General features: G+C 70.9%; 45 protein-coding genes and 6 pseudogenes. 26 read left to right on the top strand and 25 right to left on the bottom strand.

The genetic code is table 11. The features are described 5' to 3' along the window. The 3 genes from RBJ77_RS29510 to RBJ77_RS29500 all read left to right on the top strand — a co-directional run. The coding region (locus RBJ77_RS29510) for a serine protease (protein WP_372347786.1) at positions 1–2,587 on the top strand (2,587 nt) is incomplete at its 5' end. Positions 2,588–2,710: 123 nt separating this feature from the next. Further along, the gene (locus tag RBJ77_RS29505; protein ID WP_372347785.1) at positions 2,711–3,661 is read left to right on the top strand and encodes a bifunctional riboflavin kinase/FAD synthetase; all 951 of its coding nucleotides are present in this window, start codon (positions 2,711–2,713) and stop codon (positions 3,659–3,661) included. 102 nt (positions 3,662–3,763) lie between these two features. Further along, positions 3,764–4,252, top strand: coding sequence for a carboxymuconolactone decarboxylase family protein (locus RBJ77_RS29500; protein WP_372347784.1), 489 nt, complete (start codon positions 3,764–3,766; stop codon positions 4,250–4,252). A gap of 283 nt (positions 4,253–4,535) precedes the next feature. On the opposite strand, the gene RBJ77_RS29495 is transcribed toward RBJ77_RS29500, so the two are convergent. The 10 genes and pseudogenes from RBJ77_RS29495 to RBJ77_RS29450 all read right to left on the bottom strand — a co-directional run. Further along, positions 4,536–5,531 (bottom strand): oligopeptide/dipeptide ABC transporter ATP-binding protein, encoded by a 996-nt coding sequence (locus tag RBJ77_RS29495; protein ID WP_372347783.1) that lies wholly within the window; start codon positions 5,529–5,531, stop codon positions 4,536–4,538. Continuing rightward, positions 5,528–6,523, bottom strand: a complete 996-nt coding sequence (locus RBJ77_RS29490; protein ID WP_372347782.1) for an ABC transporter ATP-binding protein — start codon at positions 6,521–6,523, stop codon at positions 5,528–5,530. Before RBJ77_RS29490 ends, RBJ77_RS29495 begins: the two co-directional genes overlap by 4 nt. Next, complete coding sequence (locus RBJ77_RS29485) at positions 6,520–7,434, bottom strand: ABC transporter permease (RefSeq protein WP_372347781.1); 915 nt, start codon at positions 7,432–7,434, stop codon at positions 6,520–6,522. Before RBJ77_RS29485 ends, RBJ77_RS29490 begins: the two co-directional genes overlap by 4 nt. Beyond that, entirely contained in the window at positions 7,431–8,516 is a 1,086-nt protein-coding gene (locus tag RBJ77_RS29480; protein ID WP_255982831.1) for an ABC transporter permease, read from the bottom strand. The genes RBJ77_RS29485 and RBJ77_RS29480 overlap by 4 nt, the downstream gene beginning before the upstream one ends. 59 nt (positions 8,517–8,575) lie before the next feature. Then, positions 8,576–10,459, bottom strand: a complete 1,884-nt coding sequence (locus RBJ77_RS29475; RefSeq protein ID WP_372347780.1) for an ABC transporter substrate-binding protein — start codon at positions 10,457–10,459, stop codon at positions 8,576–8,578. Positions 10,460–10,739: 280 nt separating this feature from the next. After that, positions 10,740–12,176, bottom strand: a complete 1,437-nt coding sequence (locus RBJ77_RS29470; RefSeq protein ID WP_372347779.1) for a MinD/ParA family protein — start codon at positions 12,174–12,176, stop codon at positions 10,740–10,742. A 1,093-nt stretch (positions 12,177–13,269) separates the two neighbouring features. Then, positions 13,270–13,701, bottom strand: a complete 432-nt coding sequence (locus RBJ77_RS29465) for a hypothetical protein (RefSeq protein WP_372347778.1) — start codon at positions 13,699–13,701, stop codon at positions 13,270–13,272. A 455-nt stretch (positions 13,702–14,156) separates the two neighbouring features. Next, positions 14,157–14,905: pseudogene (locus RBJ77_RS29460) on the bottom strand (hypothetical protein). Then, positions 14,905–15,162 carry a hypothetical protein gene (locus RBJ77_RS29455; RefSeq protein WP_372347790.1) on the bottom strand — a complete coding sequence of 86 codons (258 nt, stop codon included), beginning with the start codon at positions 15,160–15,162 and terminating at the stop codon, positions 14,905–14,907. Before RBJ77_RS29455 ends, RBJ77_RS29460 begins: the two are co-directional and overlap by 1 nt. A gap of 97 nt (positions 15,163–15,259) precedes the next feature. Next, a pseudogene (locus RBJ77_RS29450) lies at positions 15,260–15,612 on the bottom strand (type VII secretion protein EccE); the annotation flags it as partial. Positions 15,613–16,642: 1,030 nt separating this feature from the next. Between RBJ77_RS29450 and RBJ77_RS29445 the strand changes: the two are divergent. The 5 genes and pseudogenes from RBJ77_RS29445 to RBJ77_RS29425 all read left to right on the top strand — a co-directional run bounded on the left by RBJ77_RS29445 (position 16,643) and on the right by RBJ77_RS29425 (position 21,648). Continuing rightward, positions 16,643–18,214 (top strand): type VII secretion protein EccB, encoded by a 1,572-nt coding sequence (locus tag RBJ77_RS29445; protein ID WP_372347777.1) that lies wholly within the window; start codon positions 16,643–16,645, stop codon positions 18,212–18,214. Positions 18,215–18,238: 24 nt separating this feature from the next. Continuing rightward, positions 18,239–19,398: pseudogene (gene mycP / locus RBJ77_RS29440) on the top strand (type VII secretion-associated serine protease mycosin); the annotation flags it as partial. A gap of 594 nt (positions 19,399–19,992) precedes the next feature. Beyond that, complete coding sequence (locus tag RBJ77_RS29435; RefSeq protein WP_372347776.1) at positions 19,993–20,298, top strand: hypothetical protein; 306 nt, start codon at positions 19,993–19,995, stop codon at positions 20,296–20,298. 50 nt (positions 20,299–20,348) lie between these two features. Beyond that, the gene (locus RBJ77_RS29430; RefSeq protein ID WP_372347775.1) at positions 20,349–21,308 is read left to right on the top strand and encodes a putative T7SS-secreted protein; all 960 of its coding nucleotides are present in this window, start codon (positions 20,349–20,351) and stop codon (positions 21,306–21,308) included. A 7-nt stretch (positions 21,309–21,315) separates the two neighbouring features. Further along, the gene (locus tag RBJ77_RS29425) at positions 21,316–21,648 is read left to right on the top strand and encodes a hypothetical protein (RefSeq protein WP_372347774.1); all 333 of its coding nucleotides are present in this window, start codon (positions 21,316–21,318) and stop codon (positions 21,646–21,648) included. Here the strand turns inward: RBJ77_RS29425 and RBJ77_RS29420 are convergent. From RBJ77_RS29420 to RBJ77_RS29410, 3 genes are all read right to left on the bottom strand, one after another. After that, a complete protein-coding gene (locus tag RBJ77_RS29420) occupies positions 21,645–21,956 on the bottom strand; it encodes a hypothetical protein (RefSeq protein ID WP_372347773.1) in 312 nt (103 codons plus the stop codon). The genes RBJ77_RS29425 and RBJ77_RS29420 overlap by 4 nt on opposite strands. A 16-nt stretch (positions 21,957–21,972) precedes the next feature. Beyond that, positions 21,973–22,956 carry a hypothetical protein gene (locus RBJ77_RS29415; RefSeq protein WP_372347772.1) on the bottom strand — a complete coding sequence of 328 codons (984 nt, stop codon included), beginning with the start codon at positions 22,954–22,956 and terminating at the stop codon, positions 21,973–21,975. A 111-nt stretch (positions 22,957–23,067) separates the two neighbouring features. After that, positions 23,068–23,631: a hypothetical protein gene (locus RBJ77_RS29410; RefSeq protein WP_372347771.1), complete on the bottom strand. Its 564-nt coding sequence runs from the start codon at positions 23,629–23,631 to the stop codon at positions 23,068–23,070. Between the two features lie 503 nt (positions 23,632–24,134). On the opposite strand from RBJ77_RS29410, the gene RBJ77_RS29405 reads away from it, so the two are divergent. From RBJ77_RS29405 to RBJ77_RS29370, 8 genes and pseudogenes are all read left to right on the top strand, one after another. Further along, complete coding sequence (locus RBJ77_RS29405; RefSeq protein WP_372347787.1) at positions 24,135–24,362, top strand: DUF4333 domain-containing protein; 228 nt, start codon at positions 24,135–24,137, stop codon at positions 24,360–24,362. Between the two features lie 195 nt (positions 24,363–24,557). Next, entirely contained in the window at positions 24,558–24,944 is a 387-nt protein-coding gene (locus RBJ77_RS29400) for a hypothetical protein (protein ID WP_372347770.1), read from the top strand. Positions 24,945–25,790: 846 nt separating this feature from the next. Then, positions 25,791–25,964: a hypothetical protein gene (locus tag RBJ77_RS29395; RefSeq protein WP_372347769.1), complete on the top strand. Its 174-nt coding sequence runs from the start codon at positions 25,791–25,793 to the stop codon at positions 25,962–25,964. A 141-nt stretch (positions 25,965–26,105) separates the two neighbouring features. Continuing rightward, positions 26,106–26,324, top strand: coding sequence for a hypothetical protein (locus tag RBJ77_RS29390; RefSeq protein ID WP_372347768.1), 219 nt, complete (start codon positions 26,106–26,108; stop codon positions 26,322–26,324). 55 nt (positions 26,325–26,379) lie between these two features. Further along, positions 26,380–26,598 carry a hypothetical protein gene (locus RBJ77_RS29385; protein ID WP_372347767.1) on the top strand — a complete coding sequence of 73 codons (219 nt, stop codon included), beginning with the start codon at positions 26,380–26,382 and terminating at the stop codon, positions 26,596–26,598. A gap of 1,155 nt (positions 26,599–27,753) precedes the next feature. Further along, positions 27,754–29,020, top strand: a pseudogene (locus RBJ77_RS29380) (S8 family serine peptidase); the annotation flags it as partial. A gap of 134 nt (positions 29,021–29,154) precedes the next feature. Next, the gene (locus RBJ77_RS29375) at positions 29,155–29,583 is read left to right on the top strand and encodes a WXG100 family type VII secretion target (RefSeq protein WP_372347766.1); all 429 of its coding nucleotides are present in this window, start codon (positions 29,155–29,157) and stop codon (positions 29,581–29,583) included. Next, on the top strand, positions 29,553–29,849 hold the full coding sequence (locus tag RBJ77_RS29370) for a WXG100 family type VII secretion target (protein ID WP_372347765.1): 297 nt from the start codon (positions 29,553–29,555) through the stop codon (positions 29,847–29,849). Before RBJ77_RS29375 ends, RBJ77_RS29370 begins: the two co-directional genes overlap by 31 nt. Before the next feature lie 164 nt (positions 29,850–30,013). Here RBJ77_RS29370 and RBJ77_RS29365 read toward each other — a convergent pair whose 3' ends face one another. Further along, on the bottom strand, positions 30,014–30,271 hold the full coding sequence (locus tag RBJ77_RS29365; protein WP_372347764.1) for a hypothetical protein: 258 nt from the start codon (positions 30,269–30,271) through the stop codon (positions 30,014–30,016). 821 nt (positions 30,272–31,092) lie between these two features. Here RBJ77_RS29365 and RBJ77_RS29360 point away from each other — a divergent pair. Both RBJ77_RS29360 and RBJ77_RS29355 read left to right on the top strand, forming a co-directional pair. Further along, positions 31,093–31,470: a hypothetical protein gene (locus tag RBJ77_RS29360; protein WP_372347763.1), complete on the top strand. Its 378-nt coding sequence runs from the start codon at positions 31,093–31,095 to the stop codon at positions 31,468–31,470. Positions 31,471–31,872: 402 nt separating this feature from the next. Continuing rightward, positions 31,873–32,085 (top strand): hypothetical protein, encoded by a 213-nt coding sequence (locus RBJ77_RS29355; protein ID WP_372347762.1) that lies wholly within the window; start codon positions 31,873–31,875, stop codon positions 32,083–32,085. Positions 32,086–32,379: 294 nt separating this feature from the next. Here the strand turns inward: RBJ77_RS29355 and RBJ77_RS29350 are convergent, their stop codons facing one another. The 9 genes and pseudogenes from RBJ77_RS29350 to RBJ77_RS29310 all read right to left on the bottom strand — a co-directional run. Beyond that, positions 32,380–32,568, bottom strand: coding sequence for a hypothetical protein (locus RBJ77_RS29350; protein WP_372347761.1), 189 nt, complete (start codon positions 32,566–32,568; stop codon positions 32,380–32,382). 214 nt (positions 32,569–32,782) lie between these two features. Next, positions 32,783–33,520, bottom strand: coding sequence for a hypothetical protein (locus RBJ77_RS29345; RefSeq protein WP_372347760.1), 738 nt, complete (start codon positions 33,518–33,520; stop codon positions 32,783–32,785). A gap of 724 nt (positions 33,521–34,244) precedes the next feature. Next, positions 34,245–34,388: a DUF397 domain-containing protein gene (locus RBJ77_RS29340; RefSeq protein ID WP_372347759.1), complete on the bottom strand. Its 144-nt coding sequence runs from the start codon at positions 34,386–34,388 to the stop codon at positions 34,245–34,247. A 384-nt stretch (positions 34,389–34,772) separates the two neighbouring features. Beyond that, positions 34,773–35,198, bottom strand: a complete 426-nt coding sequence (locus RBJ77_RS29335) for a hypothetical protein (protein WP_372347758.1) — start codon at positions 35,196–35,198, stop codon at positions 34,773–34,775. A gap of 720 nt (positions 35,199–35,918) precedes the next feature. Further along, positions 35,919–36,593 carry a hypothetical protein gene (locus tag RBJ77_RS29330; RefSeq protein WP_372347757.1) on the bottom strand — a complete coding sequence of 225 codons (675 nt, stop codon included), beginning with the start codon at positions 36,591–36,593 and terminating at the stop codon, positions 35,919–35,921. Beyond that, positions 36,479–37,226 (bottom strand): annotated as a pseudogene (locus tag RBJ77_RS29325) (FtsK/SpoIIIE domain-containing protein). Before RBJ77_RS29325 ends, RBJ77_RS29330 begins: the two are co-directional and overlap by 115 nt. Positions 37,227–37,244: 18 nt before the next feature. Next, a complete protein-coding gene (locus RBJ77_RS29320) occupies positions 37,245–37,613 on the bottom strand; it encodes a hypothetical protein (RefSeq protein WP_372347789.1) in 369 nt (122 codons plus the stop codon). A 34-nt stretch (positions 37,614–37,647) separates the two neighbouring features. Then, positions 37,648–38,067 carry a hypothetical protein gene (locus RBJ77_RS29315; protein WP_372347788.1) on the bottom strand — a complete coding sequence of 140 codons (420 nt, stop codon included), beginning with the start codon at positions 38,065–38,067 and terminating at the stop codon, positions 37,648–37,650. Positions 38,068–38,236: 169 nt separating this feature from the next. Continuing rightward, positions 38,237–38,751: pseudogene (locus RBJ77_RS29310) on the bottom strand (type VII secretion protein EccC); the annotation flags it as partial. A 393-nt stretch (positions 38,752–39,144) separates the two neighbouring features. Here RBJ77_RS29310 and eccD point away from each other — a divergent pair. From eccD to RBJ77_RS29280, 6 genes are all read left to right on the top strand, one after another. After that, positions 39,145–40,674 carry a type VII secretion integral membrane protein EccD gene (gene eccD / locus RBJ77_RS29305; protein WP_372347756.1) on the top strand — a complete coding sequence of 510 codons (1,530 nt, stop codon included), beginning with the start codon at positions 39,145–39,147 and terminating at the stop codon, positions 40,672–40,674. A 181-nt stretch (positions 40,675–40,855) separates the two neighbouring features. Beyond that, entirely contained in the window at positions 40,856–41,143 is a 288-nt protein-coding gene (gene rpsO / locus RBJ77_RS29300) for a 30S ribosomal protein S15 (RefSeq protein WP_255979997.1), read from the top strand. A 290-nt stretch (positions 41,144–41,433) separates the two neighbouring features. Next, positions 41,434–43,650, top strand: coding sequence for a polyribonucleotide nucleotidyltransferase (locus RBJ77_RS29295; protein ID WP_255979995.1), 2,217 nt, complete (start codon positions 41,434–41,436; stop codon positions 43,648–43,650). After that, entirely contained in the window at positions 43,647–45,026 is a 1,380-nt protein-coding gene (locus RBJ77_RS29290; RefSeq protein WP_372347755.1) for a M16 family metallopeptidase, read from the top strand. The genes RBJ77_RS29295 and RBJ77_RS29290 overlap by 4 nt, the downstream gene beginning before the upstream one ends. A 35-nt stretch (positions 45,027–45,061) precedes the next feature. Beyond that, on the top strand, positions 45,062–45,817 hold the full coding sequence (gene dapB / locus RBJ77_RS29285; RefSeq protein ID WP_372347754.1) for a 4-hydroxy-tetrahydrodipicolinate reductase: 756 nt from the start codon (positions 45,062–45,064) through the stop codon (positions 45,815–45,817). Positions 45,818–45,825: 8 nt separating this feature from the next. After that, positions 45,826–46,278, top strand: coding sequence for a hypothetical protein (locus RBJ77_RS29280; protein WP_372347753.1), 453 nt, complete (start codon positions 45,826–45,828; stop codon positions 46,276–46,278). A gap of 88 nt (positions 46,279–46,366) precedes the next feature. Here the strand turns inward: RBJ77_RS29280 and RBJ77_RS29275 are convergent, their stop codons facing one another. Both RBJ77_RS29275 and RBJ77_RS29270 read right to left on the bottom strand, forming a co-directional pair. Next, positions 46,367–46,921 carry a hypothetical protein gene (locus RBJ77_RS29275; RefSeq protein ID WP_372347752.1) on the bottom strand — a complete coding sequence of 185 codons (555 nt, stop codon included), beginning with the start codon at positions 46,919–46,921 and terminating at the stop codon, positions 46,367–46,369. Between the two features lie 105 nt (positions 46,922–47,026). Continuing rightward, positions 47,027–47,266 (bottom strand): hypothetical protein, encoded by a 240-nt coding sequence (locus tag RBJ77_RS29270; RefSeq protein ID WP_255979985.1) that lies wholly within the window; start codon positions 47,264–47,266, stop codon positions 47,027–47,029. 383 nt (positions 47,267–47,649) lie between these two features. On the opposite strand from RBJ77_RS29270, the gene dapA reads away from it, so the two are divergent. Both dapA and RBJ77_RS29260 read left to right on the top strand, forming a co-directional pair. Then, the gene (dapA, locus tag RBJ77_RS29265) at positions 47,650–48,549 is read left to right on the top strand and encodes a 4-hydroxy-tetrahydrodipicolinate synthase (RefSeq protein ID WP_372347751.1); all 900 of its coding nucleotides are present in this window, start codon (positions 47,650–47,652) and stop codon (positions 48,547–48,549) included. A 139-nt stretch (positions 48,550–48,688) separates the two neighbouring features. Then, positions 48,689–50,374 carry a ribonuclease J gene (locus tag RBJ77_RS29260; protein ID WP_255979981.1) on the top strand — a complete coding sequence of 562 codons (1,686 nt, stop codon included), beginning with the start codon at positions 48,689–48,691 and terminating at the stop codon, positions 50,372–50,374. Positions 50,375–50,593 lie beyond the last annotated feature (219 nt).

The following is a 50,593-nucleotide window of genomic DNA, read 5'->3' as shown; positions in this document are numbered from 1 at the left end:
CGACGCGTCGGTCGCGGACGCGGTGGGGCGCGCCCTGGAGCGGGCCGGCCGGATCGTCGCGGCGTCCCGGGAGAGCGGGCTCGGCGACCTCGGGGACATCGCGCCGGAGCGGATCGCCGAGGTCGCCCGCGACGCCGGGCGGCCGCTCGTGCTGCTGCTCGACGGGCCGGAGGAGATGCCGCCCGTGCTCGCGCACCGGCTCGGCGCGTGGTCGCGGCGCACCGAGAGCTGGCTGACCTCGGCGGGCGTGCGGCTCGTCGTGGCGTGCCGCGGCGAGTACTGGGAGCAGGCCGGGGCACTGTTCGGCGGCGACGTGCTGCACGGGCGGGCCGGGCGGCTGCCCGCCTGCGTACGGATCGGGGACCTGGCCGGGGAGCAGGCGCGGCGGGCGCGGGAGCGGTGCGGGGTTCCGGACGGGGCGCTGGGCGCGCGGGACGCCGCGCATCCGCTCGCGGTGCGGCTGCTGGGGGAGGTGCGGGCGGCGCTGCCCGGGGGCGGGGCCGGGTGTCCCGACCGGGACGAGGTGTTCGGGGCGTACCTGGACCTGATGTGCCTACGGGTGGCGGTGCGGCTCGCCGCTCCCGCCGGGGTACGGGGGAGTGGGGTGCGGCGGCTCGCCGCGCGGGTGTCGGGGCAGGTGCACGAGGCGGCGCGGCGGTGTCTGGGGCCCGGGCAGGGGGAGCTGGACCGGGAGGCGTTCGAGGAGCTGTTTCCGTGGGGGGCGCGGGACGGGGTGTCGGGGTGGGCGTCGGCCGTGCTGACGGAGGGGGTGCTGGTGCCCGCGGGGGGTGGGTACCGGTTCGGGCACGAGGAGGTGGCGGACTGGATCCAGGGGATGCACCTGGATCTGGACGCGGCGTTGGACGCGCTGGTGTTCCGGCGGCGGGGCGGGGGGTTGTCCGTGCCGGTGCCGCGGCACCGGGCCGGGCCCGTGGTGCGGGCCATGCTGTTGCTCGCGCGGCAGCGGGGGGTGGGTGAACTCACCGTTCGGTTGCGGGAGTTGGCAGCGTTGATCGGGGCGGTGGGCGCCACCGGGGGCGGGGTCGCCGGGCCGGGGCCCGGGCCCGACGCGTCGTTGCGCGGCACCGGGGGCCGCCCTGCCCACCCTGCCGCCCCGGGCGGCAGATTGCCCAAGGCGAGGGCGGGGCGGGGACCGGACACGGGGGACGAGGGCGGGTGGTGGGCTTCTCATCTGGTCAGTTCCGTGTTGCTGCGGGTGCCGGACGCCCGGGAGTACCTGGGGGTGCTGGAGGAGCTGGCCGACGCCGGGGCCTTCGGGCCGTGGTTCTGGACGGCCGTCGGCGTCGACGACGACACCCGGTTCGCGCTGCTGCGGCGACTCGTCGTCCGGGACCCGGAGCCCGGACACGGGGACCGGTACCTGGACGCCGTCGCCGAGCTGCTCGCCACCGACCCGGGGCGGGTGCAGCGACGGCTGACCCGGTGGTTCGACGACGAGCGGGCGCTGCCCGCGCTGCCGCACGCCACCGTCGCCACCGCCGCGCAGGCCCTGCTGCACACCCACCGGCACCGCGCCGTCGACGACCTCACCGAGGCCCTCGTCGACTGCGCCCACCCGCGCGCCGACGAACTGCTCGCCGCACTCGCCGACGAGGAGCCGTCCGCCCTCTGCCGGGCCGTCGACCGCTGGGCGCACGACGAGCGGCCCGCCCGGCACGTGGCCGCGGTCGCCTACGGGCTGCGGGCCGCGCCCCGCGTGACCACCGACGCCGACCGCGGACTGCTGCGCTACGCGGCGCTGGCCCTCCTCGCCCGCCCCTCCGACTGCACGCTGCACGGCGCCGCGCTCGCCCTCCTCGTACGGGACCCGCAGTCGCGGTCCGCCTATCTGGCGCAGGCCTGCAAGCGGTTCGCCGCCGGGGACGCGCAGCTGCCCGCGGACGCGCTCGCGACGGCCCTCGCCACCCACCCGGAGCCCGTGCTCGCCGCCTTCCAGGCACGGCTCAGGGACCCGGGCCCCGGCACCGGCGACGTGCTGCGGACCCTCGCCGACGTGACGGCACCCGCGCTCGCGCGCCGCGCCGCCGGACTCGTACAGGACTGGGCGCAGACCCTGCCGGACGCGGCGGCCGGGCACCTGGCGGTGTTCGTCGACCGGCGCCTGGAGCACGGGCCCGCCGCACGGGCCGTGCTGTTCCCGCTCGCCGTGGGGCTGCTGCGCACCCGGCCGGTGCCCGTGCGGGTCGCCGTCGTGCCCGTGCTCGTCGCGCCCGGCACCGCCGCCTCGCGCGCGCTGCGGGCCGAACTGCTCGACGTCCTGCTCGGGCAGGAGCGGGACCCGGTCGTCCTGGACGCCGTGCTCGACGCGGCCGCCCGGGGCGCCGCCGCCCGCGGGCAGGCGCGGACCAGGGAGCTGGTGCACCGCACGGGCGTCCTCCTGGTGCGGACCCCGGAGGGCGCCGCGTGTTTCGACCGCCGGCTCGTGGAGCTCGCGCGCGGCGTTCCCGGGTTCGCCGGGCTGGTGGCACGCTGGCTGGGCGCGGCACCGCAGGAGTGGGCGGCCCTGGTCGGACCGAGCGCCCGGCGCATGATCGAGAACCTCGCCGGGGTACGGGTCCCCGCCTGACCTCCCGATGCGAGACGCGAGCGGTCGGCATGGCACTCTTAGACCTGCGTGTTCGGGTAGGCGGAAGACGCACAGACTTAAGAGACGGAACCGTCGTACACAGGTTTGCGAGGAGCAATCACCGTGCAGCGCTGGCGTGGCTTGGAGGACATCCCCCAGGACTGGGGGCGCAGCGTCGTCACCATCGGCTCGTACGACGGAGTGCACCGCGGTCACCAGCTGATCATCGGCCGGGCCGTGGAGCGCGCGCGTGAGCTGGGCATCCCGGCGGTCGTCGTCACCTTCGACCCGCACCCGAGCGAGGTCGTCCGGCCGGGCTCGCACCCGCCGCTGCTCGCCCCGCACCACCGTCGCGCCGAGCTGATGGCCGAGCTGGGTGTCGACGCGGTGCTGATCCTCCCCTTCACCACCGAGTTCTCGAAGCTGTCGCCCGCCGACTTCGTGGCGAAGGTCCTCGTCGACAAGCTGCACGCGCGCGTGGTCGTCGAAGGCCCCAACTTCCGCTTCGGACACAAGGCCGCGGGCAACGTCGGCTTCCTCGCCGAGCAGGGCGAGACGTACGACTTCGAGGTCGAGGTCATCGACCTCAAGGTGTCCGGGACCGCCGGCGGCGGCGCGCCCTTCTCCTCCACGCTCACCCGGCGCCTCGTCGCCGAGGGCGACGTGGCGGGCGCCCGGGAGATCCTCGGCCGGCCGCACCGGGTCGAGGGCGTCGTGGTGCGCGGCGCGCAGCGCGGCCGTGAGCTCGGCTTCCCGACGGCCAACGTCGAGACCCTGCCGCACACCGCGATCCCGGCGGACGGCGTCTACGCGGGCTGGCTGCACGTCAACGGCGAGGCGATGCCCGCGGCGATCTCCGTGGGCACGAACCCGCAGTTCGACGGGACCGAGCGGACCGTCGAGGCGTACGCCATCGACCGCGTCGGACTCGACCTGTACGGGCTGCACGTGGCCGTGGACTTCCTGGCGTACGTGCGCGGCATGTCGAAGTTCGACTCGCTCGACGAGCTCGTCGACGCGATCGCCGACGACGTGAAGCGGTCCCGGGAGCTCGTCGAGGCGTACCAGGGCTGATCCGTCCGGACGTGACCCAGGTCACGTCCGGCCATGTCACAGCCGGCCGGGCTGTTCCGTCCCATGGGTGAAGGCCCAAGGACAACGGAACAGGAGCTCGTCATGGAAGCCCGTCTGAACATGTTCGGCAGCAAGGTCGCCCTCGGCTTCGTGAAGCACCTCGTCGCCGCGAACAAGCCGGTCGTGGGGTCGGAGCTGCCGGCGGCGACGCAGGAACTGGTGAAGATCCGGGCCAGCCAGATCAACGGCTGCTCGGGCTGCCTCGACATGCACACCAAGGAGGCCGCGGCGGCGGGGGAGACCTCGACGCGGCTCCACCTCGTCGCCGCCTGGCGCGAGGCGAAGGTGTTCACCGAGGCGGAGCGGGCCGCCCTCGAACTGACCGAGCAGGGTACGCGTCTCGCGGATGCGGCCGGTGGGGTCAGTGACGCGGCGTGGGCGGATGCCGCGAAGCACTACGACGAGGAGCAGCTGGCCGCGCTGGTCTGCCTCATCGCGGCCATCAACGCCTTCAACCGGTTGAACGTGATCACGCAGCAGCCTGCGGGGGACTACGAGGCGGGCATGGCCGCGCGGATGATCCAGCACTAGGCGTGTGCCGGGTGGGGGTTCGTGGGCGGGTGCGGGCCCGGTGGGGCTTCTCGCGCAGTTCCCCGCGCCCCTGAGATGCGCACCTGCGGTGCGGCATCTCCCCGCCGGGGGAAGGCTGCGCGCAGCGCATGCCTTCAGGGGCGCGGGGAACTGCGCGAGCAACCCTCCACAGCCTGCAACCCGCGGCGAATGATCAGCCCGGCAGACGCAGTCGGCTTTGAGGGGCGCGGGGAACTGCGCGAGAAGCCCCACCGGGCCCGCACTCGCCCACGAACCGGCGACGCTACGGCGCGTCCTCCGTCACCCGGGCGTGGGCCCAGTGACACGCCACCTGTGCCTCACGCCCACCCGTCAGGACCGGCAGGTCCACCGTGCGGCACGCGTCGGCGACGCCCGCCGCCTCCGCCTCCCCGCCCGCGAGGACCTGACAGCGGGCGTGGAAGCGGCAGCCGCCGGGGATGCGGGACGGGTCCGGCGGCTCGCCGGTGAGCACCACCGGCTCGCCGGGAGCCTCCGGCAGCACCGACAACAGGGCCTGCGTGTACGGGTGCTGAGGCGCCGTCAGGACGTCCTCGACCTTGCCCGTCTCCACGATCCGGCCCAGATACATCACGGCCACCCGGTCCGCGATGTTCCACGCGAGCCCCAGGTCGTGCGTGACGACCAGCGCCGACAGACCCAGCTCGTCCCGCAGCTTCAGGATCAGGGCGAGGATCTCCCCGCGCACCGACGCGTCCAGCGACGCCACCGGCTCGTCCGCGACGATCAGCTCCGGGTCCAGGACCAGCGCGCCCGCGATGACGACGCGCTGGCGCTGGCCGCCGGACAGCTCGTGCGGATAGCGCAGGAAGAACCGCTCCGGCGGCCGCAGCCCCGCCCGCGACAAAGCGTTCGAGACGGCCTCGCGCTCGTCGCCCGGGTAGCCGTGGATGCGCAGCCCCTCGGCCACCGCGTCGTACACGGTGTGCCGCGGGTTGAGCGAGCCGCTCGGGTCCTGGAGGACCAGCTGGACCCGCTTGCGGTACGCCTTGAGCGCCCGCGACGCGTAGTCGAGGGGCTTCCCGCCGAACGTGACCCGCCCGGACGTCGGCCGCTCCAGGCCGAGCAGGGTGCGCGCCAGGCTCGTCTTGCCGCAGCCCGACTCGCCGACCAGGGCCACGATCTCGCCCGGCGCGATGTCCAGGTCGACGCCGTCCACGGCCCGGGCCTCGGGGGCGCCGCGCCGGCCGGGGAACGTCACCTTCAGCTGGTCGGCGCTCAGCAGCGTCTGTGTGGTCATGCCGTCGTGCTCCTTGCGTCGACTGCCGAGGGGGAGGCGTCGGCCGGGTCCACGTGGACGCACGCCGCCCGCCGCCCGGGCCCCGCCTCCCGCAGCGCCTGGTCCTCGGTGGCGCACACGTCGAGCGCCACCGGGCAGCGCGGATGGAAGGTGCAGCCCGGGGGCAGCGCCGCCGGGTCCGGCGGGTCGCCGGGCAGTCCGCGCGGCGCGAACCGGGACGCCGGGTCACCGATCGTCGGGAACGCCGCCGAGAGCGCCTTGCCGTACGGGTGCACCGCGTTCTCGTACACCTCCAGGGCGGGGCCCTCCTCGACCACCCGGCCCGCGTACATCACCGCGAGCCGGTCGCAGGTGTCCGAGAGGACCGCCAGGTCGTGGCTGATCATGATCAGGCCGAGGTCCTGCTCCGCCACCAACTGCTCGATCAGGCGCAGGATCTGGGCCTGGATCATCACGTCGAGCGCGGTGGTCGGCTCGTCCGCGATGATCAGTTCCGGGTCGCAGGCGAGCGCCATCGCGATCATCACGCGCTGGCGCTGGCCGCCGGAGAGCTCGTGCGGGTAGGCCTCCGCGCGCGCGGCCGGCAGGCCGACGTGCTCCAGGAGCTCGGCCACCTTCTTCTTCGCGCCCGCCTGCGTCGCCTTCTTGTGCAGCAGGATCGGCTCGGCGATCTGGTCGCCGACCCGGTGCACCGCGTTCAGCGAGTGCATCGCGCCCTGGAAGACGATCGAGGCCCCCGCCCAGCGGACCGCGCGGACCCGTCCCCACTTCATGGCGAGGACGTCCTCGCCGTTCAGCAGGATCTCGCCGGACACCTTCGTGCCGGCCGGCAGGAGACGGAGCAGGGCGAGCGCCAGGGTCGACTTGCCGCAGCCCGACTCGCCCGCGATGCCGAGCTTCTGGCCCGCCGCGACGGACAGGTTCACACCGCGGACGGCCTGCGCCCCGCCGGCGTACGTCACTTCGAGGTCCTTCACCTCTAGCAGCGTCATGACCGCACCCCCAGCTTCGGGTTGAGGACGGACTCGACCGCGCGTCCGCAGAGCGTGAAGGACAGCGCGACGACGGCGATGGCGATGCCGGGCGGTGCCAGGTACCACCAGTCGCCCGCGCTGACCGCGCCCGCCTCGCGCGCGTCCTGGAGCATGCCGCCCCAGGAGGTGATCGTCGGGTCGGACAGGCCGAGGAAGGCCAGCGTCGCCTCCGTGAGGATCGCCGACGAGATGATCATCGTGGTCTGGGCGAGGACCAGGGGCATCACGTTCGGCAGCACGTGCCGCGTCATGACGTGGCCGTGGCCGCCGCCGAGGGCGCGGGCCCGCTCGATGTACGGGCGCGACTCCACCGCGAGGGTCTGGGCGCGCACGAGCCGGGCCGTGGTCGGCCAGGTCGTCACGCCGATCGCGATGATCACGGTCCACATCGAGCGGTCCATCACCGTCGCGAGCGCGATGGCGAGGACCAGGGTCGGCATCACCAGGAACCAGTCGGTGATCCGCATCAGGACCGTCGAGTACCAGCCGCGGAAGTGCCCGGCGACGATGCCGATGACCGTGCCGATCGCCACGCACAGGAACGCGGCCAGCAGGCCCACGGTGAGCGAGACCCGGGCCCCGTAGACCACGAGCGCGAGCACGCTGCGGCCGAACTGGTCGGTGCCCAGCGGGAATTCGCCGCTCGGGCCCTCCAGCGGGCCGCCCGGCGCGTCCGTCACGGACTGGGAGTCCTCGCCCACCAGGACGGGGGCGAGGATCGCGACGAGCGCGATCAGGATCAGCAGGCCGAGGCCCCACAGGCCGCCCTTGTGCGAGCGGTAGGACTTCCAGAAGCGGGCCGCCGACCGGCGCTTGCGGGCCCGGGCCAGCGCCCGTGGGCTGGTCACCTTCAAGGACTGCGTCGTCATCGGCCCACCCTCGGGTCGAGCAGCGGATACAGGATGTCGGCGAGGGTGTTCGCCAGGATCACCGCGGTGGCGAAGACGAAGAACAGGCCCTGGACCAGGGGGAGGTCGGGCACGGACAGGGCGGAGTAGAAGAGCCCGCCGAGACCCGGCCAGGAGAACACCGTCTCGACGAGGATCTGCCCGGCCACCACGTGCCCGAGGTTCACGAACATCAGCGTGAACGTGGGCAGCATCGCGTTCGGCACCGCGTGCTTGCGGCGCACCACGTCGTCGCGCAGGCCCTTGGCCCGCGCGGTCGTCAGATAGTCGCTGCCCATCTCGTCGAGCAGCGAGGAGCGCATGACGAGCAGCGTCTGCGCGTAGCCGACCGCGACGAGCGTGATGACGGGCAGCACCAGGTGGTGCGCGACGTCGATGACGTACGCGAACCCGGTCTCGCCGCCCGATTCGAGGCCGCCCGTCGGGAACATGCCGGGGATCGGGCCGATGCCGACGGAGAAGACGATGATGAGGAGCAGGCCCAGCCAGAACGACGGGACCGAGTAGAGGGTCAGCGCGAACGCCGTGTTGAAACGGTCGCTCCGCGACCCGTTGCGCCACGCCGTGCGGGTGCCCAGCCAGATGCCGAGCGCCGAGTACAGGACGTACGCCGTGCCGGTCAGCAGCAGCGTCGCGGGCAGCGCGTCGGCGATCTTGTCGATCACCGGGGTGTGGAACTGGTACGAGGTGCCGAAGTCGCCGGTGAGGGCGTCGCCGATGTACGACGTGAACTGCTTCCACATCGGCTGGTCGAGGCCGAACTGGTGGCGCAGGTTCTCCAGTTGCTCGGCGGAGACCCGCTTGCCGCCGGTCATCTGCTTGACCGGGTCGCTCGGGATGAGCCGGAAGAGGAAGAAGCTGGTGACGAGGACGGCGAAGAGCGAGACCACCGCGCCCGCGATCTTCGCCGCCGCGTACTGCACGTACGCCTTGGTGTTACGGGCCCGCGGGCCGCGGGCGGCCGACGACGGCCCGGCCGAAGCCGGGTCGCCGTCGGGACCGTCCGCGGGCTGCACGAGCGCCGGAGTGCTGTCAGCTGTCATGGTTCATGCGAACTCTCGTTACTCGTGCGGGTGTTGACCGCTCGGACGTGCTGCCGGTGCTACTCGCGGTCGTCCGCCGTCGTCCGGCGGCGCCTCATCACGAAGACGCCTCCGCCGATGACCACGAGCGCGGCGATCACGATCCCGATCACGACCCCGGTGGAGCTGGACGAGCCCGAGTCACTGCTGTCGGACGCCGTGGCCGGCTCCGCCGACCACCAGCTCCAGTACCCGTCCTGGCCGTAGATGTTGCCGGCCGCGGTGGGCATCGTCTGGATGGACTTGATCTGGTCCGTGCGGTAGGCCTCCACCGCGTTCGGGTAGGCCATGACATTCATGTACCCGGAGTCGTACAGCCACGACTCCATCTGCTTGACGTAATCGGCCCGCTTGGCCGGGTCGTACTCGGCGAGCTGCTTGTTGTAGAGGTCGTCGTACGTCTTGTCGCAGATGCCGTTGTCCGTGGCCGCGGTCTCCCGGGCCTTGGTGGGCAGGGCGGCGCAGGTGTGGATGCCGAGCACGAAGTCCGGGTCCGGGTTGACCGACCAGCCGTCGAAGGCGAGGTCGTACTCACCGGCGTACCAGGGCACGGAGACGTCGTCGACGCAGTTCAGCTTGAGGCCGACGCCGATCTTGCCCCACCACTCCTTGAGGTACTTGCCGACCGCCTTGTCGTTCGGGTCGGTGGCATGGCACAGCATGCGCAGGTCGAGCGGCTTGCCGTCCTTGCCGACGCGCTTGCCGTCCTTGAGCGGGTAGCCCGCCTCGTCGAGCAGCTTGGCCGCGGCCGTGGTGTCGTAGCTCAGCTTCTGGCTGTCCGTCGGCTTCCAGAAGTACTCGGAGAAGCGCGGCGGGATGTACCCCTCGCCCTGCACGGCGTGGCCCTGGAAGACCTTGTCGACGATGGCCTTGGTGTCGACGGAGCGGAAGAGCGCCTGGCGCACCCGCTTGTCGAGCAGTGCCTTGTTGCCGTCGCCGAACTTCTTGCCGTCCTTCGTCTTCCAGCCCGGGTTCACCGCGATGGCGTAGAAGCGGCGGCCGGGGCCCTCGTTCACCTTGATGTTCTTCTCGCCCTTGAGGGACGCCGCCTGAGCGGGCGTCAGGGCGGGGGAACCGGCGACGAAGGAGACCTCGCCCTTGCGCAGGGCGGCGACCGCGGCGTCCTGGTCCTTGTACGTCTTGAAGACGATCTCGTCGAACTGCGGCTTCTTCGACTTGCGCCAGAAGTCCTTGTTCGCCCGCAGCTTCACGTACTGGTCGGTCTTGTAGTCGGTGAGCTCGAACGGCCCGTTGCCGACGATCGGGAACTTCTCGTCGTTGTTGAACTTCGAGTAGTCCTTGACGTCCTTCCAGATGTGCTCCGGCACGATCGGCACGTCGAGCGCCGTCATCGTCGCCTGCGGCTTCTTCAGCTCGATGACCAGCTCGGTGTCGCTGGGCGCCGTCACCTTCTTGAAGTTGCCGACGAACGAACCGTTCGCGGTGGCCGCGCCCTCGTCCGTCATCATCTTGTTGAACGTGAACGCCGCGTCCTTGGCCGTGGCCTTCTGGCCGTCCGTCCACTTCGAATCCGAACGGATCGTGTACGTCCACGTCAGCTTGTCGGGCGACGACTTCCACTCCGTGGCGAAGCCCGGGACGACGTGGTTGTCCTTCGGGTCGTAGTTCGTCAGGAACTCGTTCGTCAGGCGGAGGATGCTCGTACTGAGCAGGCGCTGCGCCAGGAACGGACTGAGCGAGTCGACGCTCTGTGCCACCGCCACCGTGAGCGTCTTCTTGCCGTCGGCCTTGGCCTCGGCCTGTTGGGGGGCCGGGTTGAGCGGCGTGGCCAGGCCCGCCGTCAGGGCGAACGCCGCGGCACCGGCCGCCAGGAGTATCCGCGCACCGCGGCGCGCGGGGCGTGCCGTTCTGTGGTGCCGGTCTTGCTGAGCTTCATTGTTCATCGGTCGGTGACCTCGCGCATCGCTCGCACAGCAGGGGTTTGCCAGATGGGTTGCCTGATGGTTTTCCAGCTCGAATGAAGTGTGTGTCTATCAGCGGCCGTTGACACACGTCAACGGCAGGTGAACCCCATGTGGCCTGCGGAAATAACGAGTTGACGTGCATTTCACGCACATTGGTCGAGACCTCTGACGCTCTGCAGGCCAGCGCATGGCACCCGGTTTGGGGCAGTGTGCGCAAAAGGCCCGCACCGTCCAACGGTGCGGGCCTTTCTGGGAGTTGCTACTGCTGCGCGGGCGGCTGCTGCTGCCAGCCCGGAGGCGGTCCCGGCTGCTGCGGCTGCTGCGGCGCGGGCTGCTGGCCCTGGGCCTGCGGCGGGGGCGGCGGGGTCTGCCAGCCGGGCTGCGGGCCGGGCTGGCCGGGCTGGCCCGGCTGACCGGGCTGCTGGGGCGGGCCCTGCGGCGGCATGCCCTGCGGGGGCTGGCCCTGCTGCGGCGGGTACGGGGCGGGCGGCTGCTGACCCGGGTAGGGCTGCTGGCCGGGGTACTGACCCGGGTACTGCTGCTGGCCTGGCATCGGCGGAGCCATGGTGGGCGGCTGGCTGCCGTCCGCCCCGGTCCACAGGCCCTGCTGCTGCTGGGCCCGCGCGAAGTCCTCGGCGACCATCGCGGAGAGGTTGAAGTACGCCTCCCGCACCTTCGGCCGCATCATGTCGAGGTCGACCTCGGCGCCGGCCGCCAGGTGCTCGTCGAACGGGACGACGACGACACCGCGGCAGCGCGTCTCGAAGTGGCTGACGATGTCCTCCACCTTGATCATCTTGCCGGTCTCGCGGACCCCGGAGATGACCGTGATGGAGCGCGAGACGAGGTCCGCGTAGCCGTGCGCGGACAGCCAGTCGAGGGTGGTGCTGGCGCTCGACGCACCGTCCACGGACGGGGTCGAGATGATGATCAACTGGTCGGCGAGGTCCAGGACCCCGCGCATCGCGGAGTACAGCAGGCCGGTGCCCGAGTCCGTCAGGATGATCGGGTACTGCTTGCCGAGGACGTCGATCGCGCTGCGGTAGTCCGCGTCGTTGAACGTCGTCGAGACCGCCGGGTCCACGTCGTTCGCGATGATCTCCAGGCCGGACGGCGCCTGCGAGGTGAACCGGCGGATGTCCATGTACGAGTTCAGGTGCGGGATCGCCTGCACCAGGTCGCGGATGGTCGCACCGGTCTCGCGGCGCACCCGGCGGCCGAGCGTGCCGGCGTCCGGGTTGGCGTCGATCGCGAGGATCTTGTCCTGCCGCTCGGTGGCGAGGGTGGAGCCGAGGGCCGTGGTGGTCGTCGTCTTGCCGACGCCGCCCTTGAGGCTGATCACGGCGATCCGGTAGCAGGAGAGCACCGGCGTGCGGATCAGGTCCAGCTTCCGCTGCCGCTCGGCCTCCTCCTTCTTGCCGCCGAGCTTGAAGCGGTTGTTGCCGCCGCCGGGGCGGGAGCTCTTCGCCTTCTGCTTCTTGTTGTTGAGCAGCCGGTCGGCCGACAGCTCAACCGCCGCCGTGTAGCCGAGCGGGGCACCGCCGACGTTCGTGGGCTGGCGCTGGTCGTGCTGCACGGCTGCGGCCAGGCGGCATTTTCCGGTGCGGGGTCGGCGGCGGGCCCGGCTGAACGGGAGCCTGCTGGCCGGGAGCCGGCTGACCGGGGCCTGCTGGCCCGGCATCGGCTGCCCGGGCATCGGCTGGCCCGGCACCGGGTGACCGGCCTGCGGGGCTGCGGGTGACGCCGGCCTGCGGGGCTGCGCAGGTAGGCTGCTGCTGGAACTGTGCGTTCGGTCGCCCGGGCCGGGGCGGAGGCTGAGGGGAGCCTGCGGGCGGGCTGGCCCTGCGCGGCGTGCGGGCGGCGGCGGCGGGAAGCCGTAACCCGCGCCCGCCTGCTGCTGCGGCGGCTGGGGCTGCGCGGGCGGCTGGGGAAGCCGCTAGCCGCCCTGCGGGCCGCGGGAGTGGGGCATCGGCTGGCCCGGGTGCGCCTGGAACGGCGGCTGGGGCTGGGCCTCCGGCTGCGGCGCGGGTGGCCCAGTGGGAAGCCGTAACCGCCTTGCGCAGAGCGCGTTGGGTCGGGGCGAAGCGGGCTGCGGCGCGGGCGGCTGCGGAAACCGTAACCGCCGCGCGGGGCGGCGCGGTGGTCGGGGGCGAAGCCGGGCGCTGCGGCGCGGGCGGCTGCGGGAAAGCTCATGTGAACCGCCTTGCGGGCGGAGCGCGTTGGGAGTCGAGGGCGAAGCCGGAGCTGCGGTGGGCCGGAGGCTGCGGGAAGCCGTAGCCACCCTGCGGCTCGGCTGGGGGCCGCCGGGGCCTGGGCGGATCGCAGTGCGGGCTGGTCGGCGGCGGCTGCGGGCCGGACCGGGCGGACGGCATGCTGGCCCGGAGCGAGAGCTCGGTCCACTGCGGGCGGTGAGCGGTGCGGCCGGCTGAACGTCAGCTGGCAGCGGCGGCCTCCGCCTTCCGGTGCGGCGAGTCCACGCGGCGGGGCCGGGCTGCGGGCCGATCGGCGGCGGGGCCGTCGGCGGCGGCGGCGCGTCGTCCGTGCCGGGCGGGGACTCGGCGAGTTCGGCGGGCTCGGTGGGCACGGCGGCTCGGCGGCTCGACCGCTTGCGAGTGCGGACGCGGACGAGTGTCGGCGCCGGAGTCACGCGGAGTGGTCCCAGAACCGGTCGCGCTCGCCAGGGGCCTCGGCGCTGGCAGCGGGAAGTCCGCGTCATCGGACCCACGTCGGAGCCCGTCGAGAGTGGCCTCCGGGGCAGCGGGGCGGGGACGCGGGCTGAGGCGTCGTCGTCACGTGCCGTGCACGTCCGTCCAGGAGCGCGGCGACGGGCCGTCGGCCGTGGCCCCGGCGTCCGTGCCCGCGACGGGTGCGAGGCGCCGTGGCCGCGGGACCGGCGGTGGCGTCGCCGGAGCCGTCGCTACTCCTCTTCCAGCGCGCTTCAGCTCCGCGAACTCCCGCTTCAGCGCGGCCGCGGAGAACTTCATGGTGGTGGCGCCGCTCTCCAGGTCACCGGAGCCGGAGCCGGAGCCGGAATCGGCCTCGGGAGCGGCGGGTGCGCGGGCGCCGGTGCCGGAGCGGGTGCCGGAACCGGGGCGGAGGCGGCCGGGGTGGCACGGGCGGTGCCGCGGGGGCGGGCAGGCTCGGGCGTGCCGCCCGTGCTCGCCGCGTTCTGCGTGTGACCAGGCCGGAGGGGCGTAGTCGATGGTGAACTCGCCCGTCATCGCGACACTGACTCCGCGTCGGACTGATCATCGACGGTGAATCAGCCCCCGCGGATACCGTCCCGATCGCTGTTCACAATGCCTCCTGGTGTGGTCGAGCGCACCCTCGTGCCGTGCTGGGGGCGACCGTTCCTGTCGTCGATCCGCCGGGCTGTCCCCCTACCCCCTGACTCATCTGCCTCGCCACCCGCACGCGGGCACACGCAAACACGTCCTGCCCCAGCCTAATCACGAAAACCGCGTGCACGGCAGGCCCGTCCACCCGTCACCGCTGTCCACTGCGTCACGCGGGCCCGACCGCACGCGACAACTGCCGGGGACGTACACCAAAACGTGACGAGCGCGCAGCGGGCGACGCCCGACAATGCCCGAATTACCCGTACATCGGCGGTGGTTCGCGGAGCAGTTCGCCGGGGTGCGCCCGCGTGCCCCGAGGGGCCGGCGGGCGCCGTCCGTCAGTCCATCCGGCGTGCCGTTCCCAACAATCCGGTCTCGGCGTCCGTCGTCGCCCTGCGTCATCACGTACCGCCGGTCGCGGTCGGTGCACCACAGCGTCACGCCGTCGGCCAGCGTCGGCAGCGACTCGTACTCGCCGCGCGGCAGCCCGATGACCCGGCCGATCTCGCTCGCCTCGTCCGGCGACACCCGCTGCACGCCCACCAGCCGGGCCTGCCGCGCATCAGCCGCGGCGCGACCGGGCTCAGATACGGCAGCAGCGTCAGCACGGACTGCCAGGGCGCCGAGGCGACCCGGCCGCGCGGCGGCCGCATGCCGCAGTCCCGGATGACGAGCACCGGACCGCCCGCCGACGCGCCCTGCGGCGGCACCCGGCCCACGTCGTGCACGGTCATCCCCGACTGTCCGCCGCCGACCGCCTGCATCGAGCTGCGACCACTGCTGCGCGCGGCCGGTCTCCACGGCCACCCGCGCCCCGGTCGCCGCCGCCCGCAGCGCCAGCACCTGCGCCGTCCACAGACCGCCGATGAGCACGATGTCGTACGCCGTCGGGCGGCGTTGATGCCCATCACGGCGGGCTGGCCCTCGGCGATCCACGCCGACGACCACGCCGTCGTCCCCGATGGGCAGCGACAGCGCGTCGAGCTGCTCGACCGGGAGGGAGTGCCGCTGGTGGCGCGGTCCGAGCTAGGCCGAAGCCGGTCCTCAGTCGCTCGCCGATCTCGGCGACCTGGGTCGTCATGGCCATCAGCGGGCTCCTCCGAGCGGCAAGGTGGCGAGAACGCCGGGCAGTTGCTCACGGTCGAGACGGACGAGGCCGGTGCGCACCTGGCGCGCGGCCCGCTCCAGGTCGCGCCTGGCCGTCGTCAGCTCGCTGTCGCTGCGGCCGGTGATCCGCATGTGCCCGGTCATCGTCACGTCCTGCTGGTCGCCCTGGGCGAGCGTCAGGCTGAACGTCGTCGCGAGCGCGGGCACCGTCGTCAGCTGTGCGACCAGCTGCGGCACAGCTGGATGGTCTGCGCGCCCAGTTGGGCCAGCGGCGCACCCAGTACGTCGTGTGGCGGCGGTTGTCGCAGCGCCAGCTGCGCCCCGACTCCTCGGTCCGCCGCTGCGGGGCCTCGCTCCGGCCGGCCTGCGCCGTCACCATCGGGCCCGCGCACGCGGACGTGGCCACGGCCGCGACGAGCTCCTCCTCGGTCAGGACGCTCGCCCGAACCCGGCGCCGGACAGCCGGCTCGACAGGTGCTCGGCGGCCCGCGCAGACACTTCTGCGCCCGACGACGCGCTGCCGCGCGCGCGGCCACGGCCTCCGGCACAGCTCGGGTCGAGCTTCAGCGCGATCCAGGTGATGCGGACGGCGGGGGAGCCGGTCTGGGCCTCGCAACGCGCGCGTAATTGCTCACCGCCACCGACCGCTGGGGCAGGTGCAGCGCGGGCGCTGGCTGCGCGCAGCACGATCTGCGCCGATTCGAGGCGGATCCCGTCCACCTCAGGGCGTCCCGGACCAGCGCGACGGGCAGCGGGCGGCGGCTGCGCTCGGTCCCGCAGGGCGGTGGCGTCGGACTCGACCTGGAGCGACGGCGGTCAGGAAGCCCGCCGCCGACCATGCCGACCGGGCGCTGGTCGGTCGTCACCGCGGTTGTGGCTGTACGTGCGCAGGCTCGGGTCGCACTCCACGGCGGGCGCCAGACCCGGCTCGGTGCCCGGCGGCACCGGGGTGCTCTCCGCCCGGCGCCTGCGGGCGCTGCGCAGCGCGAGCACGGTGCCCAGCCACTCGGGCAGGGAGCGGCCCCGGCGGCGTACGAGAGCGAGCAGCAGGAGGAGGGCGGCGACCGAGCCGCGTGGCGACGAGCGCGACGGTGCTGATCACCCAGCCGACCACGGCCAGCGCGGCGGCCAGCTCGATCATCACGAGCCGCTGCACGCCGAACGATCCGCCACGGCCGGAACGCGACTTCAGAGTGCGGGAAACCGCACCCCGGAGAGGCGCGCCGCATTCCCTCCCGTGAGAATTCTGTGCAGTCGTGTGTGGCATGTGTGAAGAGAGAGGGGACCCCTGCTGCGGAACGGTCACCCGATCGTGACCTCGATTGCGACCGTGATCGAGTCCGCGCTGCGGAAGCCATCACTCCAAACCCCCGAACTCTCCCGAAATCCCATGCGCAAAGGCTCCTTGTAAAGGCCCCGCGGGCCTCTAGGAAGGCCTCAGCACCCTACCCGTGCCACACACGCAACGTCGCAACAGGCATAGTAGGGGCCGGGTCTGACAGCCACGGCATCCGAGGCGACCACAACCGGAAGCCGCGAGCCGACAGTCAGCCGATCCAAGACGGGGAACTCGCCCCCACGGCTCCGCACGGGGAGAGAGCGGACACAGATGGCATCGCCGGCGGGACGAACTCAACGCCTACACCTTCGCGAAGCGCCGCATCTCTGGCGTCCTTCCTGCAGCCCTCTCCTTCGGCTCCGAGGAAGGCGCGCGGAGGTGCCGCTGCGCGCGGTCCTGCCCGGCACGATCGTGGGGGTCGTGGTCCTCGCGGTCTTCGGCGGCATCGGGATGTTCAGTCCCACCGCGCCGAAGGAATGGGACACGACGCAGAAGAACGTCATCGTCGCGAGCGACTCGACGACGCGTTACGTGGTCCTGAAGACCGACGGCCAGAAGCAGCTGCACCCCGTTCTGAACACCGCGTCGGCCAAGCTGCTGCTCAAGGACTACACGGACGACGTCGTGACCGTCGACGAGAAGGTCCTCGACAGCGGCAAGCCTCCGCACGGCGCCACGCTCGGCATCCCCTACGCCCCCGACCGGCTGCCGTCCAGCTCCGAGGCCGAGGCCGCGAAGCGCTGGATGGCGTGCGAGCGCTTTCCCAGCGACGGCGGCCGCGCCATCCAGAAGGCCGCCTTCTGTCCTCGCCGAGAAGGAGTGGGGCAAGTCGGAGGGCCGGAACAGGCTCTCCGGCGGCGAGCTGATGTACGTGACCGACTCCGTCACGAAGAAGCAGTACGTCGTCGACGCCCGCGGCACCTCCTACGCGATCACCGACCCGGCCCAGGAGGGTCTGCTGCACCGCGCTCGACACCCAGGGCCGCTGCCCCGCAGCGCGTCTCCAGCGAGTGGCTGCGGACGCTGCACGAGGGCACCCCGGTCTCCGTGCCGACGGTCCCCGGCACCGCGGGCCAGACCGCGAACGCAGTCACGGGCAGCGGCAACGCCCGGTACGACAAGGTCGGCACGGTCCTGAAGTCGCTGGACGGCACGCGGATGCAGCACTACGTGGATGCTGCCGGGCAAGGTGGCCCGCATCTCCGAGTTCACCTCCCAACTCCTGCTCAACAGCAAGCAGTTGGTCAACGTCAACTCGACCGGCTCCGCGGCGCAGGTGAACCCGGCGGCCGTCGCGGCAGCGCGCCGTTCGAGGGCGAGGGCGCCAAGTGGCCGCGCGGGGCGCGCGAAGACGGTCAACAACGGCGCCAGCGCCACCAGCGGCCGCAACACCGTCTGCAACACGCTGCGGTCGGTGAAGAGCGGCACCACCACCCTGTCCACGTGGGCCGGCACGGACTTCCCTCCGACCTGCCCACCGGCTCCTCCAGCGCGTACGTGACGCCCGGCTCCGGCCAGATCTTCCGCCAGTTCCAGGGCACCGAGACCAAGGCGGGCGGCGTCTTCCTGGTCACCGACACCGGCCTGCGCTACGCCCTCCAGTCGAACGCCGACAGCGCCACCGACGACCAGGGCATCGGCACGACGGCCAAGCAGCGCAAGGCGGAGCAGCAGGAGGCGGAGATCGACGCGCAAGCTCCTCGGCTACGACAACACGGACCCGGCCCCGATCCCGTCGACCTGGGCGTCGTTCCTGCCCACCGGCCCGCGACTCTCCCAGGCCGCCGCGCGACAGCCGCAGGGCTCGTAGCGGACCGGCCGGGCACGAGCGCGCGGGACCAGCGAGGGAACAGCGGGGAACAGGGGAAAGGGCCAACTCATGGCGATCACCAGCAACTTGACGCGCGCCGGCCGGCGTCTGGCCGCCGTGATCGGCGGTCACGGCGCTGACCGCGTCCGCGGCCGTAGCTCGCCCTGCCGGCGACTCCGGCCGCGGCGGACAGCGGCCAGTGCACGTTCGGCGGCAAGAAGTACGCGGGCAGGCCGTGGGCGCTGCGAGCGCGTCAACCTGGACGAGCGCTGTGGCAGAGCGCGACCGGCAAGTGCGCGTCGCCGTCATCGACACGGGCGTGGACGTCAAGAACCCGCAGCTGACGAAGGCCGTGGACGTCGGGGCGGGCGCCAACTACCTGCCCAAGAAGGACGACGACGGCAAGCCGATCGAGGGCCGCGGCAACGAGCGCGGGACGACGGACGTCGTCGGCCACGGCACGCGCGTCGCCGGCATCATCGCGGCCCGCAAGGCGAGCGGCACGGGCTTCGTGGGCCTGGCCCCCGACGCGACGATCATCCCCATCAAGCAGAACGACGCCGAGGGCCACGGCGACTCCGACGCCCTCGCCCTGGCGATCGACCACGCGATCGCCGAGAAAGCCGACGTCATCAACATCTCCCAGGACACGGAGAAGGCGCTGGCCCCCGGCTCCAAGCTGGAGACCGCGGTCAACGCGGCCCTGGGCAGGGCATCGTGGTCGTCGCCTCGGCCGGCAACGACGGCCTCGGCGGCAACGTCAAGGACACCTACCCCGCCTCGTACGACGGCGTGCTCGCGGTCGCCGCCTCCGACCGCAACAACGAACGCGCCGCGTTCTCCCAGTCGAGCAACTCCGTCGGCGTGGCCGCACCGGGCGTCGACATGATCTCCACGGTCCCCAAGGGCGGCCACTGCTCCGACAACGGGACGAGCTTCTCGGCCCCCTACGTCGCGGCCGTCGCGGCCCTCCTCAAGGAGCACCACAAGGACTGGTCGGCCCAGGAGGTCGTCGCCCAGATCGAGCAGACCGCGGAACGCTCCATCACCGGCCACGACCGGCTCGTCGGCTGGGGCGTGGTCGACCCGGTCCGCGCGGTCACCGAGATCGCCGACCCGAAGAACCCGATCGAGACCCCGCGCCCCGACGAGGGCTGTCGCCCACGCCGACCCCCCGGAGGTCCTCCCGGTCCACTTCGGCGAAACCCCCGACGAACGCAACGGCCGCCTCGCCACGTACGTCCTCGTCGGCGGCCTCGTAGCGGTCGCGGGCCTGGGCGGCACGGCGGTGGCGGTACGGGATGCGCGGCGCCGGAAGGGGCGGGTGGGGGCGGGGGTGAGCCGGCGGCCGCGCCCTCACACCGTCAGACCCACTCCCCGCCAGGGCCATCAGGACCAGGCAGGCCAGGCAGGCGCCGCAGGCGATGAGCAACGGCGACCAGCTCCCGGTGCGCCGCCCCCGCAGGACCAGCCGCACCGCGATCACGTCCACCACGATCCCACCGCGGCGGCGCCCGTCCGCAATGCGCTGTAGTCGCGCAGGCCGGTGACAGCCGTGCCGAGGACCATGCAGCGATCCCATGCCGAGGAACACCGCGAACAGGACGGTCAGTCCGGTGAAGAGCCGCCGGCTGCGGTCGTCGGCCGCCGCCAGGGCTGCGGTGCGCTCGCCGAGAGCGACACCGGTGTCGTGAATTCGTCCGTTCCGAGGTTCGTCACGCCGCGCACCCTGCAGCGCCCGCGCGAGAGATGCGGAGGTGGTGAAGGGGCCTGAGGGGCTGTGGGGTCGGTGTCGTGAAGGGAGGGTGAGTACGCGTTTTGTGGCTGGATTCCGGTGATAGCGTCCGTGGGCGCCACAGGCTGTCGATGCCTGATTAATGCGCATATCTGCGAAGAGCTTCCAACGGGGGAATGTGTCGTGACTGCGGATCTCGGCGTCGGCCCGGGCGTCCTGAAACAGGGCGCGAAGGACATCGAGGCGATCCTCAAGCCCGTCAAGAAGGTCGATCTGGGCGACGAGGCGTGGCAGGCCCCCTCGATCGAGAACGACGACGCGGCCGCCGCGCTGGTGGCGTTCTGCGCCACGTGGGAGTCGGGGGCCGGATTCCTGGCCGACTGCGCGGCGACGCTGTCGGAGGGACTGGACAAGGCCAACGGCGACTACGAGGACACGGACACCGCCATCAGGAACGCGGTGAAGTCCGTCAAGACGGTGTTGGTCTAGGCGCGGGAAAGCAGGAACAACGCACGGACAAGGACGGGGACTTCGCACTCATGGCAGCTTCGCTCGGGTCGACCGACGACCCGAAGGCCCTCATTCCGGGCGACGCAGGCAAGCTCGGTGACATCGAGACCGCTCTCGGCAAGTGGTCGGACAAGTTCGAGAAGATCGGCGACGGTCTGCGCGACCTCCGGATCAAGGGCTGGGTCGGCGCGGCCAGCGATGTCTTCTGGCCCACCCTGGGCAAGGAGAAGACCAACTGGTACTTCGCGAGCGACGCGATGTCGGGTGCCGCCAAGGCGATCCACTCCTACTGCTCCACCCTGACCTGGGCGCAGGGGCAGGCCGGGAACGCGATCGACAAGTGGAAGGCCGACGACCACGAAGGCGCCGAGCAGGTGCTGGACGGCGCGCGCAAGCAGCTCAAGGAAGAAGCCGAGAAGCTCACCAAGAAGCTCAACGAGCTCGCGGGCAGCGCCAAGGACAGCCCCGACTGGCTGGTGGCCGTCCGCAGCGGGGTCGACGCCAAGAAGTGGTGGGAGGACCACGGGGTCGCGAAGAGCGCCATCTCGCCCACGGCGTGGACCAGGGAGAACAAGAAGTGGGTGACCGACGAGGCCAGCCACTGGCGCCAGTCGGGAGAAGGAGTTCGGCAAGGACGCCGACAGCAACTGGTACCTCGGAACAAGGCCGAGCAGGGCGAGGACGGCGACCCCACCGCCCCCGGCAAGAAGGCCGACTGGAACATCAAGTTGGCCGAGTGGTCGGGCAACGCCAGTGCGTGGAAAGAGGGCGTGTCCGATCAGTTCTCCGGCGGCGGGTTCAAGGGGAAGTACGCGGCGGAGGTCTCGGCGCTGGGCGTGAGACGGCTCGGTCGGCGCGAGCGTCGCGAACGGGCAGCTGAAGGTCGGCGCCTCGGGCACGGCGTACCTCGCGCAGGCCTCCGCGAACGGTTCCGTCGAGTACGGGTACGCCGCGCTGCAGGGCGAGGGCAAGGCGTTCGTCGGCGCTGACGCCTCGGTGAACGCGTCCGTCGGCAAGGACGGTGCGCACGCCGGCGCCGAGGCGTTCGCCGGGGCCAAGGCGACGGGGTCGGTCTCCGCCGACGTCGCCGGTGTCGGCGCCGGTGTGACGGGCGAGGCATGGGCGGGAGTCGGCGCCGAGGCCAACGTCGATCTGGGCATGAAGGACGGCAAGTTCACCATCGGCGGCGAGCTCGGGGCCGGACTGGGCGTCGGCGGCAAGGTCGGTGTCAACATCACCGTCGATCCCGGCAAACTGACCGATGCGATCGGCGACGGCGCCGACGCCGTGGGCGATGCGTGGGACAACACGGTCGGCAGCTGGTTCTAGCCTGAGCTGAAGTCCATTTGAAGGATGGGATCCACCATGACGGCCACGTTGCCGGTCAAGATTTCCTTTTCGCTGCCGGACGGCTGGCAGGCCGCGCCGCCGGACGAGGTGGGAGCGCCGAACGCCGCGTTCGTCGCGCTCCACCGCGCTTCCGTGGACGGCGGGTTCACGGCGAACATCACCCTCTCCGGCGAGATGCGCAACGACGGTGCCACCATCGCGCAGATCGCCGACGAGTCGGTGCCCCGGCTGGAGCAGGTCGGTTCCGTGCGCGTCCTGAAGAAGACCGAGATCGGTACGCCGGACATCCCGGGCCTGACGGATTCACCCGGGATCGTCCAGAACCTCGTCCTGTCCACCACCTTGCGGGGAGAGCCGATCGAACTCTGCCAGAGCCAGGTGTACCTGGGCATGGAGGACGTCAGGAATCCCGCGCAGCGCGCGGTCATCGAGATCGTCCTCACGGCGAAGCAGAACCAACTCGCCGAGGTCATCGAGGACTACAAGAAATTCCTCCGGACGATTCGCCCCGGGGACGACGAGACATCCGCCTGAGCGACTGCGCGCTGCGCACCGCGCACGCGAAGTGCCCCTCACCCGGACGCGGCGACGCGTTGTTCCGGGAGGAGGGGCACTCGGTTTGCTCAGAGCAGCGGTCCAGGTCCGCTCGGGAATGCGATCGAGTACGTCGCACAGGTAGTTGAGCCGGTCGTCGAGCGACGCGGGGGAGAGCGTTCCCGTGTACCAGGTGAACAGCTCGGCACGGCGCAGCTGGAGCGGCGACTTTGCTAGCGCGCGCGGGTCCGCGAGGAGAAAAGACATCATGTCGTCACTCAGGAGACTTCGAGTGAAATCCTCGTCCTGAGTGACCACTCGATACGTGTCGTCGAATGCGGATACACCGAGCTGCATCTTGTCGCGGCGGTCGACCACGACGTTCATCATGCTCGGCCGGAGGATCTCCACGGACGGCACCGAGCCCGGCGTGCTGACCATGAAAAGGGATTCAATGGTGGGGCGTTTGCGATCCCCGGGCTGATTGCCCGAAATGGGGCTGTTGTAGCGGTGCTCGAAACACACGAAGGAACGGCCGCGGAACTCTCCCGCGACGTGGTGCCACGCACTCAGATTGTCGCCGCTGCCGGGCATGGGGCCGATGCCGCAGTACTCGGTGGCGCGGCCTCGTGCGCGCTGCTCGTACGTCCAGCCGCGCTCCGCGGCCAGTCGCGGGAGCGCAGCCCAGCCCTCCCTGATGCGCTTGTCCTCCTTGTTGCTGCGCACGAATGATCTGATGACGAAGAAGAACACTCCCGCGATAGCGCGCAAAGAAGAGCACCTTCAGCAAGATCAATCCCAGTTGCTCCATGACGCGAGATTATTGCCGACGCCGTGTGCTTCTGTGAACCGAGGGCCGCTGCCTCAGCCCGCTGCCCAGGTCCGCGCGGGAATCCGGTCGAGTACGTCGCACAGATAGTTCAGCCGTTCCTCGACGGCTTGCGGCGACAGGGTGCCGGTGTACCAGGTGAACAACTCGTCGTCGCGCACCCGGAGCGGGTTCTTCGGGGCGCGGTCGTCCGAGAGGAGAAAGGCCCGCAGTTCGCCGTCCAGGAGATTCCGGGCGAAAGGGTCGTCATGGGTGCCGACGCGGAACCTGTCGTCGAATTCCGGGACGCCCAGCAGCGTCCTGGGCCCCCGCCCCAGGAGCGTATCCATCCTGCCCGGCTGTCCCACCTGCAGGAACGGCCCCGAGCCGGGCGCCGAGACGAGGAACACCGACTCGAACGTCAGCTTCTTCGACCCTCCGGCCCGGCCGCTGCCCGACAGGGGATTCGCGTACCGGTACTCGAAACACCCGAAGGAGCGGCCGCGGAACTCTCCCGTCATGTGATGCCAGGCGGTGAGGTTGTCCCCGCTGCCGGGCATGGGGCCGATGCCGCAGTACTCGGTGGCCCGCCCGGCCGCGCGCGCCGCTCGTACGTCCACCCCCGCGCTCCGGCGGTCGGTTCGAGACTCCGCCCAGCCCTTCGGATCCGCTCGCCTTCCTGGCCGCTGCGCACGAAACCCCTGATGACCAGGGCGAACATGCCCGCGACGAACGCGAAGAGAAGGACCTTCACCAGGGTCCCGATCAACTGATCCATGGCTGGAGACTATGGCGTGAGCCGGGCGGTGATCGCATCAGTGAAGATCGTTGGCTGGTGGAGCGAAGAGTCCATGGAGGCTTGCGATTTGACTGCTTTGCCGCAAAAAGTGCCAAGTGCTCAGCACTCGGACCCCCTATGCTGGGCGCGCCGCGCGTCCCGCGCGCCGCACTTGTTCCTACGTCCTTCTCCTGACCACCCGAAATGGAACCCACTTCATGATGAAGTCCCGCCTCTCCGCTGCCACGTGGGCCCTCTCGGCCGTAGCCGCGGGAGCGCTGCTCGTGGGCTGCTCGGGCTCGGTGAGCGTGGGCAGCACCGACCCGAAGATGTCCAAGCGAGAAGCTGGCCGACACGGTCGCCGAGAAGCTCGCCTCGACCACCGGCCAGCCGAAGCCGGACATCTCCTGCCCGGAGGACCTCACCGGCAAGGTCGGCACCACGACCCGGTGCAAGCTCACGGCGTCCGACGGCAGCACCCTGGGCGTGAACGTCAAGGTGACCGGGGTCGACGGGAAGAACATCAAGTTCGCCATCCAGGCGGACGACACCCCGTCGCCGGCGGCGAACTGACACGGAACTCCATGACAGTCGCGTGACTCCACGGAGTCACGCGACGGACGCCCGCGCCCGGGGCCAGGAAAGGCGATCTCTGTGAGACGACCGTGAGCGGCACGGCAGTTGCCTGCCCGCCGGCAGCCGCCCTCGCCGCCGCGCCGCGGCCGTGCTGGGCCTCGCCCTGATCACCCTCGCACCGCTCCTCGCCGGATGCGGTGGCGGCAGTGGTGTGACGGCGACAGTGACGACGGCGCCGCGGGGAAACCCGGCACGAAGCCCCTCACGCGCACCCAGGTCAAGTCGATCGTGCCCGACGCGGCCGCCATGCCGGGCTGGAGGGCCACGGCGGCGGCGGTCGCCGGACCGGTCGCCGAGGGGCGGCGGAGCGGAGCGATCCGCTGCGACCGCCCGACCGGCGGCTTCTGCGGCGACGCCACCTCGTACGCCCGCGCCGACTTCGCCGGCGAGCAGCGGCCGCAGATCAGCTTCTCGGTCCTCGCCTGCAAGGACACCGACACCGCGCGCGCCGCTATCCGCGGATCCCGCGTAAGTACAAGGACTCCTTCGTCCAGGCCCGCGACGTCAACGTCGGCCTGATCGGCGACCAGCGCGCGGCCCGCATGGGCTACGCGGCGAGGATGACGGCGACGTCCCGGGGCGGGTTCGCCGTGGTGCGGGTCGCCAGGTGGTCGTCCTGGCCTCGGGCGACGGCGGCGAACAGACCATGACGAGCGCGGTAGGCTGACCGAGATCGCGACACTCGTCGCCCGCCGGGCCGAGCAGGCGGAGGACCAGGGAATGGCATGGCAGCGCCTGCCGTCTCCCACGCCCACGACGTCCTCCAGCGGCTGACCCACCGCCGTTCTCCTCCTACTTCCACTTACTTCCACCTATTCCTCGCCGCCCTCCCGGGTGTGGAAGTTCCGTGGAGATCGCGCATTGCGGTGCCGGGAGCGCGATGCGTCGCGCCCACTTCGCAGCGAGCGCGATATCGGGCGAATCGGAGCGCCTGATGCAGTCTCGTAACGGAGTTAACGCAGAAGCTCGGTTGGAGCGGATGTACAGGGTGACTCACAGTGGTAAACGCGTTGTAAGACGCGACTGGCTTTGCGATCGCGCGGTGAGCAGGACCGACCGCACGCGATCGGGTGGGACACGAAACGGGGAGGACGCGTCGTGATTCCGGCGGACGGTGGAGGCGTGTCGAAGGCTGCGGCTGCCGACCTGAAGTCGGCGCCGGTGTGCTGAAGACCTTCAAGCAGCGCGTGGACAAGATCCTTCAGGACTTCGAGGGTCGGACGGAGCTCGGCCAAGGTCAGCGACCAGCGGGTCAGCCGGGCCGCGCTGAGCAGCGGTTCGAGCCAGTTCGGCGAAGCCGACGTCCTGCACCTCCAGTACGAGCAGGTCCACAGCCGCATCACCTCCCTCTCCAAGATGCTCGGTATGCAGATAGAGGCCATGAGCATCGCCTCGCACGGCGCGGAAGTCGGCTTCGCCAACTTGGAAGAAGACCAGCGGCGCAGGTTCTGGGAGATCCAGACGAAGATCGATCGTGAGCGGCCGCGCGACACGGACCGCACCGACGATCAGCAGTCGAAGGGGGTTACAAGTACATGAGCGGCAACGACGAGAAGGCGCCGGAGAACCCGACGCCGCAGGAGCAGGTGGCCGGTCAGGTCGCGCTCACGAACGGCATGCAGGGCGTCGCGACCGTGATGCACGACGCCTTCGGTTTCGGCTCGGACTCGTGCCTTCGTCGTGTCCGACGAGCTCTCGGAGAAGCTCAAGGTCAAGAGCGGCCCCACGAGCTTCGAGGAGACCCTCCTCAACGCGATGCTCGATCTGGTCGACAACACCAAGCCGAGCGACCTCGAGAACGCCGTGTTCGGCCCTCTGGAAGGCGAGCCAGGCGATCAGCGACGCGGCCACCGAGCTGCGCGCCAACATCAAGCACGCCACCGGCGACTTCCAGGGTGAGGCGGGTGACGCGTTCCAGAAGTGGGGCGAGAAGCTCGCGGGCCACACCGAGAAGTTGAGCACGTACGTCGAGTCGGCCGGCGTGGAGATCGCCGCGGCCGCCAGCGGGCTCGCGTCGGTGAAGAGCTCCCTGCCCCCGCGCGACACGCGCCCCATCGACAAGCGGCTGAAGCCCGAGGCGCTTCCCGCGGCGAAGCAGGCGGAGAGCGACCCTGACTACGCCCAGAAGCCGTCAAGGTCGAGGGCCACCGCCAGCAGGCGATCAACCAGATGAACCGGTTGGCGTCCTTCTACTCGGTCTCCGCGGAGACGCTGAGCACGCTGCAGCCGCCCACGTTCGAGACGATGCCGAACGTGGGCGTGCCGAAGCCCGCCCCCACCACGGGAGAGCGATTCAGCGGCGACACCGGCGGATCCGGGGCGCCACGGCACGTCCGGACGTCGCGTCCCCGCACCACTCCGCGCAGGACGTCGACGCGCCCACGGCCGTCGGCCCGCGGCGCCGAAGGACGTGCACGGGACGATCTCGATGCCGGACCGTCCCGTCGGCACGGAGATCGACAGCGTCGGCACGCTTCCGCCGCCCACGACGACCACTCCTGGCCCGCAGGCGCCCGTGACCCCGGCCGGGCCGACCGCGACCGGCACGCCGGTTCCCCTCCGCCCGGGCTCACGAGTCCGCTGGTGCAGGGCGCGGGCAAGTTCGGCGCGAACGGGAACAAGAACCCCTTCACCGCCCAGGCGCGCACGTCGACGTCGAACCCCTCCGGGACCTCGCGTGCGCCTCAGGGCCGGGAGCGACGAACGACCCCATGGGGCGTGCCGCCGGCACCGGGCAGAGCACGTCACGCGGCGGCATGCAGGGCGGCCGGCCGACCAGCACGGCCCGTGGTGTCACGGGCGGTACTCCGCGTCCGAAAGCAGCGCCGCTCCCGGCCGTGCTTCGGGACCCGGGACCACGGGCGCGGCCCGCTCGAACGTGCCGTGGGCGGGCGGCCCACGCAGCCCAGGGCCGGAGGCCAGACGGGCTCGCGCGTCCCACGCGGCACGGTGATGGGCGAGGCGCCGCCGGTAACTCCCGGGCGCCACCGGCCGCATCGGTCAGCGCGGTGTCATGGGCGCCCCGGAGCACGGAGACGACGGGCCGTTCCTCGGGAGCGGGGCGCAGGATTCCGGGCTCCTCCGAGGCCGTGACAGGGCCGTCCGGCCGGAAGGGACCCGCGTCGCGTGCCGGTCGCAACGGATTCACCTCGGGGGCGAAGGGCTGGTCCGCGGTCCGAACACGCGGCGGGGCCGCGACGAGGACGACCAGGAAGGCAGCGAGCGGCCGGACTACCTCGTCGAGGACGAGGCCACACACCTTCCGCAGAAGCAGCGGCGCGACGTGCCGCCCGTGATCGACTAACCCCGAACGAGGACGTACAGCAGCATGAAGTCAGGGATCGACCGTCGGACAGGACGGCGCGTACTCGTACCACGCCGCATCGTTGCGCGGTTGGCGGTGGCGACTGCTGCGGTGGGTGCCGTGGCCGGTACGTCAGTTGGGCTTGCGGCCGCCCTGGCCGATGGGAACGTCCAGTCCCAGGAGTGGTTCCTGGACGCGATGGACGCGAGCGCGCGATGTGGAAAGTGAGCACCGGCAGGGCGTCAGGTCGCCGTCATCGACTCCGGAGTCAGTGACAGCACGCCGTCCTTGAAGGGCCAGGTACTCGCCGACGAGACGCCGAAGAGCGTCGCCTACCACGCGACCGAGGACTACTCCGGCCACGGCACCACCATCGCCGAGCTCATCGCCGGAACCGGGGCGGGCGGCGGCCTCAGCGGCCTCGCCCCCGGAGCCAAGGTCGTGCCGTACCGCATCCTGCTGACCTCCTTGAAGGACAAGGGCGAACGCAAGAAGACCCCGGACACCGCGCAGGCGGTCAGGGCCGCGGCCGACACCGACGCGAAGATCATCAACATGTCCGTCGGAGACGATCTGCTGGACCCCGAGCTGGAGGCCGCGGTCAAGTACGCGCACTCCAAGGGCAGTTGATGTTCGCGGCCGTCGGCAACGACGCGGAGAAGAAGAACCTCATCGACTACCCCGCCGCCTACGACGGTGTCGTGGGCGTCGCCGCCGCCGACGACTCGGGCAAGGTGGGCAAGTTCTCCGAGCACGGGGACTACGTCGACCTGGCCGCCCCCGGTCTGAGCATCCCCAGGTGGTGCGACGCGACTTTCACCTCGTACTGCGGCGAGGCCGAGGGCACCAGCCCCGCCGCGGCCATCGCCTCGGGTTCCGCCGCACTCGTCTGGTCCGCGCACCCGGACTGGACGGCGAACCAGGTCCTCCGGGTCCTGACCGACACGGCGAGCCGTGACTGGCCGAAGGACAAGCCGAGCAACTACCTGGGCTACGGATTGATCCGGCCGGCGCGGAACCTCTCCACAACGAGGGCGACCCGGGCGCCGCGCACGTGGACCCGATCACCAATCAAAAGACGACAGAGGCCGGTTCCGGTTCGGACACGCCTCCCTCCACTTCTGCATCAGGCTCGTCACAGCCCTCGCAGAAGGCTTCAGATGCTCCCGCTGAGGCGGCAGGATCGGAAGCGGAATCCTCAAGTGACAGCAGTACGTTGTGGATTGTGCTCGGTGCGGTTGCGGCGGTGATCGTGCTCGGAGGCGGGGGAATGGCCGTGTTGCGGGCGCGCACGCAACTGATGAGACTTTCAACCGTGGGTTCCCTGCGCTCTAGGGCGGGCCACGGGGGAGCGGCCCGGCCTCATACGGGGCATGAGCCAGAGCAGTTGGATCTAGAGGCAGACCAAGGAAAGGCAGGAGCGCCATGGCTGGCGGACGGCAGAAGCTCGAAGATCAGCAAGTAGTCGTACTCGAGAAGCAGATGTCGGAGAAGTACGACGGCATCCGCAAGCGTGTGCACAACCTGCAGGGCGTCATCGACGGCCTCGAGGGCAACTGGCAGGGCATCGGCCGTGCTGCGTTCGACAAGAAGCAGTACGAGATCAGCGAGTCCCTCCAGACCATCGGCAAGATCCTCGCCGATGTCATCGAGGCGATGAACAAGACGCGCAACGTCAAGGACAGCTCGGAAGACGACGTGCGTGCGTCGGTCGACAAGATCAGCGTGACTGACGGGCGTCGGCTCTCAGCGGCTACTGAGCGAGCCGGCGCGCAAGACCCCCATCACACACGGCGTTTCAGGTACACACGAGGGAGAGACGAATGGCCAGCAACGGTGACGGGCTGCTCGTAACGTACGACGGTCTGGACCAGGCCGCGACCACGATCGGCAACGAGGCCAAGGCGCTCGAGGCCGATCTCGAAGAGCTCAAGCAGATGGTCGTGAAGAGCCTCCAGTACTGGGAGGGCGAGGCGGGCACCTTCGACAGCAAGCTCAAGCGCTGGGACAAGGAAGCCAAGGACATCCACACGGCGCTCACCGGTATCGGCCACGTGGTCGGTCAGTCCGGTGGTACGTACATGGATGGCGACAAGAAGGCTGCCAGCTACTTCCAGTAGAAGCACTGGTTTCAGCGGAACAGGGTGGGCGCGTGCGGAGGCGCCCACCCTGGGCTGTTTGTTGGAGCAGTTCCGCTGTTCCAGCCAAGCGACGTGCCCTGCCAAGGAGCTGAGACGACTCCGATTTCAAGAGGATGAGGAGTCATGACCTTCGCCCACCGCCGTCACCCTTCACGCAGTCGCAGCGAGCGGCTGAGGAGCGCAGACGGAAGCGTTTCCGATTGTGGAGTGTCGGGACCGTCGCCCTGGCTGTCGTCCTGGGCGTCGGGGTGGGCCCTGTGGTCGGGGCCGCTGGAGAGCGGACCGAGCGCGGCGGTGGACAAGAAGGCGGCGCCGCGGCAGGCCGCCGACGACATCAGGGAAACCGTCGAGACGGCGCCGAAGGTGGCGCCGGCCACCTGGTGGCCTTCGGTGATGACCAAGGAGCTGGAACCGAAGCAGCGGCAGGCCACTCCGGGGACCTGGGCGACGGGCAAGACCCTCGTCAAGGGACGCGGTACGACCGGCTCGAAGCCGTCGACCTCGGTTCGGACACGGAAGCCTGGACGAAGATCCTGCCCGGTCCGCTGTGCGGTGAGACACCCATGGTGACGGTCGACGCGGGCGTACGGCGGTGCTGTTCAGGGACCGTGCGAAGAAGGGACCTCTGCAACCAGGTGGCCTTCTTCGACCTCGACACCGGATGACAAGCTGTGGCAGGCGGGCTTCGGCCAGAGCAAGATGGGATACGACCACTGACCCCACCACCGTGACGATGACCAAGGGAGTCGTCGTCACGTGTCGTGGGAGGCGAAGGGCCGCTGCCTTCGACATGCGCGCGGGAAGCAGCTGTGGAGCGGAAGAGGAGCCGGTTGTGCTACGACACCCAGGGTTCTCCGGCGGGCGGGCGCTGAACGCCGTGCGGGTCTGTTCCTCGGCGAACTACACGTCCTCGTCGTACCAGGTGCAGCGGATCGACGTCCCCGCACGGGCAAGGCGGTGTGGACGTACAAGGTCGCCAAGGGGGTCAAGGGCGTCTTCCTCGTCTCGAGCGAGCCACCGGTCATCGGCGTGGGAGCCGGTGGGCCCGGCGGGGTCACGGACCTTCTGTCGCTCGACGGAAAGGGCAAGTACCGGGCGACCGTCCGGCTCGAGGGCGGTCACTACGAAGTCAAGTGCGACTCCTTCATGATCGACCGCTGCTATCAGTCGTCGTCGGCCGTGACCAGGTCTTCGACATGCGAGCGGCGAGCAGAACGAAGGCGTGAACGAGACGAACAACTGGGTTGTCGGGTTCAGCCTGGCGACGGGAAAGTCGGGCATGAAGTTCGATGCCGGTGCCGACCAGGTGCTCTTTCCTCTGCGCATGAGCGGTGACCGGCTTCTGGCGTACAAGACGAGCTCCGACGGTTACGCGCCGAGTTCCTTGGTGAGCCTCGACCCGGCGACCGGGAAACAGCGCACCTATTTCTACTTCAGCGTCGCCGACGAGAACGCCGGACTGACGTACGGCGGCGATCTCAGCGACGTCCTCGTCGAGGACGGGAGACTCTTCTTCGGGGCGCACGGGATCACGGGCGTCGGCGAGAAGGGCAGCCCGCTCCTGGTCACGTCGGCGTTCGGCGTCGGGCGGGCAGGCTGAGTCGTCGCACGTGTAGCCAGCAGTAGGTCCTGCGGGAGCCGGACGCGACCGGCCTGCGCGCCACATCGCCCGACCCCACTCGCCCTCCAGGCCGCGCCCACGTCCTGACGCCCCCAACCCCACTAGGAGCCCACCCCCGATGACCCCCGCTCGTCGTCGCCGCCTCACCTGGCTGGTCTCCGTCGTCGCGGTCCTCGCCCTGGCCGGCTGGTTCGCGGAGCCGTACGCCCGGGACTATCTGGTCGCCCGCGACGTCTGCGACGGCTCCGTCGCCGGGGACACCGTCGACCGGCTCACCCCGGACGGCGTCCACCTGGACCACTCGGAGGGGAAGGCGTACGAAGGGCTCGGCGTCTACACCTGCGCCCTGAAGGTCGCCGCGGACGACGAACACGACGACGAGTGGGGCCTGTTCGCCCTGTCCGCCGCCACCCGGAGGGACGACCGGACCGGCTGTACCGGGAGACCTTCGACGACGCGCACGACGAAGGCAGCGAGGCCTACGCGCTGCTGCCCGGCGGGCTCCCCGGTTTCGTCGACTCGACGCGGCGCGTCCTGCTCCGGGTGCCCTGCCCGGCCCTGGGCAGGACCCGGACGGGCAGCCCCGGCAGCTGACGACCGTCGGCGGATTCTCGGAGGACGCCCTCACCGGGGTGCCGGGAGCGGCGTACCGGTCGCGCCGTGGAGTTCACCAACTCGGCCGCGAAGAAGCTGGAGTTGCGGCGCCGAACCGCTGCGCGTACGCGGCGCCGCGGCCCGCGCGACGCTCGCCGATCCGGGCGAGGACGACACCCCGGAGGAGAAGGTCACGGCGAGGGGCACCGCCACGTCCCCCTGCGGCAAGCTCGTGGCCGCCTGGCTGACTGGGACACCCGGGCGGTCCGACCCTGGCACCTGGACCACCTCCGGTCAGCTCGGCGGCGCCGCCGCCCCGCTCGGCAGCTGCGAGCTCAGCAGCCCGGTGCCGGACTCCGAGGACGACCAGTGGTTCACCCTGCGGGCCTGGTACGGCTCGTGGAGCAACCGCTTCGTCGTCGACGACGGCCGGAACGGGCGGCGCCTCCCCGTGACCGCCACCGTGCGCTGCGCCGACGGCACCGCCAACTTCCGTCTCGGTACCTCGCGCGTGCCGTCCCGGGTAGAAGATCGACCGCGCCGATCAGCGGCGGCTGCTGCGGCTGTTCGTGACGGACCAGGTGCGGCGGCACGGCGGATGCGCGGGCGAGCCCCGGTTCACGTTCTGAGCCGGGCGGGCGCGGGACCGGCTCAGTACACGGTCCGCAGCCAGTATCCCGGACGTAGGCGTCGTCCATCAACTGCCTTTGCCCCGCAGCCTGTTCGGCCGGAATGCGCGCGCGCGGGCCCAGGCGTCGTACACCGTGGTGAGTTGTCGGCGCCCGTCGAAGACGTCACCGCGCAGCCGCCCCGACACCGGGCGCCCGGCGATCGTGCCCATCGGCGGGCGGCTCGTGACCCGGACGTCCGCGGTGCGGTACACGCCGCGCAGGTGGGCGCGGACGGACCGGTCGAACGCCGCCAGATCCCCGATGGTGCCGTCCTTCGCGTACCGCGACCTGGCCTGCATCAGCGAACCGATCAGCGAGGCGGCGTCCTCCAGGTCGTTGTCCGGCCACGTCAGGTCGTCGCTGTGCCGGTCCCCGCCATCCCCGCCATCCCCGCCGTCTCCGGCTTCTCCGCCGTCCTCGGCGGGCATCCGGGCGTCCGGGTCCCCCGCGCGATCGGTCAGCCGCTCCACGTGGTGCGAGACGTAGGCGAGTTCGGCGTCGTAGAGGATCGCGAACGCCTGCGGATCCTCGGTGAGTTCGGCGACCAGCAGGTCGAGCTCCGGCTTCTGCGCGTGCGTGAACTCGGCCGCGTAGCCGAAGTTGACGTGTGCCTCGCGCGGGGCGAGGAACCGGCCGTACGGCGTGCAGCCGGACGGGTCGAGGGCCGTCGCCGTGGCGGCCGGCTCCGCGGGGCCCGTCAGATCGTCACGGACCCCGATGGAGTCGAACTGGCGCGTCACGTCCACCACGTACTCCGCCAGCATGCGGGCCACGGCCGGGGCCAGGCCGTCCGGCAGGTCGTCGCGGTGGGAGAGCGCGGCGGCGACCGCGTACGTGGCCCGGGCCTGCGCCTCCGTATGGGGCGCGGCCGGGGACGTGGCGGCGGTGCCCGCTCTCGATCACGCGGCCGAGCGCTCGGGCGCCGTCGCCGCAGAAGCGGTCGTGGTCCAGGAGGTTCCGGGCGGCCGAGAGCCGGCTCGCGTCGTCCGCCGGGTCGAGGGCCGCGGTGGCGGCGGCCGGATCGTCCGCGAGCGCGCGGACCGCGGCGGACACGGTCCGGCAGGGCGTCGCCGACGCACCGGTCACGGTCAGCGGCACCACCACGCCGGCCGCGACCACGACGGTGGCCACCGCACCCGACAGGAGCCGGTGCCGGCGCACCCAGGAACGCCCGCGCCGCCATCCGGTGGGCGCGGGGAATCGCTGGTCGGGCCGGTGTCGACGCGCCATGGCGTGGTCGCCCTTCCTGGTCGGACCGCCGCACGCGGTCAGGGTGTCTCCGGGGACCGGGTGTCTCCGGGATCGGGTGTCTCCGGGGACCGGGTGTCTCCGGGATCGGGTGTCTCCGGGACCGGGTGTCTCGGGATCGAGTGTCTCCGGGGACCGGGTGTCTCCGGGCCCGGGTGTCTCAGGGCCTCGGTATCTCCGGTCGGAAGGCCGGAAGGCCGGGAGGCCGGGAGGCCGGGTGACGGGCAGACGTACGGACCGCTACGGGCCCTGCTGGGCGTCCAGGCCGCCGGTCCGCGGCGCCGGCTCCAGGTCGAACTCGCCGTCCCTGGCGCCCAGGACGAACGCCGTCCACTCCGCCTCGGTGTACCGCAGCACGGTCTGCGGCTCCAGTGACGACCGCATCGCGACGGCGCCGTCCGGCAGGTACGCGATCTCGACGCGCTCCTCGTGCTGCTCCGTGCCCGGCGCGCTGTGCCACTCGACGCCGGAGATGTCGAGCGCGTACAGCGTGTCCTTCTCGCGCTCTTGCGGGCCTTCATCTCCTCGGGCGTCTCGGGGCTCCGCGCCCCCTGCCCGGCCTGCTGGTCCTCTGCCTCGTCACCCATGCTGAGCGGGCCCCTTCCCGACGTACGAACAGCCTGTTCCGTCACCCTACTTGGCAGCGGCCCGCCCCCTCCGGGGCTCCGCGGGGATCAACCCCACCGGGGTACGGAAAGGGGCCGCACCCAGTAGAGTGCGGCCCCCTTCCGGCGAGCTGTCGGCCTCAGTCCTCCAGGCCGACCTGGATCAACGGCTTGCCGCGCTTGCGCGACACGAACACGCCGCGGCCCGGCGGCATCGGCCGCGGCCGGACCCCGCCCAGCAGATCGCCCTCGGCCGGGTCACCGGCCAGCACGACGCCCTGCGCCCCGGTTCCTTGATGCGCTGCATGAAGTTCTCGTAGCTGGCCCGGCCGCCACCGGCCGTCGAGCGGGCGATGATGAAGCGCACGCCCACGTCACGGGCGAACGGCAGCAGTTCGGTCAGCCCCGCCAGCGGGTTGCCGCTCGACGTCGACACCAGGTCGTAGTCGTCGATGATCACGTAGACCGTCGGACCGCGCCACCAGCTGCGGTCGCGCAGCTGCTGCGCCGTGACGTCGGCGGTCGGCGTGCGGCGCTGCATCAGGTCGGCCAGGGCGTCCATGTGGTGCGCGCCATCTGGTTCGTACATCGGGATAGCACTCGGCCGGTGCGACTTCGGCGTCACGTCGAGCGGCGAACGGCGAGTTGTCGACCACGAACATCTTGCAGTCGGCGCCGTCGTGCCGCTGGGTGAGCTGACGGATGATCAGCTTCAGCATGTTCGACTGCCGGACTCGCTCTCGCCGAGATCAGGAAGAACGGGTCCTGGTCGAGAGTCCACGAGCACCGGCTCGAGGTTGTCCTCGTCGAGCGCGAACGCGATGCCCCGGTCGGGAAGGTGTTCCCCGGCGGCGGCTGGCGCGCCGCGAACTCCCGCGGCAGCAGCCGGACCTCGGCGCACCGGGCTGCGTCCAGTGCCGGGTGACCTCCGTGGCGAGCGCCGACGTGGCCTCCGCCAGGTCCGTGTCCGACGACAGGCCGTCGATCCGCGGGACCGCCGCCGCGAAGTGCTGCTTCTGCGGCGTCTGACCACGACCAGGGCACGCCCGTCGGCACGTTGGCCGCGACCTTGCGGTCGAACTCGGAGTCCATCGTGTCGCCGGCCGCGGCTCCAGGCGGTTCATGAGGTGGTCCTTCATGTTCGCCCGGACCTCCATGGACCGCGACGCCGTCAGGATCACGTGGATGCCGTAACCGAGACCGCGCGCCGCGATGTCCAGAGACGAAGCCTTCCAGCGCCTCGTAGTCCGTACGGAAGTTGCCCCAGCCGTCGATGACCAGGAACACGTCGCCCGCACTGGCTGGTCCGTCATCGAGATGTCGCCCCGCGCGCGCGGTTGCGGAAGTCGGCGATCGATGCGATGCCCGCGCCGTGCGGAAGTACTCCTCGCGCCGGGTCAGGATGCACGTAGACCTCCGCGCCGTCGTCCGGCTGCACCTTCTCCGAGTCGAGCCGGGAGGCCACGCCGCCCACTGCGCGTGCAGGCTGCACGGCAGGCCATGCCGCCACCGCCGAGAGTCGAGCCCGTCGAACTGGACTTCCACTGCGGCGTGCGGTCAGGGCGAACGACGCGATGATCGAGCGCAGCAGCGTCGGCTTGCGGACTGCGGACCACCGAGGATCTGCATGTGTCCGGCCGCGCCGCCGAAGTCGATCACAGCGGGTCGCGGCGCTGCTCGTACGGCGCTTGTCGGCGAGGCCGGCGGAACGACGAGGCGTCCCGCGCCCTCGTAGCCGGGCTGGGTGAGACCGCGGCCCTGCACGGGCGTGAGGCCGGGCAGCAGCGAGGTCGAGCGAGGGCGGAAGCTGTCCAGCGGCGGCAGCCACACCTGGTGCGCCGCCGGGCCTGCGCCTCCGGCGCCGCACGATCACGTCGAGCACGGTGTCGGCGAGCGCGTCGTCCTTCTCTTCCTTGGGGGCTTCCTCGCGCTGCTGCGGCACGGCCACGTACTGCACGGGCACCTCGGCCGCCGTGAACAGCACCGGCCGACGGTCCACGGCAGCGGCCCGCCCGGCGTCACGACCTGCGCGGAACCCGTCCGGTACACACCGGACACGTGTACGCCGCCTTGAACCGCACCATCTCGTCGGTGCCGAGCTTCCGGAAGCCGGAGCCGGCACGTTCGGCAGCTCGTAGGCGTCCGGACGCCCAGCGCGGCGCGCGATTCGGCGGCCGAGAGGTCCGCAGACCGATGCGGTACGAGAGGTAGGTCTCCAGACCGCGCAGCCGGCCCTCCCCTCAGGCGCTGCGAGGCGAGCAGCAGGTGCACGCCCAGCGATCGGCCGATGCGGCCGATCTGCACGAACATCTCGATGAAGTCCGGCTTCGCCGTCAGCAGCTCGGAGAACTCGTCGATCACCAGGACGAGGGACGGGATCGGCTGCAGCGGGCACCGAGCCGCGCGCGCCTCTCTCGTAGTCGTGGATGTTCGCGTAGTTGCCGCGATCGCGGAGCATCTCCTGGCGGCGGTTGAGCTCACCACGGATGGAGTCACCCATGCGGTCGACCAGCGTGAGGTCGTCCGCGAGGTTCGTGATCGCGGCCGCGACGTGCGGCATCTGGGCCATGCCCGCGAACGTCGCACCACCCTTGAAGTCCGCGAGGACGAAGTTCAGCGATCTCGGAGGAGTGCGTCACCGCGAGACCGAGCACCAGGTGCGCAGCAGCTCCGACTTGCCGGAACCGGTCGCGCCGACACACAGACCGTGCGGGCCCATGCCTCCTGGGCGGCTTCCTTCAGGTCGAGCATCACGGGCCGGCCGTACGTCGCCGACACCGATCGGCACGCGCAGCCGCTCGGCCTGCGAGCGCGGGCGCCAGGTCCGCTTGGTGTCGACGGTCGCCGCGTCGCCCAGGTTCATCAGGTCGGTGAACTCCAGGTTGGCGAGCAGCGGCTCGTCGTCGCTGTCACCGCCCGACGCCATCCGCAGCGGCGCGAGCTGCGGGCGAGCGCCTCGGCCCCGGCGTACGAGAGGACGTCCGGGGTTGCCCTCGTAGACCATGCCGTGCGAGGACTCAGGCGCAGCACCTTCGGGTTCACCACGATGGAGAGGTCGCCGCGCGGCCCGCCGCGAGGTCGCCGGGACGACCTCCAGGACCGATCACGCCCTGCGGCCCTCGGGGCTGGCCAGGATCGAGGTGGGCGGCAGGAGGCACGCCGTCGAGGACGACCACCAGAGTGCGCGGCTGCTCGGGAACCGGGCGCCACCGGGAGTGGAAGCGCGGCCGGCCCTCCAGGCGGGAGCCGAGCAGGTCCTCCAGCTCGACCGGGTTGGTCGTGATCAGCCGGCGGCTGCCCGCGCCGTCCGCGACGCCCGGCACCTGCGTGTGCGGCAGCCACGCGGGTCCACGCCCACTCGGGCGCGGACGCGCGCCCGCGTGGCGAGCGGCGATCACCAGGTCCTCGAGTGCAGCGGCGCTCAGCGAAGCGGCCAGCGCGCGGGCGGAGCCGCGCACGGTCGTCGGCGCATCTCGCGCTCACCGACACGTGGTAGAAGGCGCGCGGCGAGACCGCCATCGGCAGTTCCTCGAGCGCGCTGTGCGTGGCGAGGAAGCGCTGCATCGCGCGCCGGCGGTCGGCGGCTCCGGTTCTGCGTCGACGGAGCGGTCTGCGGCGGCACCAGGGAGTGGCCAGGCCTTGCGGGCCGAGACCGACCCACGCACTGCGAGAGTCCTCGTCACCGGTGCGCCGCTCCCAGACGCGGCTGCCCTCGGCGACCAGCGCCCACGAGTTGCTCGGGCAGAGGGTGCCGTAGTACTGGGCGTCCCGCTGCTTGCGCGCGGTGCCCACGGCCTCGCGGCGGGTCTGGGAGAGATGGCGCAGGTAGTCGCGGCGCATGTCGGCCATCTGGCCCTGGTTGCTGCCACGGCGGTAGCGGACCAGCATCGCGACGCCCGGCATCCGATCGTGGACGCCACGCGCCCATGGCCATGCGCCGCGATGATCCGCATGAACAGAAGCGGAGAGGAGGTTGAAGAGAGAACACCACCGAGGCGCATGCCCAGCATGGGCAGGATCTGCATCAGGGCGCCTTCCTGCTGCCCCCGCGGAAGCTCCGGCGGAGGCTGCAGCATCACCTCTTCCGTGGGCACCTCGGACGGCAGTGCCCGAGGTGGGCGCTTGACGACGATGTGGCTCACTCTGCACCAATTCCCTTGCCGGACCGAGCTGTTCCGTCCGCCGCCCCGTGTCAGGCGGACGTCGATCGCGGTTCGCGATCCTACTGACAACTACGGACACAGGCGGGCGGTAGGGTGCCGGAGGTACGCGTGAGCAGTTGCGAATCGCACCGGGAAAATCGGGCATTCCACACGGTTCGGAACGCGCGCCTCCTCCGGAGCCCCGGCGGGACAGCGTGCGTGACCGGCCGGACGGAGCGCACGGCGCAACGTACACAGGATCTTTACAGACGGAACAGACGGATGCGCGCGGTACGCACCGCGCCCGTCCTCCACCGATCGAGCACCGACCGGGCACCGAGCCAGCCCTCGGGAACGGCGGTCGGGAACAAAAAGGGGGAACAGCAGGTGAGCATGACGGCCTCCGCGCCGGCCGGCCGAGCCGGCGGATCGGGCACCGGAGCCCCTGCCGGGGCGGCCACCGGATCCGGCTTCTGCCGCGTCACCATCGTGGCGCCCGACAGCCGCATCGACGTGGCACTGCCCGACGACGTACCGGTCGCCGACCTGTACCCCGAGATCCTGCGGCTCTCCCAGCAGAGCCCGGCCGAGGGCGCCCCCGTCGGCTACCACCTCGTACGCCGCGACGGCACCGTCCTCGACAGCGCCCGCTCGTTCGTCGCGCAGCGCATCCTGGACGGCGAGCTGCTCACGCTGCGCCCGTTCTCCGAGTCGCTGCCGCCCGCCGTCTTCGACGACGTCTCCGAGGCCGTCGCCTCCGCCGTCACCAAGGACCGCACCCTGTGGAGCGGCGACCTCACGCGCGCCGCGGGCCTGGTGGCCGCCGCGATCCTGCCCGCCCTGATCGCCTTCGTGACCTGGAACTCGCAGTTCACGACCCTGCGCATCCGGCACGACATGCACAGCCTGCAGGGCATCCTCGCCGCGGTGACCGGCGTCCTGCTGGTCACCCTCGCCTGCGTCCGCGCCCGGGTCTACGACGACCGGGGCTCGGCGATCGCGCTCGGCCTCGGCGCCCTGCCGAACATGGCGGTGGCCGGCTCCGGACTGCTGCCCCTCTCCGAGGGCCAGGGCATCGGCCGCCTCCAGTTCCTGCTCGCCTGCGCGGCGGTCCTGGTCGCCGCCGTGGTGCTCACCCTGGTCTCGCCCGGCGGTGACGGCCCCTTCGTGGCGTTCGTCTTCGCCTCCTTCATCGGGCTGGTCACCACCTTCATCGCGCAGCTCACCCATCTGAAGCCGATCGAGACGGCCGCCATCTGCGCGCCGCTCGCGGTCAGCGCGCTCGCCTTCCTGCCGGGCCTGTCCATGCGCTTCGCTCGGCTGCCCATCGGCTTCGAGCCGCCCACCCCGGGCCGCGCGGGCTACGAGACGACGATGGACCCGACCGACCCGCACGAGGCCGTCGACGCCGAGCGCGTCGCCGCCCAGGCCCGCCGCGGCCACGAACTGCTCGTCGGCCTCGTCGGCGGCTGCGCGCTGGTCTCCGTGGGCGCGTCGATCGTCCTCGGCTTCTCCAGCAACGTGTGGGGGCAGCTGCTCGCCCTGGCCACCGGCATCGCGATGCTGATGCGCGCCCACCTCTTCCGCTACACGGCCCAAGTGGGCGCCACGCTCGCCGCCGGCCTCGCCGCCCTGGTCTTCCTGGGCCTCGGCCTGGCCCTGCACCCGCCGGTCGACTACGTGATCGACGCGCTCAAGCAGGACACCACCGCGCTCGACATCCGCACCGTCTGGATCGTCGCGGCGGTCGCGGCCGCCACCGCCCTGGTGACCTCGGTCGGCCTGATCACTCCGCGTCGCGGCGTCACCCCGTTCTGGGGCCGCTTCCTGGAGATCGCCGAGACGTTCGTGCTGCTCACGCTGATCCCGCTAGCCCTCGCGGTCTTCGACGTGTACGCGTCGGCCCGGGCCATGACCAGCTGACCGGGGTCCGTTCGGGGGCGTGTCCGACGGCTGGTACGCTGTGTGACGGCCGTTTGTGTACGCGCCCCCGGCTTCCCTGGGGGCAGCGCCCAGCGGATCCCCGCCTCCCGAGTTACGGAAGATCTCCTGAGATGTAGACCAGGGGCACTCGGCGGCATCGAAAACTCTACGAGGAGTACGCGTGGCTCTCGACACCGCTACGAAGAAGCAGATCATGGCCGAGTTCGGCACCAAGGAGGGCGACACCGGCTCCCCCGAGGTCCAGGTGGCCATGCTCTCCCGCCGCATCTCGGACCTGACCGAGCACCTCAAGACGCACAAGCACGACCACCACTCGCGTCGTGGTCTGCTGATCCTGGTCGGCCAGCGTCGCCGCCTTCTGCAGTACCTGGCCAAGAAGGACATCGCGCGCTTCCGTGTCCTGGTCGAGCGCCTCGGTATCCGCCGTGGTGCGGCCGGCGCCCGCTAAGACGCCATGAAGGGAGCGGTTCCCACTCAAGGGGGCCGCTCCCTTTGCTGTACGTGCGCATTGTCACAGACGCTTTGTAGTCTGGTGACGTACGACCACCTTCACGAGGAGAAGCGCACCCTCGCCGCCGCCGGTCCTCGGTAGTGGCCCCCGGAGACGCAAGAGGATCCCCGGGTGCTTCGATCGAAGACCGGCCCGCACCCAAGGCGCGCTTCTCCGTTCCGTCCGACTGCCACACGGGCAGATCAGGACAAAAGACGAAACAGACGAAAGTAACGGAGAAAACGCTAGTGGAGAACGAGACCCACTACGCCGAGGCCGTCATCGACAACGGCTCCTTCGGCACCCGCACCATCCGCTTCGAGACGGGCCGCCTCGCCCGCCAGGCCGCCGGCTCCGCCGTCGCCTACCTCGACGACGACACCATGGTGCTCTCGGCCACCTCGGCCTCGAAGAACCCCAAGGACCAGCTCGACTTCTTCCCCCTCACGGTGGACGTCGAGGAGCGGATGTACGCCGCCGGCAAGATCCCCGGCAGCTTCTTCCGCCGCGAGGGCCGCCCCTCCGAGGACGCCGTCCTCACCTGCCGCCTGATCGACCGCCCGCTGCGCCCGTCCTTCAAGAAGGGCCTGCGCAACGAGATCCAGGTCGTCGCCACGGTCATGGCCCTCAACCCCGACCACCTGTACGACGTCGTGGCGATCAACGCCGCGTCCGCGTCGACGCAGCTGGCCGGTCTGCCCTTCTCCGGCCCGGTCGGCGGCGTCCGCGTCGCGCTGATCAACGGCCAGTGGGTCGCGTTCCCGACGCACACCGAGCTCGAGGACGCCGTCTTCGACATGGTGGTCGCCGGTCGCGTCCTGGAGGACGGCGACGTCGCGATCATGATGGTCGAGGCCGAGGCCACCGAGAAGACCATCAAGCTGGTCGAGGGCGGCGCCGAGGCGCCGACCGAGGAGGTCGTGGCCGCCGGTCTCGAGGCCGCCAAGCCCTTCATCAAGGTGCTGTGCAAGGCCCAGGCCGACCTCGCCGCGAAGGCCGCCAAGCCGACCGCCGAGTTCCCGATCTTCCTGGACTACCAGGACGACGTGCTCGAGGCCCTGACCGCCGCGGTCAAGTCCGAGCTCTCCGCCGCCCTCACCATCCCGGGCAAGCAGGACCGCGAGGCCGAGCTGGACCGCGTCAAGGGTCTGGCCGCCGAGAAGCTGCTCCCGCAGTTCGAGGGCCGCGAGAAGGAGATCTCCGCCGCGTACCGCTCGCTGACCAAGTCCCTGGTCCGTGAGCGCGTCATCAAGGAGAAGAAGCGCATCGACGGCCGCGGTGTCACCGACATCCGCACCCTGGCCGCCGAGGTCGAGGCCATCCCGCGCGTGCACGGCTCCGCCCTGTTCGAGCGTGGCGAGACTCAGATCCTGGGCGTCACCACGCTGAACATGCTGCGCATGGAGCAGCAGCTGGACACCCTCTCCCCGGTGACCCGCAAGCGCTACATGCACAACTACAACTTCCCGCCGTACTCCGTCGGTGAGACGGGCCGCGTCGGCTCCCCGAAGCGCCGCGAGATCGGCCACGGCGCGCTCGCCGAGCGCGCGATCGTGCCGGTCCTGCCGACGCGCGAGGAGTTCCCCTACGCGATCCGCCAGGTCTCCGAGGCGCTGGGCTCGAACGGCTCGACGTCCATGGGCTCGGTCTGCGCCTCCACCATGTCGCTGCTGAACGCCGGTGTGCCGCTGAAGGCCCCCGTCGCCGGTATCGCCATGGGTCTGATCTCCCAGGAGATCAAGGGCGAGACGCACTACGTCGCGCTCACCGACATCCTCGGTGCCGAGGACGCGTTCGGTGACATGGACTTCAAGGTCGCCGGTACCAAGGACTTCGTCACGGCCCTCCAGCTGGACACGAAGCTCGACGGCATCCCGGCCTCCGTCCTGGCCGCCGCCCTCAAGCAGGCCAAGGACGCCCGCCTCCACATCCTCGACGTGATGATGGAAGCGATCGACGTCCCGGACGAGATGTCCCCGAACGCGCCGCGGATCATCACGGTCAAGATCCCGGTCGACAAGATCGGTGAGGTCATCGGCCCCAAGGGCAAGATGATCAACCAGATCCAGGAGGACACCGGCGCCGACATCACGATCGAGGACGACGGCACCATCTACATCGGTGCCGCGCAGGGCTCGCAGGCCGAGGCCGCCCGCGCCACGATCAACGGCATCGCCAACCCGACCATGCCGGAGGTCGGCGAGCGCTACCTGGGCACCGTCGTGAAGACGACGACCTTCGGTGCGTTCGTCTCGCTCATGCCGGGCAAGGACGGTCTGCTGCACATCTCGCAGATCCGCAAGCTCGCCGGCGGCAAGCGCGTGGAGAACGTCGAGGACGTCGTCGGCGTGGGCCAGAAGGTCCAGGTCGAGATCGCCGAGATCGACTCCCGCGGCAAGCTCTCCCTCGTCCCCGTCATCGAGGGCGAAGAGGGCGACGACGCGAAGGACGACACCGACAAGTGACGTCCCGTAGCACCAAGGCGACGGCCCGCACCTCCTCGGAGGCGCGGGCCGTCGCCCGTACCCAAACCATGATCAAGGGCACGAACGGCATCGGCACGGTCCGCAGGACCACGCTCCCGAGCGGCCTGCGCATCGTCACCGAGACGCTGCCCTCCGTCCGCTCGGCGACGTTCGGCATCTGGGCCCACGTGGGCTCGCGCGACGAGACCCCGACGCTGAACGGCGCGACGCACTACCTGGAGCACCTCCTCTTCAAGGGCACCAGGAAGCGCAGCGCGCTGGACATCTCCGCCGCGATCGACGCGGTCGGCGGCGAGATGAACGCGTTCACGGCGAAGGAGTACACGTGCTACTACGCGCGCGTGCTCGACACCGACCTGCCGCTCGCCATAGACGTCGTCTGCGACATGCTGACCGGCTCCCTCATCGAGGAGGCGGACGTCGACGCGGAGCGCGGCGTGATCCTCGAAGAGATCGCGATGACCGAGGACGACCCGGGCGACTGCGTCCACGACCTGTTCTCGCACACGATGCTCGGCGACACCCCGCTGGGCCGCCCGGTCCTCGGCACGGTCGACACGATCAACGCGCTGAGCCGCGGCCAGATCTCCCGCTTCTACAAGAAGCACTACGACCCGACGCACCTGGTCGTCGCCGCCGCGGGCAACGTCGACCACAACAAGGTGGTGCGCCAGGTCCGCGCCGCCTTCGAGAAGTCGGGCGCCCTGACCGGCGCGGTGGCGGAGCCCGTCGGCCCGCGCGCCGGGCGCAGGACGCTGCGTGCCGCGGGCCGGATGGAACTCCTCGGCCGCAAGACCGAGCAGGCCCACGTCGTCCTCGGCATGCCGGGCCTGGCCCGCACCGACGACCGCCGCTGGGCCATGGGCGTGCTCAACACGGCGCTGGGCGGCGGCATGTCCTCCCGGCTCTTCCAGGAGGTCCGCGAGAAGCGCGGCCTGGCGTACAGCGTGTACTCGTACTCGTCGGCCTTCGCGGACTGCGGCCTGTTCGGCGTGTACGCGGGCTGCCGCCCGAGCCAGGTGCACGACGTCCTGAAGATCTGCCGCGACGAGCTCGACCAGGTCGCCCAGCACGGTCTCGCCGACGACGAGATCAGCCGGGCCATCGGCCAGCTGGCCGGCTCCACGGTCCTCGGCCTGGAGGACACCGGTGCGCTGATGAACCGCATCGGCAAGAGCGAGCTGTGCTGGGGCGAGCAGATGTCGGTCGACGACATGCTGGAGCGCATCGCCGCGGTGACCCCGGACGAGGTGCGCGAGGTGGCCCGCGAGATCCTGGGACAGCGCCCGTCCCTGTCGGTCATCGGCCCGCTCAAGGACAAGCAGGCGGCACGTCTGCACGAAGCGGTCGCGTAACACCCCGCACCGAGTACTGAAGGAACTGGGAGAACATGAGCAAGCTGCGCGTGGCGGTCCTCGGAGCCAAGGGCCGCATCGGTTCCGAGGCCGTACGGGCCGTGGAGGCCGCGGAGGACATGGAGCTGGTCGCCGCGCTCGGCCGCGGCGACAAGCTGGACGTGCTCGCCGAGACGGGCGCCCAGGTCGCGGTCGAACTGACCACGCCCGACTCCGTCATGGCGAACCTGGAGTTCTGCACGGGGCACGGCATCCACGCGGTCGTCGGCACGACCGGCTGGACGGACGAGCGCCTCGCGCAGCTCGACCGGTGGCTGGCGGCCTCCCCGACGACGGGTGTCCTGATCGCGCCGAACTTCTCCATCGGCGCGGTCCTGACCATGAAGTTCGCCGAGGTGGCGGCCCCGTACTTCGAGTCCGTCGAGGTCATCGAGCTGCACCACCCGAAGAAGGTCGACGCGCCCTCGGGCACGGCCTCCCGCACCGCCCAACTGATCGCCGCGGCCCGGCAGAAGGCGGGCAGCGCCGCGATGCCCGACGCCACGGCGACGGCGCTGGACGGCGCGCGCGGCGCGGACGTCGACGGCATCCCGGTCCACTCGGTCCGCCTGCGCGGTCTCCTGGCCCACCAGGAGGTCCTCCTGGGCGGCGAGGGCGAGACCCTCACGATCCGCCACGACTCGCTGCACCACAGCAGCTTCATGCCGGGCATCCTGCTCGGCGCCCGCAAGGTCGTCACGACCCCCGGCCTCACCTTCGGCCTGGAACACTTCCTCGACCTGAACGGCTGACTGCGGCGATGCGCGCGAAAATCACGTACGCGGTCACGGCCGCGGTCCTGGTCGTCTACTTCGTCCTGGCGGGCGACCGCGGGATCATGCTCATCCGGCACGGCACCGCACTGACGATCACCTTCGGCGTCGCGGTGCTGATCCTGCCGGTGATCGGCGTGTGGTTCCTGTGGGCGAACACCCGGTTCGTCCGCAAGGCCAACCGCCTCGCCGAGCTCCTGGAGGCGGAGGGCGGGCTGCCCGTCGACGAACTCCGCCGCGACGAGCACGGCCGCATCGACCGGGACTCCGCGGACGAGGTCTTCGCGCGGCGCAGGGCCGAGACGGAGGACGCGCCGGGGGACTGGCGCTGCTGGTTCCGGCTGGCGGTCGCCTACCGGGACGCGCGGGACACCCCGCGCGCGCGGAAGGCGATGCAGCGCGCGATCGCCCTGCACGAGGGCCGTCCCGTGCCGGCCTGACGCACGGCGCACCCGGCGCACGACGAAGGGGCCGCACCGACATCCCGTCGGTGCGGCCCCTTCGTCGTGCGGGGGAGTGGCGGCGCGGTCAGCGCTGCGCCCGGTACTCCTCGCTCCACACCTCGACACTGTCCGACGCCCGGTCGAACGCCGTGGCCCGCCCGAGGAAGTCACCGTTGTGGCTGGTGAGCAGCGTCGTCTGCTCGCCCTGCCGATCACGTCGTACGAGGATCAGGGCCTGCCCCTGGACCGTGCGGGGCAGTCCGAGCCAGCGCACCGGCTGCTGCACCGTGCGCGCGGTGACCACCTGATTCCACGGAACCGTCTGCGTCTTCAGGAAGGCGACGTGGCGCAGTCCGCGCGCGCTCACCCAGGTGCCCATCCGCAGCAGCCGCAGGGCCGCCGCGATGATCAGCACCGCGATCCCGCCGCACACCGAGGCCGCTGACGTGTCGCCGGCCGCTGCGATGATCACCGAGGCGAACAGCACGTACGACGCGAGGAGCAGCAGCAGCGCGGCCGCGCCCACCCGGTAAGGGCCCGGGCGGTAGGGGCGGCGCCACTGGTCCCGGTCGTCGAAGGGCAGCGCGGTGTCCGCGGCGTCCTCAAAAGCACGGTCGGCCGTCAGGAAGGGCAGGGGCACGACTGGTCCTCACTCGTCCACACTGGATGGGGGCTGTGCCCGGTGAGGCTACCCAGGCGCGCAGCGGCCTTCCACCCCAGGGGGGCCGGACGAGTCGAGAAGCGGTCAGCGGCCGTCGGAGGCCTCTGAGTTCTGGGTGTGCCCGGGTGACTGGTCTGCCGACAGCGCCGGAATCCCGAACAACAGGGAACCCACGAGCCCGGCGACGACGGTCAGCCCCACCAGGGCGCGACCGGCGATCTGGCCTGCGGACGGGCGTTCCCGTGCGGGCGGCGTGACGTTACTGCGGAACTTGTCGGCTTCGGCGATGAAGGCGAACGGAACGGGCTCGCGCCGACGAAACATGGGCGGTGCTTCTCCTCAAGGGGTTCGAACGAACTGTGTTCATCTACACAGACGCTCGAACGCACCAAAAGGTGCCCTGTTTCGCCAAATTCACTGAAGTTCGCTCTCGTTCGCCGGAGATGGCCCGTCCTCGTGGCAAACGCCCGCCTGCCGCGAGGCGTCAACGGCCGCGTGGTGGCGCGGAGCTGGGCACGGCACAGATGTACGGATCAGTCGACCGAAGTGTCCGTATTGCGGCATTTCGTAAAGTTCATCTAGCCTGATCAAACGGACCCGGCACTGCTTGAACCCCCGAGCAGGCAGTGCCGGGCTCCACCTTTGTTATGACTTGTCGCATCCCCCGAGGGGGGACCCGGTACTGAGCAGCGAGTAGCGTGTTACCCATGGCTCCGACCTCGACTCCGCAGACCCCCTTCGGGAGGGTCCTCACCGCCATGGTCACGCCCTTCACGGCGGACGGCGCACTCGACCTCGACGGCGCGCAGCGGCTCGCCGCCCACCTGGTGGACGCAGGCAACGACGGCCTGATCGTCAACGGCACCACCGGCGAGTCCCCGACCACCAGCAACGCGGAGAAAACGGATCTCGTACGAGCCATCGTCGAGGCGGTCGGCGACCGGGCCCACGTCGTCGCCGGAGTCGGCACGAACGACACCCGCCACAGCATCGAGCTCGCCCGCGCCGCCCAGCAGGCCGGCGCGCACGGCCTGCTCACGGTCACGCCGTACTACAACAAGCCCCCGCAGGCGGGCCTCCTCGCCCACTTCACGGCGATCGCCGACGCGACCGAACTCCCCGTGATGCTCTACGACATCCCGGGCCGCAGCGGCGTACCGATCAACACGGACACGATCGTCCGGCTGGCCGAGCACCCGCGCATCGTCGCCAACAAGGACGCCAAGGGCGACCTCGGCCGCGCCTCCTGGGCCATCGCCCGCTCGGGCCTGGCCTGGTACTCCGGCGACGACATGCTGAACCTGCCGCTCCTGTCGGTCGGCGCGTGCGGCTTCGTCTCGGTCGTCGGCCACGTGGTCGCCCCCGAACTGCGCGCCATGCTCGACGCGTACGTCTCCGGCGACGTCCACAAGGCGACGGAGATCCACCAGAAGCTGCTCCCCGTCTTCACCGGCATGTTCCGCACGCAGGGCGTCATCACGACGAAGGCGGCCCTCGGCCTCCAGGGCCTTCCGGCCGGACCGCTGCGGCTCCCCCTGGTCGAGCTGACCGCCGACGAAACGGCCCAGCTCAAGATCGATCTTGCCGCCGGCGGGGTACAGCTCTGACAACAGACTTGGCAAAGCTTCACAACTGAATCAACAGAACAGCAAGACCCAGCAACACCAACGACAACTGCTACTGCACGAAACGTCATGCGCGCCACGTGCCTTACAGGTACGTGGCGTGTGTGGTGAGGAGAGTCTTTTGAGTCATCCGCATCCTGAACTCGGCGCCCCGCCGAAGCTCCCGAAGGGCGGCCTGCGGGTCACCCCGCTCGGCGGCCTCGGTGAGATCGGCCGCAACATGACCGTCTTCGAGTACGACGGTCGCCTCCTGATCGTCGACTGCGGAGTGCTCTTCCCCGAGGAGGAGCAGCCCGGAATCGACCTGATCCTGCCGGACTTCACGTCCATCAGGGACCGCCTCGACGACATCGAGGGCATCGTCCTCACGCACGGGCACGAGGACCACATCGGTGGCGTCCCCTACCTCCTGCGCGAGAAGCCGGACATCCCGCTGATCGGCTCCAAGCTGACCCTCGCCCTGATCGAGGCGAAGCTCCAGGAGCACCGCATCCGCCCGTACACGCTGGAGGTCGCCGAGGGCGACCGCGAGCGCCTGGGCCCCTTCGACTGCGAGTTCGTCGCGGTCAACCACTCCATCCCGGACGCGCTGGCCGTCGCCATCCGCACCCCGGCCGGCATGGTGGTCCACACGGGCGACTTCAAGATGGACCAGCTCCCGCTGGACCGCCGCCTCACGGACCTGCCGACGTTCGCCCGGCTCGGCGAGGAGGGCATGGACCTTCTCCTCTCCGACTCGACGAACGCCGAGGTTCCCGGCTTCGTCCCGCCGGAGCGCGACATCTCGAACGTGATTCGGGGCGTCTTCGCCGGCGCCCAGAAGCGGATCATCGTCGCGTCGTTCGCGAGCCACGTGCACCGCATCCAGCAGATCCTGGACGCCGCGCACGAGTACGGCCGCCGCGTCGCCTTCGTCGGCCGCTCGATGGTCCGCAACATGGGCATCGCGAGGGACCTCGGCTACCTCAAGGTTCCGCCGGGCCTCGTCGTCGACGTCAAGACGCTCGACGACCTCCCCGACAGCGAGATCGTCCTCGTCTGCACGGGCTCCCAGGGCGAGCCGATGGCGGCCCTGTCCCGGATGGCCAACCGCGACCACCAGATCCGGATCGTCTCCGGCGACACGGTGATCCTGGCGTCGTCCCTGATCCCCGGCAACGAGAACGCGGTGTACCGCGTGATCAACGGCCTGACCCGCTGGGGCGCCAACGTCGTCCACAAGGGCAACGCCAAGGTGCACGTCTCGGGCCACGCGTCCGCGGGCGAGCTCCTGTACTTCTACAACATCTGCAAGCCCAAGAACCTGATGCCGGTCCACGGCGAATGGCGCCACCTGCGTGCCAACGCCGAGCTCGGCGCCCTCACCGGCGTCCCGCACGACCGCATCGTGATCGCCGAGGACGGCGTCGTCGTCGACCTCGTCGAGGGCAAGGCCAAGATCGTGGGCAAGGTCCAGGCCGGTTACGTCTACGTGGACGGCCTGTCCGTCGGCGACGTCGGCGAGCCGGCGCTCAAGGACCGCAAGATCCTGGGCGACGAGGGCATCATCTCGGTCTTCGTGGTGGTCGACTCCAGCACGGGCAAGATCACCAGCGGTCCGACCATCCAGGCCCGTGGCTCCGGCATCGAGGACTCGGCGTTCAGCGCCGTCATGCCGAGGATCCAGGACGTACTGGAGAAGTCGGCCCAGGACGGCGTCGTCGAGCCCCACCAGCTGCAGCAGCTCATCCGCCGCACGCTGGGCAAGTGGGTCTCGGACACCTACCGCCGGCGCCCGATGATCCTCCCGGTCGTCGTCGAGGTCTGAGCCGTACGTCGGTAGCACCTAAGGAGCGGGGCGCCTCGATTTGCATCGGGGCGCCCCGCTCCAGTAGGTTTACGGCTCCGCCCAAGGGGAAGCCGTCGCACTCAGGTGCGCGGATCAACTCCCCGAGACGGGCGGGAAATCCGACTCAGAATCTCTGATAAAGTCGGAAACGCTGAAAAGGAAAACGCGAAAGCGACTTCCCGGAAAGCGAAGCAAAAC

The sequence above is a fragment of the Streptomyces sp. KL116D genome, assembly GCF_030766975.1.
In the GTDB taxonomy this organism is placed as follows: Bacteria; Actinomycetota; Actinomycetes; order Streptomycetales; family Streptomycetaceae; genus Streptomyces; species Streptomyces longispororuber_A.
The sequence above is the reverse complement of the archived record's forward strand: the minus strand, read 5'-3'. Positions and strand labels throughout refer to the sequence as shown.

What these genes read in the sequence shown, in the direction of transcription:
- RBJ77_RS29500 (WP_372347784.1), top strand. Translation starts at nt 3,764, where the DNA reads ATGGAAGCCCGTCTGAACATGTTCGGCAGCAAGGTCGCCCTCGGCTTC.
- RBJ77_RS29495 (WP_372347783.1), bottom strand. Translation starts at nt 5,531, where the DNA reads ATGACCACACAGACGCTGCTGAGCGCCGACCAGCTGAAGGTGACGTTC.
- RBJ77_RS29490 (WP_372347782.1), bottom strand. Translation starts at nt 6,523, where the DNA reads ATGACGCTGCTAGAGGTGAAGGACCTCGAAGTGACGTACGCCGGCGGG.
- RBJ77_RS29485 (WP_372347781.1), bottom strand. Translation starts at nt 7,434, where the DNA reads ATGACGACGCAGTCCTTGAAGGTGACCAGCCCACGGGCGCTGGCCCGG.
- RBJ77_RS29480 (WP_255982831.1), bottom strand. Translation starts at nt 8,516, where the DNA reads ATGACAGCTGACAGCACTCCGGCGCTCGTGCAGCCCGCGGACGGTCCC.
- RBJ77_RS29475 (WP_372347780.1), bottom strand. Translation starts at nt 10,459, where the DNA reads ATGAACAATGAAGCTCAGCAAGACCGGCACCACAGAACGGCACGCCCC.
- RBJ77_RS29470 (WP_372347779.1), bottom strand. Translation starts at nt 12,176, where the DNA reads ATGCCCGGGCAGCCGATGCCGGGCCAGCAGGCCCCGGTCAGCCGGCTC.
- RBJ77_RS29465 (WP_372347778.1), bottom strand. Translation starts at nt 13,701, where the DNA reads ATGACGGGCGAGTTCACCATCGACTACGCCCCTCCGGCCTGGTCACAC.
- RBJ77_RS29430 (WP_372347775.1), top strand. Translation starts at nt 20,349, where the DNA reads ATGGCAGCTTCGCTCGGGTCGACCGACGACCCGAAGGCCCTCATTCCG.
- RBJ77_RS29420 (WP_372347773.1), bottom strand. Translation starts at nt 21,956, where the DNA reads ATGTCCGGCGTACCGATCTCGGTCTTCTTCAGGACGCGCACGGAACCG.
- RBJ77_RS29400 (WP_372347770.1), top strand. Translation starts at nt 24,558, where the DNA reads ATGCGGTGGCGGCAGTGGTGTGACGGCGACAGTGACGACGGCGCCGCG.
- RBJ77_RS29395 (WP_372347769.1), top strand. Translation starts at nt 25,791, where the DNA reads ATGCAGATAGAGGCCATGAGCATCGCCTCGCACGGCGCGGAAGTCGGC.
- RBJ77_RS29375 (WP_372347766.1), top strand. Translation starts at nt 29,155, where the DNA reads ATGGCTGGCGGACGGCAGAAGCTCGAAGATCAGCAAGTAGTCGTACTC.
- RBJ77_RS29370 (WP_372347765.1), top strand. Translation starts at nt 29,553, where the DNA reads ATGGCCAGCAACGGTGACGGGCTGCTCGTAACGTACGACGGTCTGGAC.
- RBJ77_RS29345 (WP_372347760.1), bottom strand. Translation starts at nt 33,520, where the DNA reads ATGCTGGCGGAGTACGTGGTGGACGTGACGCGCCAGTTCGACTCCATC.
- RBJ77_RS29340 (WP_372347759.1), bottom strand. Translation starts at nt 34,388, where the DNA reads ATGCGGTCGTCACTGGAGCCGCAGACCGTGCTGCGGTACACCGAGGCG.
- RBJ77_RS29335 (WP_372347758.1), bottom strand. Translation starts at nt 35,198, where the DNA reads ATGTACGAACCAGATGGCGCGCACCACATGGACGCCCTGGCCGACCTG.
- RBJ77_RS29320 (WP_372347789.1), bottom strand. Translation starts at nt 37,613, where the DNA reads ATGGTCTACGAGGGCAACCCCGGACGTCCTCTCGTACGCCGGGGCCGA.
- eccD (WP_372347756.1), top strand. Translation starts at nt 39,145, where the DNA reads ATGACGGCCTCCGCGCCGGCCGGCCGAGCCGGCGGATCGGGCACCGGA.
- dapB (WP_372347754.1), top strand. Translation starts at nt 45,062, where the DNA reads ATGAGCAAGCTGCGCGTGGCGGTCCTCGGAGCCAAGGGCCGCATCGGT.
- RBJ77_RS29280 (WP_372347753.1), top strand. Translation starts at nt 45,826, where the DNA reads ATGCGCGCGAAAATCACGTACGCGGTCACGGCCGCGGTCCTGGTCGTC.
- RBJ77_RS29270 (WP_255979985.1), bottom strand. Translation starts at nt 47,266, where the DNA reads ATGTTTCGTCGGCGCGAGCCCGTTCCGTTCGCCTTCATCGCCGAAGCC.
- dapA (WP_372347751.1), top strand. Translation starts at nt 47,650, where the DNA reads ATGGCTCCGACCTCGACTCCGCAGACCCCCTTCGGGAGGGTCCTCACC.